Consider the following 43,650-nt stretch of genomic DNA (forward strand, 5'->3'; position numbering starts at 1 on the left):
GCCCGAATCCTCGGGCCCCGCGCCGGCGTCGTCGTAATAAATTATGCTGCGGCAACTATTATGCCTGCACCACAGCCTGTTCGCGCCGCGACAAGGAGAGGTACATAACCCCGGCCGCCACCGCGATCCCGGCGAGCAACGTGAAGGACGCCGCCCAGGAGAAGCGTTCAGCGAGGATCGGCATAATAAGGTTGGCGCCCATCTCACCAACGATGTAACCGAAGAGCCCCACGAAACCGACCGCCACCCCGGCCGCCTTGAGCGGCACGAAGTTGAGGGTGAGGATATTGACGATCAACTGCGGGCCGTAAATGAGTGCCCCCATAAGCCCAGAAACAATGAGGAGCACCACGTAATTGTCGTTGCCCATGTAGACCCAGATAAGGCCAGCCAGGCACAGCAGCCCGAGGAAGCCCACCACGGACTGACGGTTGGGAAGCTTGACGGAAATCCAAGCGAAGAGGAAGGATCCGGGAATGGCGATCCATTCCAGCACCGAGAAGGCGGTGGAGTACTGGGCTTCCGTGAAGCCCATTTCGGTGCCGAGGAAGGCCGGCATCCAGTTGAGCACCCCGAACCGCAGGAAGTAGAGCGCGGCGTTGATAAAAGCCACAGTGAGGACCAGCGGGGAGGTGAAAACGAAACGCACGAGGATATGCCAGTAGCTTTCGTCGGGAGTTTCGTCGGTATTCGGTTCGCCGGCCTTGCCGTAGATCTGGCGCAGGGTGGGCATTCCTTCGGCTTCGGGGCGGTCCCCGCCGTACTTCCAGAAGAAGATGGACAAACCGAAGACCACCAGGCCCGGGCCCCAGAAGGCAATCGCCCCGCCGCTGGGCCCACCCAGGGCCAGCAGCCAGGTAATCATGAGGGGCAGCAGCGCCCCGCCCAGGTTTTGCGAGGTATTCCAGATCGCGATACCGGAACCGCGTGTTTTATTCGGGTACCAGTTCGCGATCATCGCCATGGATGAGGGCGCCAGCGCCCCCTGCGCGCAGCCGAGCAGGAACATGAGCACCGCGAGCAGGTAGAAGTTCGTGGTGAAGCCAATGGCGATGCACAGGATCGCGGAAAGCCCCAGGCAGCCGGCAAAAATGCGGCGCAGGGAGACGCGGTCGGACAGCATCCCCATAAAGAATTTCCCGAAGCCGTAGGTGATGGTGAACATGGTGAGAACCAGGCCGATTTGCGGCAGGCTCCAGTCGTTCTCCAGGCGCAGGGCTTCGGAGCGGAGTTTGAAATTATTGCGGACCAGGTACGCGCACACGTACCCGAGGTAGGCCACGAAGAACACCATGCCGCGGCGCTTGAGGTACTGCGCGAAAGTGTCCGGGTGCGCGGCAGCGAATTGCGCGCTGGTATCCTCAGATTCGGCGGCGGGCCTGCCCTGCCGCGTTTCCTCATGTGATGACATCACTACTCCTCCTTGAGCTGAACTGTATGTCAGTTTAAGGAGTGTAGCGCACTATTGCCGCCGGGTGGTAGTCCCGGGCTCTTGTTTATTGGAGGAATCGTGGCGTACTTAGGCTTCCCGGTTAATAAACTCCCCTCCGTCGCGCAGCGCCCGCACATTGGCGAGGATGAGTTCCTCGGCGCCCACGGGCCGCCCGCCGGCCGTGTGCGGGGTAATAATCGTGGCCAGATCCCACAGCGGCGAATCCGCGGGGAGCGGCTCGGTGGCGGTCACGTCCAGGCCGGCACCCGCGATTTTTCCTTCGCGCAGCGCGGCAGCCAGATCATCTTCATTCACCGTTTTTCCGCGCCCCACATTAACGACGACGGCGTGATTGGGCAGGGCCGCAAAGACGCTCGCATCCACCACGTTGGCGGTGGCCTCAGTGGCGGGGAGGATAAGAATGAGGACATCGGTATCGGCCAGGATCTCATCGCGCTGGGCGAGGTTAGCGCCGTCGTACACCTCAACATCTCCCTCGGTGCGCCGGGAGGTGGCCAGGCCGCGCACCTGCGCCCCGAAAACTTTGAGCATCCCGGCCAGGTGGCGCCCGATATGCCCGTAACCCCAGATGGTTACCTTCGCGCCAAGCAGGCTGGTCAGGCGCCCGCCGGGGCGCAGCTCAGTGAAGAAGATGCGATCGCGGGACCAGCGGTGGTTGCGCTGTTCTTCGGTGGCGATACGCAGGTCCCGCACCAGGTAGAGCGCGAGCGCGATGGCGTGTTCGGATACGGTGGCGTCATGCAGGCCGTTCGCGGTGGCGAGGATGACTCCGGCGGGCGGGTTGGTGGCGTGCAGGCTTTCCGCGCCGGCCATCATGCCCTGAAGGAGTTTGAGATGCGGAAGCTGGGCCACGTGCTCAGCCGCACGGGGATCTAACCAGACCACGAGAGCCGCAGCGTCACGGTGTTCTTCCGGGATGGGTGCGTTCACATCAAAAGTCACCCAGGTGATGCCCGCTTCGGGCGGGAGGGAAAGAGCAAAGCTATTGGGGAGCAGTACTTTCATGGCTTTAGCCTAGCCCGCCGTGCTCCTACCTAGAAGCGGATGGCGTCAATAGGTTTGATGCGCAGCGCCATGGTGGCCGGAATAATCCCGCAAAGTGCTCCCACTCCGGCGGAGATCGCCAGGCCAATAAAAGCGGCCAGTACCGGGTACCCCACGCTATCCACCGCGAAAGGCAGATCGAGCCACCGGGCTAGGGGCGCGGTGCGGATGGTGATAATCGAGGCGATGACCCCGATGAAACCGGCCGCCGTCGTCGCCACCACGGATTCCAGGAATACCGAGGTGAAGATACGGCGCGCGGAGGCGCCCATCGCGCGGCGGATCCCCATTTCCCGCACCCGCTGTTTCATCGTGACGATGGAGACGGTGAGCAGTCCCAGGGCACCCACCAGGATCACGATCCCGCCGATGGCCGCGATAATCGCGGTGACCTGGCGTTCGGTGGATTCCTGGCCGCGCATCTGACTTTCGATGAATTGGCCTTCAACCTGGTAGTTCTTACCCAGGCGGCCCTGGAGTACGGAAACGAGGACCTTCTGGGCTTCCGCTTCTTCCCCGCGGGGCACCAGCACCGAAACTGTGGCGGAATCCATGGGAGATAGCTGGGCCATCGCGGCGGCGGCCATGCTCTCATAAGGCACGTGCAGGCGCGGGCTGTCCCAGCGTGAACGGTCCGCGACCACCCCGACTACCGTCATCCGCACCCCGGTGGGTCCGGATAGCGCGATCTGCGGGTAGCTGGCCAGCGAAGGCTCACCCATCTCTTTGTAGAGCATTTCGTTAACGACGGCAGGGTTCATGAGGCGTTCGCCATCCGCTTCGGTCAGCCACCGCCCGCGGATAAGCTGCACATCGAAGAGAGGGCCGTAGGCCGGATCCACCGCGAGCATTTCGTAACGTGACTCCATCATCCCGTACCCGGGGGTGCCGCCTTCGCCGAACTCGGTACTAGCGGAACCATCCCCCACGGCTTCGGCACCTGCTACCGCGCCGCCGGTGCTTTCCAACTCGCTACCGGCTTCCGCTCCGGCCATACTTTCCGATTCCCAGCCCTCGAGGTCCTGAATATCGCCGGTGCCGCCCGCTCCGGCCAGCACCGGCGGGAAGGCGAGGGACACATAGGAGATGCGCGAGCGCGTCCAATAATTCGCCCCGGCGCTCTCCATATATTCGGCCACGGTGGTGCTGAACATATCCTCGCTGGCCTGGGCGCCTGCCAGGGTACCCAACTGCGCTCCGGTGGGCGGAACCGCGGGATTCGCGTACGGATTGGCGTAAGGGTCGGCGTACGGATCGGAGAATTTATCCCCGCCGGTGCTATACACCCCGATATTGACGGTACCGGGTTTGCCATCCCACTGGGCGAGCTGGTGTTCCCCTGCGGCCCTAATGAGCTGGCCCAGGGCGAGAACAGTTGCCATTGCCCACACCGCGGCCGCAACCCCGACGAGGGAGAGAATAACCCGACCGCGATCCACTCGTATTTCTTCCCAGGCTTCGAGCACGGCCCCGAAAATGCGTGTCATTTTTCCTCCGGCCAGACGAGCCCATCGTGAATGGTGAAGCGACGATCCGCGCGGGCGGCCACTTTCGGATCGTGGGTGATCATAATGAAGGTGGCGTTATTTTCCCGCGCCATACTTTCCATGAGATCCATGACCCTCCCCGCGGTATCCACATCGAGAGCGCCGGTCGGTTCGTCCGCGAGAAGAACCTGGGGCCGGCGCACGAGTGCCCGGGCGAGGGCCACCCGCTGCTGTTCCCCACCCGAGAGCTGGGAGGGCATCGCATCCAGGCGATCCCCTAATCCCACCCGATCGAGCATCTGGGCGGCGAGGCTGCGGCGTCGAAAAATAGTGGCGGTATCCGAATACAACAGGGGCACTTCCACGTTTTGCGCGGCGGTGCGACCGCGGAAAAGATTAAACTGCTGGAAAACGAAACCGAAAAGGGAGCCGCGCAGGTGAGCGCGCGCCGATTCACTCAGCTCTGCCACATCGCGGCCCTCAAAACGATAGGAACCGGTATCGGGTAGGTCGAGCATCCCGATGATATTGAGGAGGGTGGATTTCCCCGTTCCGGACTGGCCCATAATCGCCACGTATTCCCCGCGTTCGATGCGCAGATCCACCCCGCGCAAAATTGGCAGGGGGCGGCCGTTCGGAAGAGTGACGGTGCGGGTCACCTGCTCAAGCTCTAACATCACATCCCCATCATCGGGTCGGGCGCGGGTTGCGCGGCCGGCACGTACTGGAGGATTTCTTCGCCTTCTTCCAGCCCGCCGGTGATCTGGATCTGGCGCCCGTCCGTCACCCCGAGCTGCACGGTACGCTTCGTGGGCTTACCGCCGTCCGCCGCGGGCAGGTAAACCACGCCCTCGCGGAAGCGCCCCTCCACCGCGCTCACCGGCACGGTCAGCACCCCGGTGGTATTACTCCCCGGAATGGTGAGTTTCGCGGCCGAACCGTCATACACCTGCTGGTCTGCGGGGATATCGCAGATGAGAGCCGGCTGCACGGTACCGCTGGCGCTATCCAGGCCGCGTGCTTCGGCTTCTTTACCGCTCAGGCCCGCCCCCGCGCCCGTTTTTTCCGTGACCGTGCGCAAATTGGCGCAGTCGAAAGGCGCCGGGCCGTTCGTGACGGCAAGCTGCCCGGCCGGCGGCAGCGAGGCCAGCGAGTAAAGCTGTTCGGGTTTCACACTCACCCGCGCGTGGTAGGTGGCCGGGGTAATCGAGCCAATGCTTTCCCCGATAGATACCGGCTGGCCCACGAGCACATCCACCGCCACGGTGCCACCCACCGGGGCGAGCACATTCACGTAACTCACTTCAATATAGGGCTCACCGGGCACTTCCACCTCGGTACCGTCCTCAAAAGTTTCCACGGTGGCGGCGGTGGTTTTTTCTTCTTCGTGGCGGATACGTAGCAGCCGGTCGCCTTCATTGACGACGGCGCCCGCTTTGACATCAACCACATCCACGGTGCCGTTGGCGGTGGCCCGCACGGGGGTGGCCGGATTACGCATGACGGTGGCATCCAGCGTGAGGGAATTATCGATATCCCCCGGCATGGCCATTACCGTGGGGATGGTGAAATCCCCCTGGGCCACGAGTTCCGTGGAGGTGCGTTGGTTGGGGAAAAATGCGAACTTCACGAGGGCTGCCGCGATGATAAGACCGAGCAGGAGTTTGATGACCTGGAAAATGGTGTCAGTTTTCTTCATGGACGGGCACCTTTGCACACGGGAAACAGGGTTCGGCAAGCCGGGCGTGGCACCGAACTACTTGGAAGATTACCGTGAGCAGGCCCGAAAATAAATAGGAAAGTTCATCACGTTTCTTTTAGTGGGCAACTTACATTCCGCCAGATGCGCAACCGCGCCGCGGGGGCTGGGCCTCCGCGGCGCGGGCGTCGTCGTACCGAAAAATTGTTTTCGGGCCGGGTTACTTCCCGGGTTTAATGAAGGGGAAGGTGATCGTTTCGCGGATCCCCAGACCGGTCATGGCGGTGAGGAGGCGGTCGATGCCCATACCCATGCCGCCGGTGGGCGGGAAGCCCTGTTCCATGGCGGCGAGGAAATCCTCGTCCAGCTGCATGGCTTCCGGGTCGCCGTTGGCGGCCTCGATGGATTGCTGGGTGAGGCGTTCGCGCTGGATCACCGGGTCGGCCAGTTCGGAATAGGCGGTGCCCAGTTCCATGCCCCGCACGTACAGGTCCCATTTTTCGGTCAGGCCCTTCTTGGTGCGGTGCGGGCGGGTGAGCGGGGAGGTGTCTTCGGGGAAGTCGTACACGAAGGTGGGGGCGTAGAGCTGGTCCCCGCACAGTTCTTCGAAGAGTTCTTCCACGATTTTGCCATTGACCCAGAAGGGTGCGATTGCGATATCGTGGGCTTCCGCGAGAGTTTCGAGGCGTTCGCGCGGGGTATCCACGGTGATTTCTTCACCCACGGCGGCGGACACCGATTCGTACAGATCGAGTTTCTGCCATTCACCACCCAGGTCATATTCGGTGCCGTCATTCAGGGTAACGGTGGTGGTGCCCAGGGTGTCCAGGCAGGCCTGCTGGACGAGGTCCCGGGTGAGTTCGGCCATCGTATCGTAGGTGGCGTAAGCCTGGTAGGCTTCCAGGGCGGTGAATTCCGGGGAGTGGGTGGAGTCGGCGCCTTCGTTGCGGAAGTTCCGCCCAATTTCGAAGACGCGATCCACGCCGCCTACTACCGCGCGCTTGAGGTAGAGCTCGGTGGCGATGCGCAGGTAGAGGTCCTCATCATAAGCATTAATATGCGTTTGGAAGGGCCGGGCTGCCGCGCCGCCGTGGATGGGCTGCAGGATCGGGGTTTCAATTTCCACGTAGCTGCGGCGGTCGAAATTGGCGCGCAACGATTTCACGACCCCGGCACGCAGCCGCACCATATCACGGGCGGCCGGGCGGGTGATGAGGTCGAGGTGGCGCATCCGCACCCGCGATTCTTCGTTGAGGGCAACGTCTTCGCCGGCTTCGTTCTGGTAAATCTTGGGCAGCGGGCGCAGGGCCTTGGAGGCCATCTGCCATTCGTGGGCGAAAACGGAAAGTTCCCCGCGCTTGGAGGCCCCCACATGCCCGGACACGAAAATGAAATCGCCCAGGTCTACGTCTTGTTTGTAGGCGGCCAGACGTTCTTCGCCCACGTGTGCGAGGGAGAGAATCACCTGGAGGCGGTTACCGCGCCCGTCCTGGAGGGTCGCGAAAGCAATTTTGCCGCCGGTGCGGGAGAGCATGACACGCCCGGCAATGCCCACCGAGGTCTCGGTTAGTTCTTCGCCAGCTTCGATATCACTGTATTGTTCCCGAATCTCCGGGATGGTGGAGGTGATGGGAAGTTCGGCCGGGTAGGCTTCGGTTCCTTCCGCGAGCAGGCGGGCACGCTTGTCCAACCGGATACGCATCTGTTCCGGGGTTTCACTATCAAGAAATTCACTCACATGGTCATGGTAGACGACGCCGCGCCGCTCGGTCACGTGACGCGGCCCGGATCACCCGATAGACAGGCGGAATATCAGGATAATTCCCGGTGGCTGCCAGGGCTTCGACCGCGGCAATATCGTCCGGGGTGGGGTCACCTTCGTTTTTTCCGGCGACGTCGCCGCTAGCTGGCGCGTTGATGAGTTCGATGCCGGCGTCGGCCATGGCGAGCGCTTGTTCTTGGAGCCCGCGGGCGAAGCTTGGTTCGAGGCCGGCGGCTGCGAGCATGCGTTGAACTTGGCCGGCGAGGAGCGCGGTGTGCCGGGAGGCATGGGTGAGGGCGGCGGCGTAGAGTCCGCGGTTTTCTTCGGCGAGCACACTGGGTTCTCCCCCGAGTTCGCTCACGAGGGCCATACCGATGGGCAGGAGCGGCGCGGAGCTGGTAACCGCCCAGGTGGCGCCGATGAGGTGGCGCATATCGAGGGAGGTTCCGGTGAAGGTCAGAGCCGGGTGGAGGGCGAGGGTGAGGGCGCCAGCGGCGGCAGCGTCCCGGAGCACGCCCGTGCCAAAGCGCGCGCTGGTGTGGATGACGAGCTGGCCGGGGCGCCACCATCCCTGCCCGGCGGCGTGTTCCACGACGCCGGGCAGGGCGGCGTCGGGCAGCGCGAGGAGGATGAGATCCGCACGGGAGAGTAGGTATTCAGTTTCGCGCGCGGGTACTGCGGGGAGGAGTGCGTCGAGGCGTTCGCGGCTGGCACTGCTGCGGGCCACCGCACCGATGATGGTGTGGCCGGCGGCCCGCAGGGCTGCGCCGAGGACGCTTCCAACTTTTCCGGCCGAGATGATCCCTACGGTCATCCGGCCCGGTGTCACTTGCGGCCCCGCAACCGATCGTCGATCGCGGAGAGCGCGGCGGTGATGGCCGGGGCGGGTACACCGAGGCGGGCGGCTTCTTCGAGAACCGCGGTACCCAGGGAGTGGATTTCAGTGCGGTTGCCGTCACGCAGGTCGCGGGAGAGCGAGGAGTGTGCATCGGGTGCGAGGCGGCGCAGCCACGCGTGAATTTCCGCGGGGCGGGTGGGAACTTTTTCCATGGTGGCGATGCGGGCCAGTTCGGTGCACATCGCTTCGGTGAGTTCCGGGGCGCGTTCCATGGCGCGGCCGATGGGCAGCCCGGTGGCACCGGTCAGCAGGGCCATGGCGCATTGGTTGCGGAGTTTGCGCCACAGGACCTGGTTTTCGGTACCGCGGAAGAAAACGTCAATTCCACCATTGAGAAGTACGCGCGCGATTTCGCCGTCCATGGCGGTGTCGGGCATTTCCACTTTGAGGAATTGGGAGGTGTGTTCGATAACTCCGGGCGCGGTGCGTTCGCTGATGGTGTAGACGGAGCCGGACCAGGATTCCCCTTCGGTGAGGGTGTGGATAGCACGGGCGTGATCGAAGCCGTTGAAGAGCGCTCCCACTTCTTTGGGGCGGGCTGAACGAATGGACTTTTCGATACTGGGGAGGGTGTATGCCTTGGTGCAGAGCAGGATTTCGCTACCGCGGGCCGGGCTGGTTAGCGCCGGCACCTGCGCGGTAAAATTACCGAACCGCTTGGATTTAATAACAATTCCGTTGCGGTTAATAGCATCGGCGGTGCGCTCGGTAGCAACAACCGCGACTTTTTGACCGTTGTGCGCGAGAACTCCCGCGATGAGCCCACCAATACCACCCGGGCCGTAGATATTAAGCATAGGAATAATCCTAGATGTAGAAAAATATAAAAGTGCGGCTACGCGACGTGTTTCACTCTTGTACCGGGACGAAATCACTTTCGGGAACCGGGCTGCGGCCCGACCCGGGACTATTGTCATTCCCTTGGGGGTACGACGGCGCCGTAGGCGCGCCCGGCTGAGTGGGTGCCGCTGGCGGCGCGGCGGGCCGCACGGCTGATGGCGCGGTGGGGCCGGCCGGAGGTAATTCGGGGTGCCAGCCGCGCGGGCCGTTCCCACGTTCGCGGACGGTGGCGGTGAGGACACGGCTGGCGGTAGCAGCATCCATGTGTTTGGCGTGGGCATCTACCGAAAGCCCCACGGTTGCCCAGCGGAGGGTACCGAGCTGGAAGCGGCGTTCGAGTGGGCCTTGGCTGATAATGGCGGATTGGTAGTGTTCACGCAGCAAAATTGTTACTTTGCGGTACCAGAACCAGCCGTGCCGCATAATAATGACATCCTCACCCACGAAAATACCTGAGCGTTTCCACCCGATGGGATCCAACCAGCGTGAGGAGCGCGGATTGGGGATGAATCCGGGGAGGGCACTATCATCAAGAAGATAGCTGCGCAGCTGGGCCAGGCTGGGCACCCCGGTGTGAGGTGGGCGCGCCGGGGAATCGGCCTCAGGGAGAGCGCCACCCTCGGCATCTTTCGCGAAGCCGAGTTCACGCGCAACGGCGAGGACGTCCTCGACCGTTCCTACCGGGACCAGGGCATCATTTGCGGTCTTGGCTGCTTCCATCGCTTCGGAAATCGAGCCGGAAATAACGCAGCTTTCTACTTTCCACCATCCGGGCCACAAATTAGGTTTTTTGAAGGCCAGCGCGTGGACGCGATAGGAAGGTAGCCCGAGGGTGCGCCGGGATAGGAGCCCTTCTTGTTTTTCCACGCCTTCGGCCGTGGGTGAGATACGGGCTCCCCAATTAGCTTGCAGGGAGCTCACGGGCTGCCATATCAGCGCGATGATAAGGAAGAGGAGGGCGAAGGAGCCGCCTTCATCGGTAAGCACATAGGTGGTGACCGATCCGGCCACCGTGATGATAGCGAGGAAGATTCGCGGGGACAGCACTAGGGAGGCGAGGAACCGCCGCGCGGACATGGCGTAGAGGTGCGGGCGCGCTTCCGGAGTGCTGACGGTGGCAAGATCGGGAACTTCCGAGCTATCCCCGTTACGCATTTTATCCGCGAGCGATAGTACGAGGGGCCGCAGTTTTTCAGCGTGGGGCAGCGCCAGCCACCCGATCTCTACTTTTTCTCCACCGGAGGTAATAGTCAGGCTGGCTTGGCGCACCAGCCGGGCGAGGAGTTTTTGGGTGACATCCACGCTTTGGATGCGATCCCAGCGCACGTGGCGGTGCTGTTTGAATAGCACGCCGCTGCGCATATGCACCCCGTCCGCATCAAACATCCAGGCCATATGCCGCCATTGGATGGCCGCGATGATCCCGGTAATGAGGGTGACTCCCACCGCGATACCCACCGCGATCAGCCAGAAGGAACGCAGCAGATCCACGAATTCACTCCAGACAATTCCGGGCGAATCGGTATCCTCCAGGCGCTGAATAATAATCCAGCCACCCGCTACCAGCACGAAGAACCACAACGAGAGCAGCGAGCTCCACGGCGTCCATTTCGAGACCGGCTGCCAGGTGCCCGAGATCGCGGTGCTACTCACTCCGGGCGCAATCGGTAACGCGCCCGGAGCTACGGGCAGCGCGCCCGGCGTACCCACCACGCCTGCCGTGCCCGCCAGCTCACCAGGTGCAGCCGGCAGCGCGCCGTTTAGTCCCATCGCGCTTCCCGCTTCCGGGGATATTTCGGTGCCGGCCATTTAGACCCCTTCCATTTCGGCTACGCCGAGGTGAAGGAGACGCTCACGCACCTCATCCGCTTCCGCGGTAGGCAGGCCGGTGATAACTGCATCCGTTTCCATGGAGGCGGTGTGGAGGGTTACTTTCGCGAGCCCGAAGCGGCGCAGCAGCGGCCCGGATTGCACATCCACCGTTTGGATACGCCCGTAAGGCACCACGTCAATGCGGCGGAACATGATCCCGCGGCACAGGCGCAGCGCAATATCATCCATGGCGTAACCGAGGTGATTCACCTGCCGGGACACGATACGCAGGTGGATGAGGAAACCGAGGATGGGCAGCCCCAGCAGGGGCGCGTAATAGGCGAGTGGTTCGGGGCGCGCAATAAATCCAGCCACCGCGAGCGCGATGAGGAGCACGAGCCAGAAGCACGCGGCGATAATCCATCGCACCGTGAAGAGTTTGCGCGACACTGCACGATAGTCCCGCCCGGGATCAAGAGGGGTAGTCACCATGGGTTAACGCTACCAAAGGGGTGTGACATAAAAACTGGCCCCGAAAAACACCCGCGCTTGCCGCGGCGCAACGAAACCTGCACCCGGCTACCGCCGCTCAATCCGGCACCAGGTGTCCACGATCCATCCGACTACCGCGAGCACCAACGCCGCGGCGGTGAGAATCCCCCAGGCTCGCGCACTCGCCCGGGCAAAAGAGGTGGAGCCCAGCGCGCTCATGATCGCGAGCAAGCCGCCCGCGCCGGCCAGGAGCGCCCCGCTGCGCAGTCCCGCTGCCGCGCCGGCTGCCACCCGCAGCGCGGCCAGGTGCGAAAGGGATTCGACACGTCCGCGGCGTAGGCGCCGCACCCGCCAGCCATACCAGAGCAGCACCGCGGCGATGAGGAGTAGCGGTAGCCCGGCAAAGGCGGGCACGGCGACCGGATACGCGGCGAGGAGGCGCCGTAGCGCTTCACCCGCTAAGGCGCCGGCCGCGCCCCACCCCAGAAAGGCTCGTAGATTACGCATCGTGCCCGCCCGTATCGGGGCCGACGCCGCAGCCGGCACCCGCGTGCTCGCGTATCCGGGCGCGTTCCAGTTTTGCGGTGGCCTCCGGATCGATTTCTTGCCAGGGTTCCATCACGAAGGCGCGGGTATGGGCACGCGGGTGGGGAAGGGTGAGAAGCGGGTGGGTGCTGCGTACTCCTTCCACCCATTCGATATCAAGGTCGAGGGTGCGTGCTCCCCACTGGATGCGGCGCTGGCGCCCGGCCCGCACCTCAATAGCACGGAGTGCGGCCAGCACTTCTAGGGGAGACAGTTCGGTGGTCAGGCGCAGTACCGCGTTGAGGTAATCCGGTTGCGGCTCCTGCCCGGGGGCAAGCACGGGCGCGGTGGTATGGAATGAGGAGACCGCGTCAATATGGACGGGGAGCGCGGCAATCTGGGTGAGGGCAGCGCTAAGAGTTTCTTCGCGTTCCCCCAGGTTCGCACCCATCCCAATCACCATTTCCCGCATGGTTCCGCCGCGAGCAATAGCTGCCAGGCGGCGCACGGTGACCCGGGCGTCCGCGAAGCGGCCCGGCACCGGGGCTTCGGGTTTGTGCACGGTAACTTCGGTGGCCAGGGCCCCGTGCGCGAGAACCCGGCTGGCTACCCGCTCCCCCAGTGTTTCGATCAAGCTCACGGGAGCACTTTCCCCGACCGTGCGGGCATCCTCTGCCAGATCCGCGTAGGAGATTGTGGCCGCGAGGTCATCTGCGTGGCCGGCCGCGCTGGTGTCCACGAGAGCTGCGACGTCGAAAATAAAAGGGTGATCGGCTTCGCGTTCTTCCGCGTAGACGCCGTGCCGGGCGGATACTTCCACGCCGGTGATGCTCACGGTATCCAGGCAGCATCCGAGCATGGCGAGGGCATTGTGGATACGTGGGGGTACTCCCATCATGACCGCGCGGCCTCCGTAGCTCCCGCGTTTTCGGGGCGGGCTACTCCGGGTTGGGAGGTGGAGACCAGTCCGCATTCGCGCAGTTTGGCCACGGTATCCACCGCGATCCGCGAGGATGCTACATCGTGAACCCGCACCGCCCACACGCCTTTTTCAGCGAAATAGGTGCTCAGTGCCGCGGTGGCGCCGTCTCGCCCGCTGGCGGGTAGGCCTTCCGGGGTCACTTCGGCGAGGAAGCGTTTGCGGGAAACTCCGATGAGGACCGGCATGCCAGCCCACAGGAATTCGTCAATATGGGCCGCCAGGCGCCAATCGTCGTCGCCCATTTTTGCGAAGCCGAAGCCCGGGTCGATGATGATCCTGGTGGGAGCAATTCCGGCGGCAACGGCGCCGGCCACGCGCTCGAGCACTTCCGTGCTCACCTCGCGCCCGATAGCGCGGTAGCCGGCTAGGGAGTTCATGGTTTGTGCATCGCCGCGCCCGTGTTGGAGTACATAGTAGGCCCCGGATTCGGCCACGGTTTCCCACATGGCGCTGTCCCCGCGCCCACCGGTCACGTCGTTGATAATGCGGGCGCCGGCCGCGCAGGCCCGCGCCGCGGTGTCCGCGTGGTAGGTATCAACCGAGATGGGGATATACCCGGCTAGTTCGCGTACCACCGGCCCGATACGTTCCCATTCTTCCGCGGCGCTGAGGAGGGTGGCACCCGGGCGGGTGGATTCCCCACCGATGTCGATGATATCCGCCCCGGCGGCGATGAGTTCATGGCCGTGCGCGATGGCGGTATCGACCGTGGCCCAGCTCCCGCCGTCGGAAAAAGAATCGGGGGTGACGTTGAGGATACCCATAACGCGGGTGCGGGATCCCCCAAGGAGTTCCGGATCGCGCAATGGCATAGGTGTTGGCATTTCAGGCTCCCCGTTCGATAAGACTCATGGCTTCGGCGCGGGTGCTCGGTTTACGCAGCATGCCGCGCACCGCCGAGGTGACGGTACGTGAACCGGAATTGCGCACCCCGCGCATGGTCATGCACATATGTTCGGCTTCCACCACCACGAGTACCCCGGCCGCACCCAGGCGGTCGCGCAGCGCATTGGCAATCTGGGTGGTGAGGCGCTCTTGCACCTGGGGGCGGCGCGCGTAGCCTTCTACCAGCCGGGCCAGTTTGGATAGGCCGGTAACCTTCCCTTCTTCCCCGGGGATATAGACAATATGGGCCGCCCCGAAGAAAGGCAGCAGATGGTGTTCACACATGGAATAGAAGGTGATATCCCGTACCACCACCATTTCGTGGAAGTCCTCCGCGAATTGGGCATCGAGCACCGCATCGGGATCCTTGCCCACACCGGCGAAGATCTCCGCGCAAGCGCGGGCCACCCGCGCGGGAGTATCCACCAGGCCGGGGCGGTTCGGGTCCTCACCAATAGCGGTGAGGATTTCCCGCACGGCCCGCTCTACCCGCGCGGTATCAACCCGCGGCGTATCCGCAACGTTGCTATCTACCTGGCCGGTTTGCGCCGGTTCCACTGAGTTCATGCGTCCTCACTCTCCGAGCTCATGCACCCGTATTTTTCACGCTCATTCCCGCTGGGTTGAGGCATCCTCATGTTCCGCGCCGTGCCGACCGCGCGGGCCGAGCGGCCCCGTGGCAGCATCGGGAAGCTCCGGGGCGGGCAGGCGCGAATCCGCTGCCGCTTCCTCCTCGGTTTTCCCTTCCGGGAGTGGGATGGGCGGGCGCTGCGAGACCGGGCGGTCCGGAGCGGAAAGCCACACCTCTCGCTCGGGCGCCTTGACAACGTCCTTGAAGATCTCCGCGAGTTCGTTTTCCAGCACGGTTTCCTTATCGAGGAGCACCTCGGCAAGGTGGTCGAGAATATCCCGGTTTTCGGTAATAATCGTCCACGCTTCGGTGAGTGCCTGGTCAAGGAGGGCCCGCACGTTCTCATCCACGGTGGCAGCCAGGGAATCCGAGGTGCGCGAAGCCGCCGCGAAGCTCGCTTCTTCCTGGGCGGTGGGAGCTACCCGCACCGCACCCACCGCGGTGGTCATCCCGTATTCGGTCACGATCTTCCGCGCGGTTTCGGTGGCCTTCTGGATGTCATTAGAAGCACCGGTGGAGGGGTCCCGGAAAATAATTTCTTCCGCGGCGCGCCCGCCCAGCGCGTAGGTGAGCTGGTCGAGGAGCTGGTTGCGGGTAACCGAATAGCGATCCTCGGTGGGCATGACCATCGTGTACCCCAAGGCCCGCCCGCGCGGTAAAATAGTTACCTTCGTGACCGGGTCGGTATAGCGCAAAGCCGCCGCCGCGAGCGCGTGCCCGCCTTCGTGGTAGGCCGTCATGCGCCGATCCTCCGGGCTCATGACCCGGCTGGAACGCTGCGGGCCGGCCATCACGCGATCCGAAGCTTCATCCACATCCGCATTGGTAATAACGTGGGCGTGGCGGCGCGCCGCCAAGAGCGCTGCTTCGTTGAGGATATTGGCAAGGTCCGCGCCCGTGAACCCGGGGGTGCGCTTGGCGACCCCGGCCAGGTCGACGTCGTCCGCCAGCGGCTTGCCGCGCGCGTGCACCCGCAAAATAGCTTCGCGCCCGCGAATATCGGGGGCATCTACCGCGACCTGCCGGTCGAAACGCCCCGGGCGCAGCAGCGCCGGGTCCAGCACGTCCGGGCGGTTGGTGGCGGCAATAAGGACGACAGCCTCATCAGTGGAGAAGCCGTCCATTTCCACGAGGAGCTGGTTGAGGGTTTGTTCCTGTTCGCCATGGCTGAGGGCTCCGCTGCCGCGCCCGCGGCCCACCGCGTCAATTTCGTCAACGAAAATAATGGCCGGGGCTTTTTTCTTCGCGGTTTTGAAGAGTTCGCGCACCCGCGAGGCACCCATACCCACGTAGAGCTCCACGAATTCCGAGGCAGCGATGGAGAAGAACGGTACCTGTGCTTCCCCGGCAATGGCCTTAGCCAGCAGGGTTTTACCCGTTCCGGGCGGGCCGTAGAGGAGCACCCCGCGCGGAATACGCGCCCCGAGCGCCTGGTAGCGGTCCGGGTTCTTGAGGAAGTCTACCACTTCCTTTACTTCTTCCACGGCTTCATCTTCCCCGGCTACATCGGAGAAACGTACCTCGGAGACTTCACCATCCGCATTGGCATCCTTCGCCCCGAAGCCGCGCCCCATCTGGCTGCGCATGAACCAGATGAACACCGCGAAGATGAGGATCATGGGCAGGAACGTGAAGAGCATCGAAACAAACACGTTCTGGGAGGGAACAATCGAGTTATGCCCGCGTTCCGGATTGGCCCGTTCCACCAGGGTGGTGATGTGCTGGCCCTGCGGGTCAGCGTATTGGAAAGTGACCTTCTTCCCGGCGTCGTGTTTATCGCCGTCACCATCCATGGTTTTTGTTGGCTCGGTTAGCCACAGGCGTACCCGGTTAGTGCCGTCTGTGATCTGCACCCGCTGGACGGTGGTGCCTTCCAGCAGCGCGATACCTTCCGAAGTGGAGATATTCGACCACTGCATGGCCATGAATTGGTTGGTTCCGATAAAAGCAAGAAGCGCCGCGATGACTATGCCGGAGATAACGCGCCAGCGCCGCCGGCTGGTGCGTTCTTCTTCGCTGAGCTTATGGCCGGAGCCGGAGCCGCGGGATTTCTTGTTCTTCCCGGCGCCGCCGTTATTGCCCGTGCTGTTAGTGCCCGTGCCGGTAGAACCGCACTGGCCTTCCGGCTGCGGCGGGTGGGCGCGGCGGGCCCGGCGCTTGCGCTCATACGCGCTGGGTTCGGTGCGGCTCGCTTCGCTACCGTGCGCCTCACTACCGCGAGCCTCACCGCCACGAGCTTCGCTTCCGCCCGGCGCCGTGCCGCCCGGTTCAGTACCGCGAGGTTCTTGCTGTTCGTCCACTTATCCTCCGTAAACGTGCGGGGCCAGGGTGCCCACAAAAGGCAGATGCCGGAATTGTTCGGCATAGTCGAGTCCGTACCCCACCACGAACTCATCGGGAATATCAAAGCCTAGGTAGTCAACCTGAACGTCAACTTTAGCCGCCTCGGGTTTTCGCAGGATGGCCGCGATCCGCACCGATTGCGCCCCGCGATCCAGCAGATTCTTCTTCAGCCACGCGAGGGTAAGGCCGGAATCGATAATATCTTCCACGATGAGGACGTGCCGACCGGTCACATCAGCATCCAGATCCTTCAAAATCCGCACCACGCCGGAGGATTTGGTACCCATCCCGTAGGAGGACACCGCCATCCAATCCATATTCAGCGGAGAGTGGATTTTCCGCACCAGATCCGCCATCACCATGACGGCACCCTTGAGCACGCCCACCACGAGCAGGTCACCATCGTAATCAGCGTCAATCTGACGCGCCATATCCTCAAGCTTCGCTTGGATTTCCTCATTTGTGACGAGGATTTTTTCCAACTTATCACCCATATCGGTGTGGTCCATCACCATCTCCTTGAGCAGTTCCGCTGTGCTTCTAAGCCTAACGCGCGAAGACGACAATATTATCGCGCCGAAGCGCTCGCGCCCCGGGCAGGTCGCAGTGGCGCACGCCGCCCGGCCCGGTCACCAGCGCGTCGAGGGCCTCAATATGCCCCGCGCTCACCTCCCCGGCGCGTGCCCCCACGCGCAAGGCCAGGACGCGCAGAATCCGGGTGCGCACGGCCGTGGGAAGTTCGCGCAGCGGTGCAATAGGTACGACGACGCCGCACCCCGGCTCACCCGCCTCTTTCACCACACCGCGTTCTTCCCAGGTGGCCAGTTCCCGGGCCGCCCAGGTGTCCAAAGCCTCATTATCGCGGCGCAGCAGGCGGGCGGTGCGAGCCAGAGCTTCCACCGTTCCCGGCCCGAGCGTCTCACTCAGAGCAGGCAGGGCGCGTGAGCGCAGCGCGGCGCGGGTGAGCGGGCCACCGCCCGCCGCCCGCCACGGGCCATCGGGCTCATTGGAAGGATCCTCCACCCAGGCCAGCCCCTCATCTTGCAGCGCGGCGCGAAGCGCCGCGCGCCGCAGCCCCAGCAGCGGGCGCAGCGCAGTGAGCTCCGGGTTGCCCGGCAGCGGGCCCGCTTCCGGCATGCCTGCCAGGGAGCGCGCTCCCGAACCCCGCCCTAGGCCCAGGAGCACGGTTTCAGCTTGGTCGTCCGCGGTGTGGCCCAGCAGCACCGGGCTGTCCGCACCGGCCGCCTCGGCCAATGCCGCGTACCGGGCCGCTCGTGCCTGCCCTTCCGGGCTCGATCCACCGCCGAGGTCCACGCTGACCGCCGCGGCGTCGTCGTACCCCCAGGAACGCAGGCGGGCCGCAACCTGCGCGGCTTCGCGCCCCGCCTCCGGGCGAATCCCGTGGTTGACGGTGACCGCGCGCAGCAGGTAGCCGTCCCGGCGCGCCACGAAGAGCGCGATACGGGCTAGCGCGAGGGAATCCGAGCCGCCGGACACCGCTACCGTCAGCCGGGTACCCGGCCGGTATCCGCAACTCTCCAACAGCTCGCGCAAGCGGCGCCGCCCGGCCGCGTAAGCGGGGTGGGGTCCGGCCATTAGAGCTCCGCCACCGCGGTGAGGAAAGCATCCTCGGCGCCCCGCACATCCAACAACGAAACGTCGTGGTGGGAATCGGTGAGGATGGAGAAGGTCAGTAGCGCCCCCGAACGCGTACGCAGCACCCCGCTGAGCGAGACCACATCCGCGAGCGTCCCAGTTTTCCCGCGAATCATTCCGGGCGCGGCGCCCTCGGTGAGGCGGTCCGCCAACGTGCCGTTGAGCGCAGCTACCGGCAAGCCGGCCCCCAGCGCCCCCACCGTGCCATCGCTCAGATTCACAGCGTCCTCCAGGATCGCGAGCTGGAGCGTACAGGTGAGCCGATTCGTTTCGCTCAGGCCGGAATTATCGGAGATCACCACGCCGTCCAGCGGGTAGCCCAGCTCCTCCAGAACCGCGCGGGTGGCACGCGCCGCGCCCGCAAAATCCACACTTTCTCCGCGCTCGCGCGCCACCAGGTGCCCGAGGGTTTCCGCCAGGGTGTTATCCGATTCGGTGAGCATGCGGTCCACCAGCTCGCGCACGCTCGCCGAATGCACCGTGGCCAGCGGGTGGGCTGCCGCTTCCTTGGGCGCTTGCCCAGCGCGTACCTCCGCCACTTCCACTCCGGCCCCGCGCAGCTGCTCCGCGAGGGCGTTCCCGGCATCGAGGGCGGGCGTGGCACTGTAGTGGTAGCCCACCGCCCCACCGTTCAGCGCGAGCGGCGTTATGGGTGCCACGTAATCGTGGTTGACCGGATCGAGGGTGGGCGCGTACTCCGGCCCCGCGAAAAGAGAGGTATCAACGACGACGCTTACCGGGCCACCCGGGTGCTCGCGCGCGTAGGTGGCGGCGGCCGCGCCCAATTCCGAGAGATCGCCGCGGGCAATGGTGCCCGGGACCTGGGTGGCGGCGGTATCGGGAGCCAGGAACACATCGCCCCCGCCGATGAGGTGAATGGTGGTGCCGGAGGCGGCCACGCTGGTAGCGAAGCGGCGATCCGGGCCGAGGGTTTCCAGGGCCACCCGGGCGGTCACCAGTTTCATATTGGAGGCCGGTACCCGCGAGACTTTCGCATCCTTTGTGGCGAGCACCCGCCCCGTGGCAGCCTCGCGAATTTCGTAGGATACCTGGCCCGTGGGTGCCAGGCGAGCGGCGAATTCCTGCCCGAGGGCCGCGACCTTGGCAACGCTGGCATCCTCGAGTTCCGCAGGCTCGGGGGCGGTCGGAACGGTCACGGCCGGCACGGGAGTGGGCTGCGGATACGGCGCGGCGGCATCGGCCCTAGGTCCCAGGGTGAGCAATCCGGGGGTAAGATCAAAGGCATCAGCGAATGCGTACCCGCCCGCAAGAAGGAGCACCAGGGACAAAGCGATCTGAGCTTTTCCTTTCACGGGCCTATTCTTGCACGGAACGCAGCTCGTATTCTTAGGTGTTCTTATGTGCCAGCCGTCAGCGAGGAGAGCTTCACATGATGGAATTCGATGTCACCATCGAAATCCCCAAGGGAAATCGAAATAAGTACGAAGTAGATCATGAAACCGGGCGCATCCGCCTGGATCGCATGCTTTTCACATCCACCCGGTACCCCGATGATTACGGATTTATTGATGACACCCTCGGTGAGGACGGCGATCCGCTGGACGCCCTGGTGCTGCTGGAAGAGCCCACGTTCCCGGGTTGCGTGATTCGCTGCCGTGCGCTGGGTATGTTCCGCATGCGTGATGAAAAGGGCGGCGACGATAAGGTGCTATGCGTGCCAGCTTCAGATCAGCGGGCCTCCTGGCGTACCGAAATTGAGGATGTTTCGGAATTCCACCGCCTGGAAATCCAGCACTTCTTTGAGGTGTATAAGGATCTGGAGCCGGGCAAGTCCGTGGAAGGCGCCCACTGGGTGGGCCGCGAAGCCGCGGAGGAGGAAATTCGGGCCTCCTTCCAGCGGGCCATTGACGAAGGCTATTACACCGCGCACGAAGCGCAGCCGCCCAGCCAGCATTAGGCGGGTAGCCGGCCAGCACTAGGCGGGCAAATAACCCCAGGTAGAGACGTAAAAAGCGGGAGCTATGCAGATCATGCACAGCTCCCGCTTTTACGTAGCTTGCCTAGCCTACGCTAAGCTCACGCAGCTCAACCTAGTCGATAATCCGCACGTAGGTGGGGCTACCCCAAATCGGGCCTTCGCGCGTGCCACCTTCCGGGTTGGTGGCGGCGATATGCATGCCGTTGCCGGTGTAGATGCCCACGTGCCCGGGCCACCACAGCAGGTCGCCGGGTTGGGCTTGGGAGGGGGAAATCTCGTAGCCGGCCGAACGCTGCGCCCCGGAGGTACGCGGCAGGGAATACCCGAAGTGCCCGTACACATAGCGGGTGAAACCGGAGCAATCCCAGCCCGAGGGGGTATTGCCACCCCACACATAGGGCACACCCACGAATTGCCGTGCGAAGCTCACAATCGCCCAACCATTACCCGACGGTGCCGGGGCCGGTTCGGGTTCCGGTTCAGGTTCGGGATCCGGGGCTGGCGCCGGCGCGGGTTCAGGTTCCGGATCGGGTTCCGGTGCGGGAGCAGGCGCCGGTGCCGGCGCGGGAGCGGGCTGAGCTTCGGCTTGGCGCCGAGCCGCTTCTTCCGCGGCCGCCTGGCGGGCCGCCGCTTCCCGAGCTGCTGCCTCCCGGGCGGCCTGTTCCTGGGCTGCCGCTTCAGCCGCGATGCGCTGGCGTTCAGCTTCGGCCTGGGCGCGGGCCGCGGCTTCTTTCTGTTCTTGCTGGGCGCGTTCTAGCGCCGCCGTCGTGCCTTTTTGCCGGGCGAGGGTTTCGAAAAGTTGGTCGCGTTGCGCTTCGATGGAGGCCAGTTGGCTATCCAATTGGGAGGCGGCCGAGCTGGCATCTTTCGCGGCGCCCTCCGCGCGCGCGGCAATGGTGGCCTGCTCATTGGCCTTGCGATCCGCTTCGCCCTGGAGGGTATCGGCAATATCGCGGGCGGCCTGGTAGCGCTGTAGCTTTTGGTCGGTGGCGTGGCCGGCGGTGCGGAAAGCGCGCTGGCGGTCATCGGCATCGCGCAGGGATTGCGCTCCGAGCAGCGCGTTCGCGGCGGTGAGGGTGGTGGAGGAATCCCGGTACATCGCCGAGGAGATCGAGCCGAGCTCCCCGCGTGCAGCATCGGCTTCAGCCCGGGCACTATTGGCCACCACCTGGGCATCCATCGCGGTATTGACCGAATCTTCCAGGTTGCGCTGGGCACGCTGGGCTTCGGCCGCCTTGATGACCACATCGGTGCGGGCCGCTTCGGCCTGGGAGGCGAGCCCGGCCAGCGAAGCTTCGATCTGCCCGATACTTTGAGCTGTTTGCTTTTCCGCGGCCCGCGAGCGATCAATATCGCGTTCAACGTTATCCGCGCGGGCACCGGGTAGCACTGAGAGAGCGAGGGCGCAGGCGGCCAGCACAGCCGTTAGGCGCCGAGAACGATTCTCCACACGACCTCCAGAGGGCGGGCTTTCCCGCGCCCCGGACAGGTACGCGCAGACTAAACCCACAATTCGATATAAACACTAAGAACATACCTCACACCAGTCCAAAACGAAACATCTGCCCCAAAATTTCACAGGTGTAATTCTGTTCTTTTTCGTCACACCACTCACCTACATTTATCAGGAACCACAACTTTCACACAGGCGAGACACCGAACAAATCCGGGGGCACATCCGCACAGCGTTGCGAGCACCCGAAAGACTTAAAGTACGACGGCGCAGCTCCGCCGCCGGCACCCTCAACCAAGAATGTGATTTACACCGTGAACTTGACGAATACTGCCCTCACCTGCCTATGCTTGCACCATGTTCGTCATGCGAATGCCCAACTAGCGCACGTTCCGCGGCCCAGCCGCCCTAACGTGCGCTATCAGCCCTGCTGATTTTGGAAAAGAACACCAAGTAGAAAAATAAGCGGGCTGGTCAGAGCGCATTCGCCGCATCGCAGAATTCCATTCCCCATATTCCAATGTCACACCTCTGGTTTACCCAGAATGGATATTGCTGCGCCTGAGAAAAAGAATATTTTCTAGGTTTATGCCGGGGCGTTATCTACCGCCCGCTCCCCATCACAGTTTTGAAGGAGAGCACCATGTCAGAAAATCAGAATTCCCAGAACACTTTGCATTTCGACACCCTCCAGGTGCATGCCGGCCAGGTCCTCGACTCCGACCACGGTGCCCGAGCGCTGCCGATTTTCCAAACCACGTCCTATGTTTTTAAGGATAATGAGCAGGCGCGCGGGCGTTTCGCGCTCACCGATCCGGGCATGATTTACACCCGCATCACCAACCCCACCCAGGGCGCTGTCGAAGAACGTATTTCCGCGCTGTACGGTGGTACGGGCGGGCTGCTCCTCGCTTCCGGTTCGGCTGCTATTTTCTACGCGGTCACGAATGTGGCGCAGGCCGGGGATAATATTGTGTCCTCCGATTCGCTCTACGGCGGGACTTACAACCAGTTCAAGCACGTGCTCAAGAACTTCGGCATCGAGGCCCGTTTCGTGGAGAACCCTTCGGACCCCGCCAATTGGGAAGCCCTGATCGATGAGAATACCAAGGCCCTCTACGGGGAGACCATCCCGAACCCGAAGCAGGATATTCTCGACATTGAGGCACTTGCCAAGCTCGCCCATTCCCACGATATTCCGCTCATTGTGGATAATACGATCGGGACTCCGGCCAATGTGAACCCCTTCGATTTCGGGGCGGACGTGGTGGTGGATTCGGCCACCAAGTTCCTGGGCGGGCACGGCACCTCCATTGCCGGCTCCGTGGTGGAACGTGCGGGCTTCAACTGGAAGAACGGTAAGTTCCCCGGCTTCCACGAGGTGGACGAGTCCTACCACGGCATCGTCTGGGGTGATTTTCCCGGCGCCCCCTTCACAACTCGTATTCGTGCCACCCTGCTGCGTGATACCGGCGCCGCAATTTCTCCCTTCAATGCCTTCCTTATCGGGCTGGGCCTGGAGACCCTCTCCCTGCGTATCGACCGCCACCTCTCCAATACCCGCGCGGTGGCGGAATTCTTGGTCGAGCACCCCGGTATCGACTCGGTGAACTGGGCTGGTCTGCCGGGTAATCCCTACCACGAGCTGGCCGCCAAGTATGCCCCGAAGGGCCCCGGTTCGGTCTTCACGGTGGAAGTTGCCGGCGGTTTTGAAAAGGCCGCGGCTTTCGTGGAGTCCCTCCGTCTCTTCTCCAATCTCGCGAATATCGGGGACGCGAAATCACTGGTGGTGCACCCGGCTTCGACCACTCATTCGCAGTTAACCGAGGAAGAGCTGGCGGCCAACGGTATCAGCCCGGCCACCGTGCGCCTGTCCATCGGTATTGAAGATCCGCGCGATCTTATTGCCGATATTCGCCAGGGCCTCGAGTCCATCGCCTAGATACCAAAGATCAAGGATTATCATGACGCCCAGCCCCCAGTTCCTCGTGGGACACGCTCCCCTAGACCCGGTCACCGATGCCGAACCTATCGGTGATTTCGATACCGGCTACACCCCCGCTCCCCGCCTCACCGAGCGCCCTACCGGCGCCTGGCTGGAGGGGGACGACCCGGGTGAGCGCCGTTTCGCGGATCTTGGCCCCCTGGAACTGGAGCTGGGCGGCCGCCTGCCGCAGGTTCGACTCGCCTACGAAACGTGGGGGCAGCTCAATGCGGACCGCTCCAATGCGGTGCTGCTATGCCACGCCCTCACCGGGGATTCGCATGCCGCGGCGCGTGATGGGCAAAGCGGCTGGTGGAAAGATATTGTGGGCCCGGGCCTGGCCATTGATACAAATCAGTATTACGTGGTGTGCCCGAATGTGCTGGGTGGATGTCAGGGAAGTACCGGCCCGGCTTCGCCCGCTCCCGATGGCCAGCCCTGGGGCCCGCGTTTCCCGGAAATTACCATGCGGGATATGGCCGCGGCGGAGGCACGGCTCGCCGATCTGCTCGGGGTGCAGCGCTGGGCGCTGGTGGCGGGCGCTTCCTTCGGGGGCTGCCGCACCATGGAATGGGCGGCGTCCTTCCCGGAGCGGGTGGGGGCCTTCGCGGTGCTGGTGGCGGGCCCGGCCAGCACCGCGGAACATATTGCTTATGCGCACCTGCAAAATCTGGCGATCCGCCTGGATCCACGCTGGCGCGGCGGACATTATTACGATGCCGAACCCGATGAGAGTGGCGTGAGCGGCCCGGATGCCGGGCTCGGCCTGGCTCGTGAAATAGCGCATTTAACTTATCGCTGCGCCCCGGAGCTGGCGGCGCGTTTCGGGCGCACCCCGCAGGAGGGCGAAGATCCGCTGCGCGGGGGCCGTTACGCCGTACAGTCCTACCTGGATTATCACGGTGCGAAATTAGTGGCGCGTTTTGATGCGAATTCCTACCTGACGATCAGCCAGGCATTTATTACTCACGATATTGGGCGCGGGCGGGGCGGCACCGCGCAGGTGGTGGCGGGGCTGCAGCAGCCGGCGCTCGTCGTCGCCGTTGATTCGGATCGGCTGTTTTATCCGCAGCATATGGCGGACTTGGCCGCAGCTTTGCCCGGGGCGCACCCGCTCCAGACCGTGCATTCCGCGCACGGTCACGATGGTTTCCTTATCGAAAATAATGAGGTTTCCGCGATTATTGCGGATTTCCTCGCCGAGGTCGCGCCGGCGGATGCGCCAGTGGACGCGGTTCTCTAGCCGCCATCCCGCCCGCTACTCCGAGACTCGTTACTCGCCGAATTGCGACCAGTCTTCGCCGAGCACGGTGCCGCGCGCGTCGATCATCACGTGCCCGGCTTTGCCGCCGGCGCGCAGCCACCCGGTGTAGATGAGGTCCTCGGGCGCGGGGCAAGTGCCTTCGCATTCAGGTAGCTCGGCAGCCGCCGCTTTCACTCGCACGAATACTTCCGCGCTTTCCAGCTGCGCAAGCGTCAAGCCGATCTGCGCGCCGCGTTCGCGCACGAGGGTGGTGGCGCGGGTGAAGAGCGCGGCATCAAGCTGGGTGTAGTCAAAGGTGGGGACGCGTTCGAAGCGGAAAGGCCGCGAGGCCGCGAACCCGTAGGGCGTGGTATCGCGCGGCAGAGACCAGGAGTAGGTGACCGCGGCGTTATTGCGTTCGCCCACGGGAACGTCAATTTCGAGGCGGCGTTCGCGCACGAGGGCCCGGAACGCTTGCGTGGTCCCGGCTTCTTTTTCAATATCGACGACGGCGACACCTAAATCTTCAGCCCCGCTCACAAAATAGGAGCGTAATGGGCCCCCGCCCCAGTCTTTAATTTGGGTGGTGACGATGCGGACGGCTTGGTGCGGGTTGAGGAGGGCGGGCAGGAGCGTGCCGCCCAGAAATAATGCGATGCCCGTGAGCACAGCGGTGAGGGGGCGGAGCGGGTGGTCGTGCGCGGCCGCGGTGTGGAGGTAGCGGTAACGCAAATAAATAATGCCACCCAACACGATCAGTGCGCCGATCATAATGAGGCTGATGTAGAGAGTGCCGTGCCAGTCGTTCATCCAGAGCAGGGTGAGGGCGCCGAGGATGAGTCCGAAGCCGAGCGCGGGTAGCAGCCGGATGGCTGTTTCCCGCACACCGGGCTGGCCTTGTGTTGAGGGCACGGGCAGCTCCTCCCTAGTCGATAGGCTGTTATGGGGATTCTACAGAACACTCGCCACTTTGCTTTCTAGAAATCCGTGGTGGGGGTATGGGAAAGCAGCGGGTGAAGCGAGGCATGCCAGAATCGCCTGCTATGGCCCGGGCTTTCACCGCCGGGTGTCACTGCCCCGGACTCTGCTGCCCGGCACCCACGACCCGAACAACGCCACGCGGGCGGTAAAATCGAAGAAAAGCCGAAAGGATGAACGTGACTCGAGCCGCCGCACCCCACCATCCCGCGCTCGCGTGGGAACCCGACCTCCTCGGCGCCGGTTACGAACGCCTCACCCTTCCTCTTCCCGACGACGACGAAGGTGCCGTCTGCGCCACCCTCATCCGCGCACTGCCACCCGCGGGCACGCCTACCCCGAGCTTCGCTTTCCTCGCTATTCACGGCTGGAATGACATGTTCTACCAGTGGGCCCTTGCCGAAGCGATAACAGCTGCCGGCGGGGCTTTCTACGCAATTGACCTGCGTAAATATGGCCGCTCCTGGGATCCGCAGCGGCAAAGCTACGGCTACACGGATAGCATGCGGGTGTATTTTGCCGATATCGATGCGGCCCTGGCCGCCATGCGCACAGACCTCCCGGCTCGCTTCGGCCCCGCTGCAGCCCAACTCCCCACCATCCTGTACGGGCATTCCACCGGCGGCCTCACCGCCACCCTCTACGCCGGCTCCCGCCGCGGGAAAGATCTGGCTGGCCTGGTGCTTAATTCACCGTGGTTGGATTTGCAGGTGGGAGCGGCCGGGAGCGCCGTCGTCGTACCTGTGGCGGAACTGGCGGCGCGCACCGCACCGAAAAAACCGCTGCCCGTACACGACCCGGGCTTTTACGGGATGGTGCTCGACGCGTGGCGCCCGGAAGGAATGACGCGGGTGCCCGGGGCGCCGGAAGGTACCAGCGATCCGTTTTGGACCACCGGGTGGACGCCGGCCTGGGATATGCGCCCGGATCCGGCGCCGATTCGCGGCGGCTGGCTGCACGCGGTCATTCGGGCGCAGCGGTACGTGGCGCGGAATGTGCGGCTGCGGCTCCCGGTGCTCATGCTCACCGCGGCGCGCAGCATCGTGGCCACCGCGTGGAGCGAGGAGTTGCGCGAAGCCGATACCGTGTTGGACGTCGAGCAAATGTGGGCACGGGCCGCGGAAATAGCGAGCGATGTGCATATCCTGAAATTGGATCGTGCTGTTCATGACGTACTGCTCTCCCGCGCACCGGTACGCGAAGCCGGATTCGCGGAGATTCGCGAGTTCTGCCAGCGGCAAGTGCGGCGGGCCCGCTCAAGGTAGCTAAGCGTAAATAGATAGTCCGCGCCCCCGGGAAGCGAAAAGGGGAGGCGCCCGGAAAATCCGGGGCCTCCCCTTCCCTTTACCCTGGGCCGGATACTGGCCGGTGGGCCAGCATCCCGCGGGCGCTAGTTATTAGCGGCGGACGATGGGGGTATCAACGCCATCCCCATCCCAGTCACCAACCAGCATCTGGTCACCGGCCCGGCCATAATGCAAGGTGATATCAGCGTTCCCGCTCTTGAGCGAGTTCGCCACAAACACCTGGTTACCACGCCGAACAGCGAAGGTATCCTTGCCGTCACCATCCCAGTCACCAACAAAGATCTGGTCACCGGCCTTGCCATAGGAGAAGGAGGTTTCAGCCTTGCCGCCCGCGAGGGTGTTATTCACGAAGAACACGTTCCCACGCTGGACCGCGAAGGTATCCTTGCCGTCACCATCGAAATCACCGGCCAGCAGCACGTCGCCGTCGCGGCCGAAGCTGAATACCTGATCGGCATCCCCGGAACGAATCGAGTTGAGGACGAATACCTGGTTGCCGCGGCGCACCGCGAAGGTATCCTTACCGTCGCCATCCCAGTCACCAACCGCGATGGTGTCATCAGCACGTCCGAAGGAAATCACTTCATCAGCAACTCCGCCGGAGAGGCTGTTCTGGATGAAGATCTGGTTGCCGCGGCGCACTGCCAGGGTTTCCTTGCCATCGCCATCCCAGTCACCGATCAGGACCTGGTCGGCGGCTCGCCCGTAGGAGAAGACCTGCTGGGCAACCGTGGAGGTCCAATTGTTGGACAGGTAGAACACGTTTCCGGTATCACCCGGCTTACCGGGCGTGCTCGGTTCGGGCGCCGGCGTCGGGTTCGGCACCGGCTGACCCGGCGTCGGATCCGGGGTACCCGGGGTACCCGGCTCACCCGGAGTGGGCTCCGGTTCCGGTGCGGTCTCCTGGGCTACCGTGACGCTCACCGTCTTGGTGACGGCAGCCCCGGCAGCATCGGTGGCAATGAGGGTCACCGTATTCTCGCCCGGGTTGAGCACCGTGCCCGGCGCCAGGGTGAGAGCGGTATCGCCCGCGGCCCCGGCTGCGCCGTCGTCCTTCACCGTGTACTTGGCGAGTACCTCGGCGGCCAGTGCTTGCCGGTCAAGAGCGCCGGCGGGCGCCGTGAGTTCCACGGTGTCCGGACCCTCGATCACGGGCAGGCTGTCCTTCGTGAAGGAGATGGACTGCGCGGTGGAATTACCGGCCAGGTCGGTGCCTTCCACCGTGAGAGTGTACGTACCGGCCGGCAGCGCGGCGGTTTCCACGGTGTAGTTGAGAGCGGTCGCAGCCTCACCAGCGGTATCGCCGGCCGCTGCGTCGTCGGCAACCGGAGCATCGGCCTCAGCCATAAGCCCGGCCGCGTCCTTCACGCCCGCAACCACGCGTGCGGCGTCGTTCTTATCCGCCACACCGTTAGCATCAACCTGCACGGCCTTCGCGGCATCCGCACCGTTCGCACCCGCGTCGTTTCCGCCACCGAAGTAGGTCTTGACGTCCACGAGGCTGTCCTCAACGCTCTGGCCGAGCAGGCTCGCATCGGTGCTCTGCTCGCTGAGCACGTCCCCGTTGAGGAGCACGCGCGCGGCCTTGAGGTTGGGGTCGGTCACGCTGGTGGCAATGGCAGCGCCGTCGCGAATAACCGCGCCGTCCGTGCCGTTGATGCTCACCGCCGGGCCGTCCTTATCCACCACCACGGGGATGGTGTTGAGCAGGGTATTGCCCATGCCGTCACCGAATTGCACGAGGACCGTATCGCCGTCCGCAACCGGGAATGCCTGGTTGAAGCTGCGGGTATTGGTCTTGGTGCCGCCCACGGTGTGGTCGATAATGCTGCGCACCACCGAGCCGTTGATCTTCAGTTCGTAACCCCAAGCGTCGTCGGAGGCGGTACCCGCGAAGGTGACCTCATCCGAATTCGCGTAGAGCACGCCGTTGTACAGGGTCGGTTCCGTGAAGGACACCTTGGGGTACCCGGTATCCCAGAAGACACGCAGGATGGTATCCATACGAACCTTGCCCGCGGTATCGGTCACCTTCATGTGGAAGGCGTTAATACCGGTGGTCACCGGCACCGCGGCTTCGAAGGTGCCATCGGCCTGCACGTTCACGTTAATCGCTTCCGGAACAACGTAGTCGCCGGCCTCGTTCACGGTCACGCGCGGCTGAAGCACAAAGGCGGACACGCCCTGCGCCTTACCGCGCAGCACCAGCTTGCCGTCCGCCGTCTTTTCCGCGGTGGACATATCCGGTAGGCAGGTGGTGCCGAAGCATTCCACATTCGTGAAGGTAGGTGCTTGGTACGACGACGTATCTTCCGCCACGACCTCCCGGCCTTCGTAGGTGACCGTTTCGGTGGTGGTATTTCCACCATCGGAGGCCACCACGGTGGCGCTGACGGCATCAGCTTCCGGGGTGAAGGTAGTGGTGAAGCCACCGGTGGCATCCACCTCAACGGCCTTGCCGTTGATCTTGACAGTGAGGGTAGCGCCGGCGCGCTCATCGCGCACATTACCGGTGATCGTGACGGAACCGTCCTCGGCCACCGGCTGCTTGCCGCCAGCATTGAGGGAGGTAATCGCCACGCTCGGGGCCACCGAATCGTAGGTGACGGTCAGCACCGTGCGGGTGATTTCGCGGCCGTTATCACCGTAGGCAACCACGGGGATATTCTGGGTGCCTTCGGTCAGCGCAACCTGGGCACCGAAGAGTCCCCCACTGAGCTCCGCATCCGCACCGGCCACGCTCACGCGGGCCACCGCATCGGAAGCCAGGCCGAAGACGGTCAGCTTGCCATCCTTGACAAGGCTGTGGTTCGGGGTGAAGACCTCGGTGTTGTACTTCTTCAGGTTCGGGATCTCAATGGCGTTCGCGCCCAGCACCTTGGTGACCATGGTGGTATTCATACCCAGGTCGCCCACGGTGACCACAACGTAGGAAACGCCCTCGGGAAGCACCACTTCGAAGGAAGAATCGGAATTCTTGGTGACCGGCTTGATCTGGCCGCCCTTATCCGTTTCCACAATCGGCGAGGAGAAAATCCCCGAGCCGGTTTCGGTCACGGTGAAGGGCAGGATCTTCTGTCCATCACGCTCGAAGGGTTCACCCACGGAAACTTCGGGGGCAACGGTATCCACGCCGAAGGGCATATCGAGGGTCTGCCAGTCGAAACGATCACCCAGGCGCGCCTTGACGCGGTAGGTGTAGCGCCCATCCGGAATCGCCTTGAAGCTCGCGCTGGCCGCATCCCACACCGTGCCATTGAAAGCGTGGCTGCGGTAGGGCTGCGCAATATTCTTCGTGCCGAGGGCAGTACCCGCGATCTGGCGAGAGAGTTCCTGTTCCTCACCCACGCGCGTTACGAGCTTGCCGGCCGCATCGTAGATTTCGAACTGGGCTTCTTCCGCGTTACGCAGTTGCGTCAAATTCGGGACAACCGTATCAGCGCTATTGTCCTTATTCGGCGAGAGCCAGAATTCCCCGAAGATATTGTTCTTCATGGGGAGGGTCATCCCGAAGAGCGTGGTGGTCAGCTGGGAGGTGGAGGTATTTCCCTCACCCCAGGTCTGACCCGGCGCCACGAAAATGGGTTCGGCGTTCCAGTCCCCGGCGAAGCCAAGGTAGGGCACCTTAATATCCGGGGTATCCTGCACGCCGGCGAGCACCGCCCAGCCTTCCACGAAGTGGTTACCCTTGCTCGGGGTGAGCGTGAAGGTGACCTGGGTGCTTTCCCCGGGCGCCACGGTGAGGACCTTACGGTCCGCCGTCAGCGTTTCCTTGGAAATGAAAGTGGAGGTGATGTCGTTCGCGTTATTCGTTTCGTTGACGACTTCCTGACGCGGAATCGCGTAAGCCGCTTCCTTATCGCCGTGATTGGTGAGGGTCACGGTGAAGGACACCGGCCCGTTCACCTGGCCCAGAGCCACCGAATTAGCGCCGTCCACGCGGGCGTGCACCTGGGAAGCCAGGGCGTGATCCACGCGCACCAAACCGGCGCCGATCTGGCGCGGGGCGTAAGGAACGCCGTCGTGCCGCGGAATTTCCGCGGTGTTCATAAGCAGCGTTTCCGCAAGGCTGAGGCGATCCGCCCGGGACATATCCGGGAAGCGCTCACCGAGCACCTGAAGCACGCTGGCCATGGAGCCGGCCACGTTCGGAGCGGCCATGGAGGTACCGGACATCGAGCCGTAGGTATTGGAATTCAGGGTGGAGTAGACGTTACCGCCCACACCCGAAATATTCGGCTTGAAGTCCAGGTTGGAGGTCGGGCCCCAGGAGGTGAAGTTGGAGGGCGCGCCGGCCGTGGCCGAGGGCGTGGTCCGGGCTTCATCCGTGAGGGCGATGGTGACCGGGGTCTTAGCTTCGATTGCTTTCACGAGGCGCAGCGCATCGGAGCGGAACATCACGCCACCGGGGAAGGTGTATTCGTCAATACCGCCCATGGAGATCATGGAATCCCCGCCGGCTTCGTGGTTGTAGATAATTACACCGGCCGCACCGGCTTTTTGTGCGTTGCCGAACTTTTCCCCGAAGGTGATGCCGCCGCGCTCAATAAGAGCGTATTTACCGGCGGTATTTTCCGGGAATTCTTCGGGCTTGCCGGTACCGGCGGCTACCGCTTCGCGGGGCTCATTATCCGGCTTACCGGTGGCAAGTTCGTAGAAAATATCCTCGGACTTGTCCCCCACGGTCACGCGGGCGACCGAGCGGGTTTCAAAATTATTATCAATCGAGGCAACCGAAAGCGTGGCATCGTGAGCCGAGGGCGAGCCAATAACGCCGTCGTCCCATTTACCGAACATATCGTCTTCCCCGCCGCTCGGCGAGAAATTGAGCCCGGAGTTACCGGCGGAAATCACCGGGAGCACACCCTTGGCGCGCGCTTCTTCGATGGCCAGGCCCGCACCGTTGGAGTATCCGAAGCCGTTATCGGAGCCCAGCGAGAGGTTAATAACGTCGGCGCCCAGCTTCACGGAATCTTCAATGGCGGCAATAATATCGCCGTCGGCCGCGCCGCGCGAACGCGCCGGGTCATTGGAAAAGACCTTCATTGCCAGCAGCTGGGCATTGGGGGCCATGCCTTCCACCCGGCCGGTGGTTGCGAAGGTCTGGCCTTCATCCAGGCCGTTTGCCGCGGCAATACCCGCCACGTGCATGCCGTGCATGGACGAGGTGGTATCGACGATCTCGAAATTATCATCGGCGTAGTTGTAGCCGTTGGGAACCTTGCACGTGAAGGCGGGATTCGCAGCGGTGTTAATATTCTTAATCTTCGCGGTATCGCAATTGTCGATGCGCATATCGCGGTGAGTCGGGTCGATACCCGTGTCCACAATCGCAATAACCATGCCGGTGCCGTCCGCGCCGGCATCAGCCAGGGCCGCGGGCGCGCCCTGCATATCGCGCGAGGCATCTTCGAGGGGCACATTTTCCTGCGGCTGCGTTGCGAGGGCACCTTGGGCGAGCGCCTGCGTGGTACCCGCGTTCTGGGCGAGCGCGCTTTGGGCGACGGCGCGGGAAATATCGGCAGCGCGTTCGGTCGCGGCCACGTCTGTTGTTTGGTAGACGCGCTCACGCTTGACCGAGGCCACCGCGGCTTCCGCTTCCAGAGCCGCCATCTTATCCGCCGGCATCGTCGCGGCGAAACCATTGACGAGGTAGCCGAACTGGCGCTCAAGCTGCAGACCGTACTTCTCCGACCACTGTGCCACCAGGTCTTCCTGCGTGGCCAGGCTCTGCGCCTCACCGGTATCGCTGCCCAGGCGAGACTGGTCCTTGAGGAGCACAATAACCCGCACCCGCTCATTGGAGCCCTGCAGATCCTGGAAGGCAGCCAGCTCGGGGTTATCGGGAGAGAAGAGACCGGCGAAAGCGCCGGCGGGATTCGACGGCGCTGGCTGGTCCGCAGCGAGCGCCGGAGTAGTGAGTACGCTTAAGGCGAGCGCAGCCGTGACGGATAATCCGCCCAGGCGGCGCCAGTTAAAACCTGTCACACCTTCTCCTAACTTCGTGACGGGAGGGATCCCGTCGGGGAATCCGGTGTTGTCATTCCTGCACGGAGGCCAGGGTTCGGGAGAGGTAGGGCGACGGCGCACGCGGCGCAGCCTCCCCACCCCGCCGCGCATATCTACCAACCAGTGGAGAAGTTATGCACCCCTCCCGCTCAGCCTCTCACCCTTGAGCGATAGACCGGCAGTGCGTGACGCGTGGGAATACCGGATGCGGGCTATCATCGCAAAGAATGGTGCGCATCCGTCCAGAGCGTCCACAACGTGAACACTTCCGTTAGGTCATTGATATTTATGCGCTTAAAATTCGGGGCGCGGAGGCGGGCCGGGCAGCGCCGCGCAGAGCGGGCCGCGCGGAGTATCCCACGCGGCTCACCACCGCGCGCTCACGGCACGCCCGTTACTGGCGCGGCTGCCGGATCAGCGGCCAGGGATCCAGGGTTTCCAGGGCGGCCACAATGGAGAGCAGCAGCTGTTCTTCCCCGAAGCGGGTGGCACCCACGTGCACCCCGAAAGGTAACTCCGTGCCATCGACTTCCGCGCGGTGGATCGGGATGGCTACCGCGGCCGGTCCAAACATATTCCAGGAGCTGGTCCACGGGCTCACAATGCACTGGCGCCGGAAATCTTCAGCCGGATCATCCGGGCAGCACACCCAGGCCGGGTCGGCCGGCGGAGTACCGAGCGCCGGACTCACAATCACGTCACAATCCGCGAAAGCCTCCCCCATGCGCCGAGCAATGGCGTACATTCCCTGCAAGCCGGCCATGAGTTGCGGCGCGGTTGCTTCCCGCCCGCGAGCGCGCAGCCACCGGCTCATCGGGGTGAGGAGTTCCTCGCGTTCGGGCGGGAGCGGGATAGCAGCCGCGCCCGCCTGCCAGATCGGCATAAAGGATTGCCAGGCTTCCGGCCCGAAGGGCCGCGCGATCTGCTCCACCCGCGCACCCATAGCACGGAAATCTTCCGCGGCCCGCGCCACCGCCTCCAGGCAGGCGGGGTGGATCTCGGTATCAACATTGAGCGGTTCGGTGAGCACCCCCACCCGCAGGTCAGCCAAGGCGAGGGCGCGGCTGCGCGATTGCGGCCCGCACCCGAATTCCGCATCCAGGGTGGCCAGGTAGTCCCCCGCTCCCGGGTAGGGGCTCCAATCCCCGGGCCGGCGCCGCGCAATAATATCGAGTCCGGCCGCCAAATCGCGGGCAGTCCGGGCCAGCACCCCGGCGGTGGCCAGCCCGCTATCGGAGAAGAAGGAGGATCCGGGTCCGGGTGAGACCAACCCGTGGCTGGGTTTGATGCCGAGTACCCCGCAGTGCGCGGCGGGAATGCGGACCGAGCCGCCGCCGTCGTTCCCGTGCGCGATGGGGACCACGCCGGCCGCAACCGCCGCGGCCGCTCCCCCGGAGGATCCGCCGGCGCTGCGGGCCAGGTCCCAGGGGGTGCGCGCGGGGGTGAGGCCGTCCGGTTCGGTGTAGCCGACGAAACCGAATTCCGGGGTGGTGGTTTTTCCGATGGTCACGGTGCCGGCGTCCAGGATGGACTGGGCTACTCCGCCGGTGGTGGTGGCGATATTTCCGCGCATGGCCCGCGAGCCGTATTCGGTGGGCAGGCCGGCCACGTCGTCGAGGTCTTTGATGGGGAAAGGCACCCCGGTGAGCGGCCCTCCCCTGCCCTCTTTCAGTTGCGCGGCGGCGGCGTGTGCCTGCCGCAGCGAGAATTCTTCTGCGATATGTGTGAATGCACCCACCGCGGCGCCGCGGCTGCGGGCCCGTTCCAGCACCCGTTCGGTATGCGCAACGGGGTCCACACGGCCGGTGCGCATGCGCCGCGCCAGCTGCATGGCAGAAAGATCCAGGGGGTCGACGTTCTCCTCAAGAAATTCCATGTTCACAGTGTACGTGAGATAGGGCACGTTTGCCGCGAGCGATGGCATATTAAGTTTCGGTGCGTTTCCCTTCGGTTTCCGTGCCGGCGCGGGCGGCCCAGGGCCCGTGTTTCGCCCGTTCCACGGCTTTTTCGCGCGCCGCAGCGGTGGGGATGGCCAGGTTTTCCATTAGCTCGGCTATCTGCGTGGCAGCATTTTTTTCACGACGACGCCGCAAGCTGGCTGCGGTGGCGGCAATCTCCTCCGTTGATAAGTTCTGGGACAGCTTGGCCTTGCCAATAATCTCCGTGACTTTAATATCCACGCCCACGATGGCGCGCAGCATGCGGCGCAGCTGGTCAGGCCGCGCGTGGGTATCGGGGCGCCAGGTGCCACCGTGGTGGGCAATTTCGTGGGCGTCTACTAATTCTCGCAGGGTGGGGATGAGCCAGGCGGGATCCTCGTGGATAGTGAGCTCGCCGCGCAGGTGCACGGTGAGGTAATTCCAGGTGGGAACCCGGGCCAGCGGCGCATCTGCCGGGCCGGGTGGCATATCGGAGGGTGATATATAGGTATTTGGCCCGGTAACCACCATAAGGCAGGGCCCGCTATCGCTCGCCTGGGGATTAATACGTGCCATATGGCTGTGGAGGTGGAGAGTGCCGGCGTCGTCGTACTTAATATTAAAAGGAAGGAGGGTGGCGTCCAGGCCGCGCGGGCCGGCCGTTATTAATTCTCCCACCCCGATTTGGGCAGCTAGTTCCACCGCGCGTTCCGGTTCCAACGCAAAACGACTCGCCACGTACATGACAGCCAGTGTAATGCGCGCGGCTACGGCGTGCGCATGACCTCCACCGGGTCACGGTAGGCCGCAAAAATCGCCGGGGGAATGCAGGCGAGCAGCGCCACGAGCACCGCGAGCACCCCCACCGCCACCGAGAAATCGAGGGCGACCGGATTACCGCTCAGCCGGCAATAACCCCAGGCCGCGGCGATGCCCAGCGCGGTGCCGCCCACCGCCGGGTAGGCAATGCGCGCGATCACCAAGGCCACCAGCCCGCCGCGGGTAATGCCGAGGGTACGGCGCCGGCCCAGGTCGCGGCGGCGGATAAGCACGTCGGCCAGGACCACCGCGGCGATAAAGAGCGCCCCCACCCCGAGAATGAGAATGAGGAGGGCGCGACCCATGCCCGCGACCTGCCCGGTCACGGCCACGCCCTGTTTCGCCTGGCTGACGGAGCTGCGGATAATGAGCTTGGCGGGATCGAAATCCCCAATGGCGGCGAGCGCAACATCGGTCACCGCAGCAATATTTTCGGCGTCGTTGGCCAGCGCGGTCACCCGCACGTAGGCACCCGAGCCACCCCCGGCCAGGAGGTAATTATCGAGGTCCTCGAATCCGCCGCTGGGGGTGAAGGAGCCGACCACGGCCCACTGCCGCCCACCGCGCGATTCCACGTACCCACTGGGGAAGGCCAGGCGCAGCTGCGGCAGCATGGCTTCGGGCACGATAGCTTCTCCCGGACCGGGATAACGCCCGGCTGTTAATGTAATTATTTTGGAGATGTCGCCACCGGTTTCCACCAGGGCGAACAGCTGGGAGGCCGGGCCGAGCGATCCATTGACCACGTCCACCGTGCTCCGGTATCCCACTACCCCGGCCACCCCGGAGGTGCCGTGCAGGGTTTCCAAGAATGCTTCGGGGAGCAGCCCGGCGTTTTTTTGATCTATGAGGGTGAGCTGGCGGGCTTGCGGGCCGGTGAGCTGGCGGTGCAGCTCGGCTTCGGTGGCGGCCTGACGGCCCACCGTCACGAGCGACGCCGCGCACATCACCCCGAGCACCAGGGCCACCAAGATGGTGGTGACCAGGGCCCCGAGCGCATTTTTCGCGCCTTCGCGTAGCAAAACAGCGAATTTCATAGTCGCACCACCTCATCTGCCGCATTGACCACCGTGGGATCGTGGGTGGCAATAATGACACTGCATCCGGATTCCGCGGCTTCGCGCAGGGCGCCGAGCACAAGGTTGGCATTATCCGGGTCGAGGTTTCCGGTTGGTTCGTCGGCCAGGATAAAGGTGGGGGAATTGACGAGGGCGCGGCAGACCGCCACGCGCTGGGCCTGCCCGCCGGAGATTTGCCCGGGCCGGTGGTCGGCGCGGTGCTCCAGGCCCAGGCCGGCCAGGAGTTCACGGGCACGGGTGCGGGTGGCTGCCAGCGAATGTCCCGCGTAAAGCCCGGGTTCCATCACGGAATCGAGGACGGGCCGGGTGGGGTCAAGTTCGGAATCTTGGAAAACGAAGCCGATCCGGCGGGCACGCAGGCGCGAGCGCTCCCGGTCGGTGAGCTCGCTGGCGGCGGCGCCGTCAATAAGGACCTGCCCGGAGCTGGGCGTGAGCGTGAGCCCGAGGAGGTAGAGCAGGGTGGATTTGCCGCGCCCCGAGGCCCCGGTCACCGCGGTAATGGCGGCGGGGGCGAAAACGTGGGTGAGGCCGTCGAAGAGTTCTTCGGCGCCTTTCCGGTAACGGAAGCGCAGCTCACGGGTGGCGATGCCGGGCGCGTCCATTACTTCGTGCTTTCCGGGCTCGGGGTGGCTTCGGTTTCTGCATCTGCGCTGGAGTCGGTTTCCGCGCCTTCGCTCGTGTCCGTGCCTTCGCTAGTTCCCGTGCCTGAATCTGCGCCGGGGCCGGTTTCTGCGCCTTCGCGGGAGCCGGTATCAGCGCCGGATCCGCCGGGCGCACCCGGGGCGCCGGCCTTCTTCGCGTCGGCCAGCGCATACACGCTTTCTCCGGCCCGCACGCCCTCGACTACCGCCAGGCCGCCGGCCACGGTCTGAACTGTGACGGTGCGAGGCGCGGCCTCCCCCGCGACCCTCACGCTCACGGTCCCATCCGGCATGGTGGATAGCGCGGAGATCGGCACGGTAGGCCCGGTCACCGCGGGCACAATCTCAATATCGGTAAGAAGATAGGCTTTTTGGCTCGCCGGCAATTCCCCGCACCGAGTGCCGCACAGCAAACCGCCGTCTTCCGCGGTAACAGGGACCTTGACCTGGCCCCCTTCTGTTTCCTCCGGCTCACCGGTAATACCGATGAGGGGCTGTTCGCCCAGCTTCACGCGGATCCCCATTCCCGGCTGAATCATAGCCTGCTGTTCGCGCGTGATTTCCATATAAAAACTGGGCGTTCCGGACACCGAGTTAATAATATTTTCACTTCCGTTCAGGGTCGCTCCGGGCCAAGCAATACTGCGGTCCAGGGTGAGCGCAGCTGGTAGTTGCGGCACTGCCACAAGTTCTCCCAGGCCGACGACGCCGCTCTGTTCCTGCCCGCGCGCTTTTTGCCACGCTTTCGTTGCCGCGGTGGTGGCGGGGCCAAATTTCCCATCTGCCACGGTGCGTGAGTAGCCGAGGGCGGCAAGGAGCCGCTGGTATTGGGAGACATCCTCACCTTCGGTTCCTTCGGCGAGGGGCCGCCAGAAGGGGGTGGAACCTTCTGCCGCGATTACCTCGGTATTTCCGACGGTGTAGAGGGTGTCGCCGGCGTGGAATTCTCCGTCTGCGGCAACGGAGGTGATGGTGCCGTTGAGCTGGTTCACGGCAACCGGTTGTGCCGCGCGTTCTACCGTGGTGGAGAGTGTGAGGGTGCGGCCAATATTTTGCTCGGTTACGGTGACGGTCATTGTCTCCGCTCCCGTTTGGGTGATCCGCTCCGGGGGTTTCAGGGTGGTGCGGCCCGCCCAGAATGCCAGTGCCGCCACGAGGAGGAGTGTTATCACACCTGCGAGGATCTGAGTTATTTTCTTGTTCATGGCAGCACGCCTTTCGTGGTAGCCACGCGGTTACACGTGAATGGTAAATATCATGGGGTTATTTTATGCCATAGAATTCTGTGGCGGGAGGAGTCTCCGGGCAGACTTTCCAGACCTCTACCGGGATTCGGAATCCAAGAGAACCGCCGTTATCCGGCCACCAGCGGTGCTCCGGATCGGTATGGAACTTAGCAACATAGGTTTCCCGAGCGGGACGTTTGGAGATATCAACCTTATAACCATGCGCTTCCAAGCAGGGAATATAGTATTCATCCCAGTAGTCCCACTGCACCCGCAGCTGATCCTCCGATAAATCAGTGATAAACTCCGGATCGGTAAAATACATCGATATGCACTCATAAGTGGCCAAGTTGTACGCCTTTTCTTGTGATTCCGGTATGGCACCATCAGAACCGATGCCCCCTTTGGGATTAGCATGAGACGCAAACCCCTTGCTGGTTAGGCACTCGGCTCTTTTAATATCCGATTCCTCTGATGGTGTCCGCCATTCAACCAAAGGAACATCGGGCGCGTCTTCAATCTCCCAGTAGTCCGCGTGCCGTTTCAACCACTTCTCGCGAAAAGCAAGCTTCTGTTCCTCGGTGGTGTAGCGCGGCGAGATTTTAATCTTCGCTTTCCAGGTATTCGGATCCCATTCGGATGCTTGAGCAACAGCGGTTTCGCTTGCGGTTTCGTTAACACTCTCGGAATCGGAACTCCCGCTCGCGCAACCATCCACCGCCACGAGTAGGAGACTCAGGGCACATACAATTCTGTTTCTCATTTCTTAGACCTCATTCCAATCCGTAAAACTGGGAAGCAGGAGGAGTATTCGGGCAGGTTTTCCATACCTCAAGAGGAATCTGGAATAAGAGCGATCCGTCGTTACTGGGGAACCATCGATGTTCCGCATCGGTGTGGAATGTCGCGACGTATGTCTCCCGGGCAGGCCGCTCAGAAGTATCGACGGTGAACCCGTGAGCCGCCAAGCAGGGAATATAGTACTCGTCCCAGTAATCCCATATCACTCGCAATTGATCTTCCGACCAGTCGGTAAGAAATTCTGGATTGAGGAAATACATCGCATAGCATTCGTAACTAGCCAAGTTATATGCCGCCTCTTGCGATTCTGGAATACTCCCATTGGAAGCGACCCCACCTTTGGGATTGACATGGGATCCAAAACCCTTGCCGGTCAAACACTCAGCCATTTTGATATTCGACTGTTCCAATGATTCTTGCCACTCCACGAGCGGAACATCCGGCGGATCCTCAATTTCCAAAAACTCCGCATCACGTTTCAGCCACTGCGCGCGGAATGCGAGTTTCTCTTCCTCCGTGTGATAGCGCGGCGAGATTTTAATCTTCGCTTTCCAGGTATTCGGATCCCATTCGGATGCTGAAGCCGCGGCGGTGCCGTGACTGGTTGCACCGGCACTTCCAGGATCGGAACCACCCGCGGCGCAACCGCCCACCACTATGAGTAACGAACTAAAAACCGGTAGAACTCTATGCTTCATGCAACACCCCTATCGCCAGCAGATCAGTCAATCCCATAAAACTCTGTAATTGGCGGCGCTTCCGGGCACACCTTCATAACTTCCGGCGTGATTCGGAAAGAAAGCTCACCCTTATTATCCGGCCACCACCGATGCTCAGCATCAGAGTAAAACGTCGTCGTGTAAGCTTCCCGCCCCGGACGCTCGGAAGTATCAACTGTGAAGCCATGTGCCGCAAGGCAGGGGATATAGTATTCATCCCAGTAATCCCACTGCACCCGCAACTGATCCTCTGTCAAATTCGCAAGAAACTCTGGGTTAAGGAAGTACATCGATTTACATTCATAGGCTGCCATACCTAAAGCCTCCTGCTGCGATTCAGGGATCGGAGGATCAAACAGAATTCCCCCCTGCGGGGGAACCTCAGCGGAGAACCCTTTACTCCGCAAACACTCCGCATTCTTTTCATTGTCCGCGCGCGGAGAATCCATCCACTCAACTAAAGCAATATCAGGTGGGTTCATAACTCCGATCGTCTCGGCATTACGCTCCAGCCAGCGTTTCCGGAAAGCTAACTTCTCTTCCTCACTTGTAAACTTAGGAGAAATCTCTATATCAGTTTTCCAAGAATCCGGATCCCATTCAGATGCAGCGGACGCTGCCAATTCACTGTCAGCATTGCCAGCAGTTCCGGAATCAGAACCGCCAGCAGCACAGCCAGTCAGCACTGTAAGGACAAACCAGAGAGTAGATCCAATCTTATGTTTCATGGCCGTACCTCATTCCACGCCATAAAACTGGGAAGCTGGAGGAATCTCCGGACAAACCTTTAACACCTCTGGAGGGATTTCGAATTCAAGAGATCCTCCATTGTTTGGCCACCACCGATGCTCAGCATCACTGTAAAACGTCGTGGCATAGGTTTCCCGAACCGGGCGCTTGGAAGTATCTACTTTGAATCCATGCGCGGCCAAACAAGGAATGTAATACTCATCCCAGTAATCCCATATCACCCTCAATTGATCTTCTGACCAATTGGTGAGAAATTCCGGATTCGGAAAATACTTCGCATAACACTCGTACCAGGCAAGGTCGTACGCCTCTTCTTGCGATTCTGGAATACCCGGGTCAAAAGCGACTCCGCCCTGAGGTGGCACATAGGCACTAAAACCCTTTTCTCTGTAACATTCGGCGTGCTTGGTATCCATCAATTCCACAGAGTTTTGCCATTCAACAAGAGCGACATCCGGAGGAGCTTCAATCCCAGAATATTCTGCATTACGTTTCAGCCACTGCGCGCGGAATGCTAGTTTCTCTTCCTCCGTGTGATAGCGCGGCGAAATCTTGATTTTCGCTTTCCAGGTATTCGGATCCCATTCGGACGGTGAAGCTACAGCTGTTTCACTTCCAGTTTCGCCGGCGCTTCCCGAGTCAGAATTACCGCTTGCACAACCACCCACCGCAATAAATAAGGAACTTAAGGTACATAGAATCCTGTTTCTCATCTCTCACGCCTCATTCCAAGCCGTAAAGCTCTGATTCTGGAGGGATATTAGGGCACTTTTTCCATACCTCAGAAGGAATTTGAAGTAGTAATGATCCTCCGTTATCAGGCCACCAGCGGTGTTCCGGATCGGTGTTGAAGCCGGCAACATAGGTTTCCCGCGCGGGACGCTCGGAAGTATCAACAGTAAGGCCGTGAGCCGCCAAGCAAGGAATATAATACTCGTCCCAGTAATCCCACTGCACCCGCAACTGATCCTCCGTCAAATTCTCAAGGAATTCCGGATTAGGGAAATACATCGCTTGACACTCATACAGGGATAAATCAAATGCTTGCCGCTGCGCTGCTGGCACTGCCGGGTCATAAGTGATGCCGCCCTGGGGAGCAGCGTGCGCCCCAAAACCCTTACCCCTCAAACATTCTGCAGTTTTATTATCGAAGAGCTCCAGAGATTTTTGCCATTCAACAAGAGACACACTAGGAGGGGCTTTCAATTCCATAAATTCTGCATTGCGTTGTAACCACCGGTCTCGAAAAGCTAACTTCTCCTCCTCCGTAGTGAATTTAGGAGAAATCTCTATATCAGATGTCCAAGAATCCGGATTCCATCCTGCCGAGAGAGCGTCAGTAGAATGCGAACTCGCGGTCTTAGTGGAATTATCAGCAACCGCACATCCCGCAAGAAGCAGCACAAGAATGCAGCCGAAATACCCAAGGCAGCATTGTCTACGCTCTACCCGTCCCACGAAATTCTCCACGACGACACCTCATTATCCACAGCGGATCAATCGATCCCATAAAACTCTGTCGTCGGCGGCGTTTCCGGACATACCTTCATAACTTCCGGCGTGATTCGGAAAGAAAGCTCACCCTTATTATCCGGCCACCACCGATGCTCAGCATCAGAGTAAAACGTCGTCGCGTAAGCTTCCCGCCCCGGACGCTCGGAAGTATCAACTGTGAAGCCATGCGCCGCCAGGCAGGGGATATAGTATTCATCCCAATAATCCCACTGCACCCGCAACTGATCCTCTGTCAAATTCGCAAGAAACTCTGGGTCAAGGAAGTACATCGAATGGCACTCATAGAGAGCCATACCGAAAGCCTCCTGCTGCGATTCAGGGATCGGAGGGTCATACATGATTCCCCCTTGCGGAGCAACCTCAGCGGAAAACCCTTTACTCCGCAAACATTCCGCCTGCTTTTCATCGGCCGCATGCGGAGAATCCATCCACTCAACTAAAGCAATATCAGGTGGATCCACCACACCCATCGTCCGAGTATTACGCTCCAGCCAGCGTTTCCGGAAAGCTAGCTTATCTTCCTCACTTGTAAACTTAGGAGAAATCTCTATATCAGACTTCCAAGACTTCGGATCCCATTCGGAGGAAGCCGATGTTTGAGCATTTTCGGCTCCTCCGGAGCCTTCACCTGTGCAGCCGCTAATCGGGATCACCACAGCAACCACTAAACAAAGAAAAAATCTCTTCATCCAGCAGCACGCCCTGCTCCCCGCAGAAGACCTCGATGCGGATAGCGCGGGCCCGTTCCAGGTCTCCCTC

Annotated in this window: 36 protein-coding genes; 4 read left to right on the forward strand and 32 right to left on the reverse strand. The window is 62.5% G+C overall.

Features of this window, described 5'->3' with window-relative positions; all coding sequences use genetic code 11:
* Positions 1–58: 58 nt before the first annotated feature.
* The 18 genes from ACRQEG_RS07215 to ACRQEG_RS07300 form a co-directional block, all read right to left on the reverse strand.
* Entirely contained in the window at positions 59–1,411 is a 1,353-nt protein-coding gene (locus ACRQEG_RS07215) for an MFS transporter (RefSeq protein ID WP_016441796.1), read from the reverse strand.
* Between the two features lie 108 nt (positions 1,412–1,519).
* Positions 1,520–2,458 carry an NAD(P)-dependent oxidoreductase gene (locus ACRQEG_RS07220; protein ID WP_320757610.1) on the reverse strand — a complete coding sequence of 313 codons (939 nt, stop codon included), beginning with the start codon at positions 2,456–2,458 and terminating at the stop codon, positions 1,520–1,522.
* Between the two features lie 29 nt (positions 2,459–2,487).
* Complete coding sequence (locus ACRQEG_RS07225; protein ID WP_320757611.1) at positions 2,488–3,984, reverse strand: ABC transporter permease; 1,497 nt, start codon at positions 3,982–3,984, stop codon at positions 2,488–2,490.
* Positions 3,981–4,661 (reverse strand): ABC transporter ATP-binding protein, encoded by a 681-nt coding sequence (locus tag ACRQEG_RS07230; RefSeq protein ID WP_016441799.1) that lies wholly within the window; start codon positions 4,659–4,661, stop codon positions 3,981–3,983. The genes ACRQEG_RS07225 and ACRQEG_RS07230 overlap by 4 nt, the downstream gene beginning before the upstream one ends.
* Complete coding sequence (locus ACRQEG_RS07235; protein WP_320757612.1) at positions 4,661–5,683, reverse strand: efflux RND transporter periplasmic adaptor subunit; 1,023 nt, start codon at positions 5,681–5,683, stop codon at positions 4,661–4,663. Before ACRQEG_RS07235 ends, ACRQEG_RS07230 begins: the two co-directional genes overlap by 1 nt.
* Before the next feature lie 220 nt (positions 5,684–5,903).
* On the reverse strand, positions 5,904–7,385 hold the full coding sequence (gene lysS, locus ACRQEG_RS07240; protein WP_435733832.1) for a lysine--tRNA ligase: 1,482 nt from the start codon (positions 7,383–7,385) through the stop codon (positions 5,904–5,906).
* A gap of 40 nt (positions 7,386–7,425) precedes the next feature.
* Positions 7,426–8,259, reverse strand: coding sequence for a Rossmann-like and DUF2520 domain-containing protein (locus ACRQEG_RS07245; RefSeq protein ID WP_320757613.1), 834 nt, complete (start codon positions 8,257–8,259; stop codon positions 7,426–7,428).
* Positions 8,260–8,270: 11 nt separating this feature from the next.
* Entirely contained in the window at positions 8,271–9,140 is an 870-nt protein-coding gene (locus ACRQEG_RS07250) for a ketopantoate reductase family protein (protein ID WP_016441804.1), read from the reverse strand.
* Positions 9,141–9,192: 52 nt separating this feature from the next.
* Positions 9,193–10,992, reverse strand: coding sequence for a PH domain-containing protein (locus ACRQEG_RS07255; RefSeq protein WP_435730752.1), 1,800 nt, complete (start codon positions 10,990–10,992; stop codon positions 9,193–9,195).
* Complete coding sequence (locus ACRQEG_RS07260) at positions 10,993–11,487, reverse strand: PH domain-containing protein (protein ID WP_274735709.1); 495 nt, start codon at positions 11,485–11,487, stop codon at positions 10,993–10,995.
* Between the two features lie 87 nt (positions 11,488–11,574).
* Positions 11,575–11,994 carry a DUF3180 family protein gene (locus tag ACRQEG_RS07265; RefSeq protein WP_435730751.1) on the reverse strand — a complete coding sequence of 140 codons (420 nt, stop codon included), beginning with the start codon at positions 11,992–11,994 and terminating at the stop codon, positions 11,575–11,577.
* Positions 11,987–12,910, reverse strand: a complete 924-nt coding sequence (folK, locus tag ACRQEG_RS07270) for a 2-amino-4-hydroxy-6-hydroxymethyldihydropteridine diphosphokinase (protein WP_320758299.1) — start codon at positions 12,908–12,910, stop codon at positions 11,987–11,989. The genes ACRQEG_RS07265 and folK overlap by 8 nt, the downstream gene beginning before the upstream one ends.
* Positions 12,907–13,818, reverse strand: a complete 912-nt coding sequence (folP, locus tag ACRQEG_RS07275; RefSeq protein ID WP_320758298.1) for a dihydropteroate synthase — start codon at positions 13,816–13,818, stop codon at positions 12,907–12,909. Before folP ends, folK begins: the two co-directional genes overlap by 4 nt.
* Position 13,819: 1 nt before the next feature.
* Positions 13,820–14,446, reverse strand: a complete 627-nt coding sequence (gene folE / locus ACRQEG_RS07280) for a GTP cyclohydrolase I FolE (RefSeq protein WP_320758297.1) — start codon at positions 14,444–14,446, stop codon at positions 13,820–13,822.
* A 42-nt stretch (positions 14,447–14,488) separates the two neighbouring features.
* Entirely contained in the window at positions 14,489–16,810 is a 2,322-nt protein-coding gene (ftsH, locus tag ACRQEG_RS07285; RefSeq protein ID WP_435730750.1) for an ATP-dependent zinc metalloprotease FtsH, read from the reverse strand.
* On the reverse strand, positions 16,811–17,362 hold the full coding sequence (gene hpt / locus ACRQEG_RS07290) for a hypoxanthine phosphoribosyltransferase (RefSeq protein ID WP_016441812.1): 552 nt from the start codon (positions 17,360–17,362) through the stop codon (positions 16,811–16,813).
* 37 nt (positions 17,363–17,399) lie between these two features.
* On the reverse strand, positions 17,400–18,449 hold the full coding sequence (gene tilS, locus ACRQEG_RS07295; protein ID WP_435733829.1) for a tRNA lysidine(34) synthetase TilS: 1,050 nt from the start codon (positions 18,447–18,449) through the stop codon (positions 17,400–17,402).
* Entirely contained in the window at positions 18,449–19,822 is a 1,374-nt protein-coding gene (locus ACRQEG_RS07300) for a D-alanyl-D-alanine carboxypeptidase/D-alanyl-D-alanine-endopeptidase (protein ID WP_320758311.1), read from the reverse strand. The genes tilS and ACRQEG_RS07300 overlap by 1 nt, the downstream gene beginning before the upstream one ends.
* Positions 19,823–19,902: 80 nt before the next feature.
* On the opposite strand from ACRQEG_RS07300, the gene ACRQEG_RS07305 reads away from it, so the two are divergent.
* Positions 19,903–20,427, forward strand: a complete 525-nt coding sequence (locus ACRQEG_RS07305; RefSeq protein WP_026428653.1) for an inorganic diphosphatase — start codon at positions 19,903–19,905, stop codon at positions 20,425–20,427.
* A 133-nt stretch (positions 20,428–20,560) separates the two neighbouring features.
* Here ACRQEG_RS07305 and ACRQEG_RS07310 read toward each other — a convergent pair whose 3' ends face one another.
* Positions 20,561–21,898, reverse strand: coding sequence for a C40 family peptidase (locus tag ACRQEG_RS07310; RefSeq protein WP_435730748.1), 1,338 nt, complete (start codon positions 21,896–21,898; stop codon positions 20,561–20,563).
* A gap of 646 nt (positions 21,899–22,544) precedes the next feature.
* Here ACRQEG_RS07310 and ACRQEG_RS07315 point away from each other — a divergent pair.
* Both ACRQEG_RS07315 and metX read left to right on the forward strand, forming a co-directional pair.
* Complete coding sequence (locus ACRQEG_RS07315; protein ID WP_320758037.1) at positions 22,545–23,843, forward strand: O-acetylhomoserine aminocarboxypropyltransferase/cysteine synthase family protein; 1,299 nt, start codon at positions 22,545–22,547, stop codon at positions 23,841–23,843.
* A 22-nt stretch (positions 23,844–23,865) separates the two neighbouring features.
* Positions 23,866–25,128, forward strand: coding sequence for a homoserine O-acetyltransferase MetX (gene metX / locus ACRQEG_RS07320; RefSeq protein ID WP_320758038.1), 1,263 nt, complete (start codon positions 23,866–23,868; stop codon positions 25,126–25,128).
* A 30-nt stretch (positions 25,129–25,158) separates the two neighbouring features.
* Here metX and ACRQEG_RS07325 read toward each other — a convergent pair whose 3' ends face one another.
* Positions 25,159–26,040 carry a hypothetical protein gene (locus ACRQEG_RS07325; RefSeq protein WP_320758039.1) on the reverse strand — a complete coding sequence of 294 codons (882 nt, stop codon included), beginning with the start codon at positions 26,038–26,040 and terminating at the stop codon, positions 25,159–25,161.
* 239 nt (positions 26,041–26,279) lie between these two features.
* Here ACRQEG_RS07325 and ACRQEG_RS07330 point away from each other — a divergent pair, with 239 nt between their 5' ends.
* A complete protein-coding gene (locus ACRQEG_RS07330) occupies positions 26,280–27,371 on the forward strand; it encodes an alpha/beta fold hydrolase (protein WP_320758040.1) in 1,092 nt (363 codons plus the stop codon).
* A 132-nt stretch (positions 27,372–27,503) separates the two neighbouring features.
* Here the strand turns inward: ACRQEG_RS07330 and ACRQEG_RS07335 are convergent, their stop codons facing one another.
* The 12 genes from ACRQEG_RS07335 to ACRQEG_RS07390 all read right to left on the reverse strand — a co-directional run bounded on the left by ACRQEG_RS07335 (position 27,504) and on the right by ACRQEG_RS07390 (position 43,547).
* Entirely contained in the window at positions 27,504–33,401 is a 5,898-nt protein-coding gene (locus ACRQEG_RS07335) for a S8 family serine peptidase (protein ID WP_435733830.1), read from the reverse strand.
* A gap of 415 nt (positions 33,402–33,816) precedes the next feature.
* Positions 33,817–35,298 (reverse strand): amidase, encoded by a 1,482-nt coding sequence (locus tag ACRQEG_RS07340; protein WP_435733831.1) that lies wholly within the window; start codon positions 35,296–35,298, stop codon positions 33,817–33,819.
* 49 nt (positions 35,299–35,347) lie between these two features.
* Complete coding sequence (locus ACRQEG_RS07345) at positions 35,348–36,085, reverse strand: FMN-binding negative transcriptional regulator (RefSeq protein WP_087069955.1); 738 nt, start codon at positions 36,083–36,085, stop codon at positions 35,348–35,350.
* 23 nt (positions 36,086–36,108) lie between these two features.
* On the reverse strand, positions 36,109–37,197 hold the full coding sequence (locus tag ACRQEG_RS07350; protein WP_087069956.1) for an FtsX-like permease family protein: 1,089 nt from the start codon (positions 37,195–37,197) through the stop codon (positions 36,109–36,111).
* Positions 37,194–37,841 carry an ABC transporter ATP-binding protein gene (locus ACRQEG_RS07355; RefSeq protein ID WP_016441826.1) on the reverse strand — a complete coding sequence of 216 codons (648 nt, stop codon included), beginning with the start codon at positions 37,839–37,841 and terminating at the stop codon, positions 37,194–37,196. The genes ACRQEG_RS07350 and ACRQEG_RS07355 overlap by 4 nt, the downstream gene beginning before the upstream one ends.
* Positions 37,841–39,085: a peptidoglycan-binding domain-containing protein gene (locus ACRQEG_RS07360; protein ID WP_087069957.1), complete on the reverse strand. Its 1,245-nt coding sequence runs from the start codon at positions 39,083–39,085 to the stop codon at positions 37,841–37,843. Before ACRQEG_RS07360 ends, ACRQEG_RS07355 begins: the two co-directional genes overlap by 1 nt.
* A gap of 58 nt (positions 39,086–39,143) precedes the next feature.
* Complete coding sequence (locus tag ACRQEG_RS07365) at positions 39,144–39,830, reverse strand: hypothetical protein (protein ID WP_234984411.1); 687 nt, start codon at positions 39,828–39,830, stop codon at positions 39,144–39,146.
* Positions 39,831–39,879: 49 nt separating this feature from the next.
* Positions 39,880–40,605 (reverse strand): hypothetical protein, encoded by a 726-nt coding sequence (locus tag ACRQEG_RS07370; RefSeq protein ID WP_087069959.1) that lies wholly within the window; start codon positions 40,603–40,605, stop codon positions 39,880–39,882.
* A gap of 23 nt (positions 40,606–40,628) precedes the next feature.
* Positions 40,629–41,354: a hypothetical protein gene (locus ACRQEG_RS07375; protein ID WP_087069960.1), complete on the reverse strand. Its 726-nt coding sequence runs from the start codon at positions 41,352–41,354 to the stop codon at positions 40,629–40,631.
* Between the two features lie 9 nt (positions 41,355–41,363).
* Positions 41,364–42,089 (reverse strand): hypothetical protein, encoded by a 726-nt coding sequence (locus ACRQEG_RS07380; RefSeq protein WP_087069961.1) that lies wholly within the window; start codon positions 42,087–42,089, stop codon positions 41,364–41,366.
* 10 nt (positions 42,090–42,099) lie between these two features.
* A complete protein-coding gene (locus tag ACRQEG_RS07385; protein ID WP_234984412.1) occupies positions 42,100–42,846 on the reverse strand; it encodes a hypothetical protein in 747 nt (248 codons plus the stop codon).
* Positions 42,847–42,872: 26 nt separating this feature from the next.
* The gene (locus ACRQEG_RS07390; protein WP_435717558.1) at positions 42,873–43,547 is read right to left on the reverse strand and encodes a hypothetical protein; all 675 of its coding nucleotides are present in this window, start codon (positions 43,545–43,547) and stop codon (positions 42,873–42,875) included.
* Positions 43,548–43,650 lie beyond the last annotated feature (103 nt).

It is taken from the genome of Actinotignum stranguriae (assembly GCF_051265215.1).
Lineage (GTDB): Bacteria > Actinomycetota > Actinomycetes > Actinomycetales > Actinomycetaceae > Actinotignum > Actinotignum schaalii_C.

Coding starts and splice junctions, on each gene's coding strand:
- folK (WP_320758299.1), bottom strand. CDS start 12,910: ATGATGGGAGTACCCCCACGTATCCACAATGCCCTCGCCATGCTCGGA.
- ACRQEG_RS07245 (WP_320757613.1), bottom strand. CDS start 8,259: ATGACCGTAGGGATCATCTCGGCCGGAAAAGTTGGAAGCGTCCTCGGC.
- ACRQEG_RS07265 (WP_435730751.1), bottom strand. CDS start 11,994: ATGCGTAATCTACGAGCCTTTCTGGGGTGGGGCGCGGCCGGCGCCTTA.
- folE (WP_320758297.1), bottom strand. CDS start 14,446: ATGAACTCAGTGGAACCGGCGCAAACCGGCCAGGTAGATAGCAACGTT.
- metX (WP_320758038.1), top strand. CDS start 23,866: ATGACGCCCAGCCCCCAGTTCCTCGTGGGACACGCTCCCCTAGACCCG.
- ACRQEG_RS07230 (WP_016441799.1), bottom strand. CDS start 4,661: ATGTTAGAGCTTGAGCAGGTGACCCGCACCGTCACTCTTCCGAACGGC.
- ACRQEG_RS07350 (WP_087069956.1), bottom strand. CDS start 37,197: ATGAAATTCGCTGTTTTGCTACGCGAAGGCGCGAAAAATGCGCTCGGG.
- ACRQEG_RS07255 (WP_435730752.1), bottom strand. CDS start 10,992: ATGGCCGGCACCGAAATATCCCCGGAAGCGGGAAGCGCGATGGGACTA.
- ACRQEG_RS07225 (WP_320757611.1), bottom strand. CDS start 3,984: ATGACACGCATTTTCGGGGCCGTGCTCGAAGCCTGGGAAGAAATACGA.
- ACRQEG_RS07345 (WP_087069955.1), bottom strand. CDS start 36,085: ATGTACGTGGCGAGTCGTTTTGCGTTGGAACCGGAACGCGCGGTGGAA.
- ACRQEG_RS07305 (WP_026428653.1), top strand. CDS start 19,903: ATGGAATTCGATGTCACCATCGAAATCCCCAAGGGAAATCGAAATAAG.
- ACRQEG_RS07260 (WP_274735709.1), bottom strand. CDS start 11,487: ATGGTGACTACCCCTCTTGATCCCGGGCGGGACTATCGTGCAGTGTCG.
- ACRQEG_RS07340 (WP_435733831.1), bottom strand. CDS start 35,298: ATGGAATTTCTTGAGGAGAACGTCGACCCCCTGGATCTTTCTGCCATG.
- ACRQEG_RS07235 (WP_320757612.1), bottom strand. CDS start 5,683: ATGAAGAAAACTGACACCATTTTCCAGGTCATCAAACTCCTGCTCGGT.
- ACRQEG_RS07215 (WP_016441796.1), bottom strand. CDS start 1,411: ATGTCATCACATGAGGAAACGCGGCAGGGCAGGCCCGCCGCCGAATCT.
- hpt (WP_016441812.1), bottom strand. CDS start 17,362: ATGGACCACACCGATATGGGTGATAAGTTGGAAAAAATCCTCGTCACA.
- ACRQEG_RS07380 (WP_087069961.1), bottom strand. CDS start 42,089: ATGAGAAACAGGATTCTATGTACCTTAAGTTCCTTATTTATTGCGGTG.
- folP (WP_320758298.1), bottom strand. CDS start 13,818: ATGCCAACACCTATGCCATTGCGCGATCCGGAACTCCTTGGGGGATCC.
- ACRQEG_RS07355 (WP_016441826.1), bottom strand. CDS start 37,841: ATGGACGCGCCCGGCATCGCCACCCGTGAGCTGCGCTTCCGTTACCGG.
- ACRQEG_RS07220 (WP_320757610.1), bottom strand. CDS start 2,458: ATGAAAGTACTGCTCCCCAATAGCTTTGCTCTTTCCCTCCCGCCCGAA.
- ACRQEG_RS07330 (WP_320758040.1), top strand. CDS start 26,280: ATGAACGTGACTCGAGCCGCCGCACCCCACCATCCCGCGCTCGCGTGG.
- ACRQEG_RS07375 (WP_087069960.1), bottom strand. CDS start 41,354: ATGAAACATAAGATTGGATCTACTCTCTGGTTTGTCCTTACAGTGCTG.
- tilS (WP_435733829.1), bottom strand. CDS start 18,449: ATGGCCGGACCCCACCCCGCTTACGCGGCCGGGCGGCGCCGCTTGCGC.
- ACRQEG_RS07370 (WP_087069959.1), bottom strand. CDS start 40,605: ATGAAGCATAGAGTTCTACCGGTTTTTAGTTCGTTACTCATAGTGGTG.
- lysS (WP_435733832.1), bottom strand. CDS start 7,385: ATGCGTATCCGGTTGGACAAGCGTGCCCGCCTGCTCGCGGAAGGAACC.
- ACRQEG_RS07315 (WP_320758037.1), top strand. CDS start 22,545: ATGTCAGAAAATCAGAATTCCCAGAACACTTTGCATTTCGACACCCTC.
- ACRQEG_RS07250 (WP_016441804.1), bottom strand. CDS start 9,140: ATGCTTAATATCTACGGCCCGGGTGGTATTGGTGGGCTCATCGCGGGA.
- ACRQEG_RS07360 (WP_087069957.1), bottom strand. CDS start 39,085: ATGAACAAGAAAATAACTCAGATCCTCGCAGGTGTGATAACACTCCTC.